We start from the raw sequence: 57,448 nt of genomic DNA on the forward strand, positions 1-57,448 counted from the left end.
CAGTGGGAGATAGCCACGGTAGCTACAACAGGCACAATAGTTACAGTAGCTACAATAGTAGGGATAGGCTCAACATCTACCTGATCCGAAACAGGTGCCTTACTCTAACCAGCTGTAATAGGGGACGTGGCGACGATACGAACCGTACGATGAACAGATACAATAGGTTCAATAGGTGAAATAGGTGCCTCCTTTGCCACACCTAAGCCACCTATTGTCCCTCCCCCACCTATTACATCTCCAGTAGGTAGAATTAAGAAGATAGAGTAGTAACTATTCTCCAACGCCTGAAATAGAAGGTGTCGAGACAATAGGCACCTATCGCACCCTGTTCAACGCAAATACGATTCACCAATGGAAGCTACAACGACCGAGCCACGCGCCGTTAGCGTGGTCATCCTGAAAGGCGGTGTCGGTAAATCAACAACGTCGATGAACCTCGCGCGCCAACTCGCCGAGCACGGCGAGACCCTCTACGCCGACCTCGATCCGAACGGCCACGCGACGAACGGTCTCGGTTTCGAAGACGCATATCAGGCCGAGATCAATCTCGGAGACGTCATCCTCGAGGGCGACGCGACGCCCCGGGACCTCATTCGAGCAACAGAACACGGATTCGATCTGCTTCCGTCGTCGGACACGCTCGAGGACGTCGAAAAGGACCTCGCCGGCGCGATGCAGGGGTCGGCGCGGATCAAGTCGAAAATCGTCGATCCGCTGCTCGGAACCGAGTACGAGTACGTGGTCTTCGACTGTCCGGCGTATCCGGGAATGCTCAACAACAACGCCCTCGTCGCGACGGGGAACGTTGTCATCCCGATTGAGCCGGGCTCGAGCGCGATCGGCGGCTACAAGCGAACCATGGAGCGGTTGATCGAACCGGCACGAGAGTACATCGACGTCGACGTCCTCGCGGTCGTTCCGAACAAACTCTCCGACCGGATCGATCAGCAGACCGAGGACCGGGAACTGCTCGAGAACTTAAATAAGGCCACCTACGAGGTGAATCCGGACCAGCCGCTGCAGGAGGCAGTGCCGAACTTCGCTCGGATTACGGCCGACGAGTTCGACGCGATCGACGCCGGCGAGATGACCCCACCGAAGCCGGGAATTCGGCATCGATCCGCACTGTCACGATCGCTACAACACAACCAGCCGTTACAGGATTACGACCCGGAGAGTGACCAGATCGCGTACTACGAGGAACTCGCCGAGATCGTTGCGACTGGAGGGATCGAGCGATGAGCAATCCGTTCGACGATCTCAAAGAAGACGACGCGGAGTCAACCGGATCGGAGGGTGAGACGGAGAACGAATCGACGACCGTTTCGGCGGAAACTGCTGACGAATCGTCGGCGGAGGACCCTTCCACCTCGAATACGAGCGACGAGCCGAGTCCGAATCAGTCGGTAGATCGAGATGAATCCGACGAACAACCGGATACTGCACTGACGCCCGCAGAGATCGGTCCGGCGTTCGAATACAGCGAGGTCCAACAAAAACCGTTCTACGCGCGCACTGAAACGGTGAACGAATTCGAGAACAAGATCCGAACGACGATCGTTCCGACGCTCGCCGAAGCGGAGATACTCGACGAGGAAACTCGCGAGATCCACGATGCGGTTCTCCGTCTCGCAAACGAGGAACCCGAGCGGGTCGCTGAACTCGTACTCGAGGAACGGCGACAGTCGGCGAATCAGTAAGGTAGATGCTCTGTTCACCGACTCCCGAACCATCTCTAAACGCATCTGTCCGGACAATCTTGTGTCGACCATCCGATAGCTCCCGCACCATTCTAGTGACAGGGAGCGCTCGCAGTGTTTAACCCTCTCTAGCAATTCCGTACAAACGACTGATGGAACGCCTAACTCGCCAAAACGAGCGCGACGAACAGACGGCAGACCAGACAACTGAGCAAGAAGGCGTTCAGAGCTGTCCCGAGTGTAACTCGGATTCGCTGGTTAGAAGCGCGGACGAGAGCGAAGTGAGCTGTGAGGACTGCGGGTTGATCCTCGAAGAGGAGACCATCGATCGCGGACCGGAGTGGCGGGCGTTCGACCAGTCGGAGCGAGACAGCAAATCTCGCGTAGGGGCCCCGACGACCCAGACGATGCACGATAAAGGGTTGACCACCACGATCGACTGGAAGAACAAAGACGCCTACGGCCGATCCCTGTCCTCGGACAAGCGGAGTCAGATGAATCGGCTGCGGAAGTGGCAGGAACGGATTCGAACGAAGGACGCCGGCGAGCGGAATCTCCAGTTTGCGCTCTCCGAAACCGACCGAATGGCGTCTGCGCTGGGCGTTCCACGGTCGGTCCGGGAGGTGGCGAGCGTCCTTTACCGACGCGCACTCGACGAGGACCTCATTCGCGGGCGCTCGATCGAGGGCGTCGCCACGAGTACGCTGTACGCTGCCTGCCGTATGGAGGGGATCCCACGGTCGCTGGACGAAGTGGCAGCAGTCTCACGCGTCGAACGCATGGAGATCGGGCGCACGTATCGGTATATTTCGCAGGAACTGAGCCTCGAGATGGAACCCGTCGATCCGAAAAAATACGTTCCTCGCTTCTGTTCCGAACTCGATCTCTCCGAGGAGGTCCAGGCGAAGGCCAACGAGATCATCGACACGACGGCCGAAAAAGGGATGTTATCAGGAAAGTCACCGACCGGATATGCCGCAGCTGCGATCTACGCGAGTTCGCTCCTCTGCAACGAGAAAAAGACCCAGAGAGAAGTCGCTGACGTCGCGCAAGTGACCGAGGTTACTATTCGCAACCGATATCAGGAACAGATCGCTGCGATGGGAATTCATAACTGACTTCAGCGTTTCCCGACCGTCTACGGAATCGCTCCAAGAGACAGTGTGCTTATGTGGGGAACAGGCGCAAAACCTCACCCTTCAGGACAGGGAGGATGTCAACAGGCGTCCACGGCTCTGGTTCGCTCAATGAATTGGTTTTCGATACGTCGAGACACACAAGTCAGTATCCCAACAATCATGAGGTAAGGTATGACCTTCGATGACCGAGGCGACGAACTCACGGCGTTGGAGACAGCCTTCGATTCGTCCGGTCACGACTTCTACGTCGTCTACGGGCGGCGCCGCGTCGGAAAGACGGAACCGCTCAAAGAGTTCTGTAGTGAACTACTCCGCCCTACTCGTCGCCTTCGGCGACTCCTTGAGGGCAAAGCTTCTTTCTTCGACGACGCGACTTGCAGATACTTCAGTCGAAATCAAGGATGTCCAGTCGGATGGGAGTTCATGACGGGTGCCGATCCTTGGAAGTTGCGACCGTCATCTGAACCCCAGTAACGCCCGACCGACTACTGAGGCAGACTTCGACGCGTACTTCCCGATCTGCGGTTCGAATTCAGGCGGGCAACCACTCAATCGGGGAGAATTCATTGCAGGCGAATAGAGCCACTCGTTGACCGACTGGTCGAACGTCGCCTCCGTATCCTGTCTGACGAGAACGGTCCGTCATCCTGGCGGGGCGCTATTCGATGACCGTCACGTCGAATTTCCCGCGCCATCGGTATCGCCGGCCGCCCCAGACGAACGTCCGGCGGGCGAACGCGTACAGCAGGAGGGGTACGAATACGAACAGCGCCGGATACGCCAATACGGCCGTCCATCGGCGGACGCCGAGGACCTCGTTGACGCCGAGGTGCAGCACCGACAGGGCTACCGCCGCAGGGACTGGGGCCAGGACCGCCCCTGCAAGGACGAGCAGCGAGACGAACCACGTCCCGGCGATGGCCCCGGGAAAATGCCACCGTAGAATTTGCGTCCACCGGACCGGGCGTTCGACCGCCTCGTGGATGGACCCTCCGATGGGGACGATGCGCGTCCGGCCGACGTTCGTCACTTGGAGGTACTCCATGAGGAGCCCATCGTCGCTGACGGTCCGCCGAAGCTCGTCGAGAAACGCGGCCTCGTCGATGTCGCCCCGTTCGAAGATAACCGAGCCGCCCCAGATCTGGTCGCCGAGGGAGAGGGGTAGCGAGCCAGCCGATGCATACAGCGGTTCGAGCAATACCGACAGAGGGTCCCGCCCGACGAAGTACGGCACCTCTGACACCGGCCCGTGGTCCTCGTAGTCCGCGTTGAGGGTCGCCAGCCAGTCCGGGGGGTGGTGGAAGTCGTCGTCCGTCCAGACGAAGCGATCCTGGCACGCGGCCTCCATCCCAGTGGCGATGGCGTTGGCTTTCCCCGAACAGCCTTCCGGCTCGCCGGCGGCGATGAATCGGACACCCTCGGGGCGGTCTGCCTGCTCGGTGACAGGGTCGTCCTCGTCATCGTAGATGATCAAGAGCTCGTCGTTGTCCCCGAGTTGGGCGGCCAGTTCCGCGCATGCGTCGGTCCACCTCGTGGTCGGCAAGAGGACGCTCGTCGGCGGGCGATCAGACATAGTAGTTAATCATTCTTGTCGGGGAGACGGTGAGCGCGCTGGCGGCGATCCATGGACGCTTATGGTACAGGGCGTTAGGGCGATGTCGCTTGCACGTCCACAGGAGTTCAACACTAGGTCGTTCGTTTCATTATTCTGTGTTTCCGACGATCCCTGCTGTCATTCTTCGCCAGAGGGATGGGAACCGTCGGGTAAGCGATAGACCGATTCTCGTTGTCCTATCGGGCGTGATCACCGGCCGGGTCGAATGGATCTTGTCGGCCAGCTTGCGGCCGACCTCCTCGGGGTCGACCGTCATCCACTCCGGGTACTCAAGGTCAGCGGTCATCTGCGTGTTCGTGGATGGCGGAATCATTACCGTGCAGGAGACACCGGTGTGTCGGAGTTCGAGCTGTAGTGAGAGGACCAGTGCCTTGATAGCGCCTTTGGTTGCAGAATACCCGGATAGGCCAGGATGCCCGGTGTCCGCCGTCCCGGACCCCATATTATGGATGATACCCGAACCTCGCGCTCGCATATGCGGAAGGACCGCCCGAATCATTCGTTGGTAGCCGAAGAAGTTGACCTCGAACTCATGACGCGCGTCAACCATCGAGCACTCCTGAAACGAACCGACTCGCGCGATACCCGCATTGTTGACAAGGATATCAATGCGACCCCATCGGTCGATGATCTCGCTCACCGTCGTGTCCACGGCTTCGGTGTCAGTGACATCGCACTTGTAGTATCGAACCTGGCCGGCACTGTCGTCTCGAACGTCACGAACGTTGTCGCCATTGATGTCGAGTGCGGCGATCCGATGATTGTCCTCGGCCAAGGCTGTCAGCATGTGGTAACCGATCCCCTCGTTCGCGCCGGTGAGAATGACGACCATCTCGTCGTTCGACGGAGTCATACTCTGCTGCGAGCGCCCCAGCGCCGAAATAATGTGTACGATCGGTAGCCCGCCGATAAATGCCGAGAGGAATTGCTCGCTCGGCCCCGGACGTTGGGATCGAAGCCCGATATCTCCGTGATTGCTTTCTCTAAATTCATCAATTAGCGTTCCTCACTCGGGGGTGATGAACGCGCTGCCGGCGATCCATGGACGCTTATGGTCACCGACTTTACGATGGCGTCCCATCGCTAGCACATGCGTTATGTCACCGTCGTGGCCTACCCCGCTGAGGAGGGGATCAACCGACTCGATCGACGGGTTAACGAACTCGGCCTAGAGTACCGGGCCATCCACCGGATGGAACTCCTCGACGACGACACCGTCGCGCTGTTCGCCGAGGGCCGCGGCGACGTCGAGGGACTCCGACGGGTGCTGTCGGAGTCGTCCGAGATCTTCGAGTACTCGATCACCGGCGACGACGCCGGGTTCTTCTCCTACACGCGGTATGCGGCGGACGACCTGACCCGGCTGCTCATGGAGGGGCGGCGCGAGTCGTCCTACCTGATCGACATGCCGGTTGAGTACACCGACGACGGCGGCCTCCGGGCGACATACATCGGTACGGAGGCGGCCTTCGCGGACATGCTCTCCGAGCAGCCGGCGGGCGTCCGAATCGAAGTTGAGCGGACCGGCCCGTACACGCCCGGTCCACGCCACGTCGTCTCCCGACTGACCGAGCGCCAACGCGAGGTGCTCCGGACGTCGGTCGACCTCGGCTACTATCAGGAGCCCCGTGAGGCGACCCACAACGAGATCGCGGCGGCGACCGACCTGGCCGAGACGACCGTCGGTGAGCACCTCCGGAAGATCGAGGCGACCGTGTTCTCGTCGCTCCATGTCGGCGCCGCCCATCGCTGATGCGACTGAAAATCTCGAGGAACTCCGGCTCCAGTCAGCAGTTCAATCGCCCGGGCCTACTTGGACATCGACCTCCTTGCCCTCCACAAAGACGAATTCGAGGAATACGAAGCCGAGGTCGAAGGCTTCGAAGCTGGCTACTACGAACGAATCCAGGAGGTTCTCATTCCGTCACTTGCGTGGGGACTTACGGTCGAGAAGTGACGGGGCGGGGCGCCGATACTGTTCATTGCACGCACAATCGTCGAACCATGGCGTGTACGATGGTTCTGGTCACCGATTGTCACGCGTGAACGTCCGAGCTACTCCCCACTAACTCGTCCTGCGCCATACGCGGGGGAACGTTGTCGTTACTCATCGCGAAGGACTCCTTCAACGCTTCTGACTTCGATTGCCACGCTCGACGATGGCCGGCGAGACGTTCGAAAGTAACCACTTACTGCAAGTACACCGTGATTCAGCCGCTATTCAGAGGTCGAGAGATTCGTATTTCACGTCTTTCAGTGATCCCTTCGCGAGCGTACCGGGTGTCTCGCCCGGCGTCACCGCCCACGACCAGAGCGTGACTATCGGATCGTCCTCGTTGCCGTCGGCACACAAGCAGACTCCGTTCTCGGGGTCCGTGAGGACATGCTGGACGTCAGCCGTGTCGAATCTATCCCTCTGGGCGTCGAACCAGTCGTCGAAGTTCTCAAGTCGCGTTTCGCTGCTCTCGGATCGTTCCTCGATGTGTTCGTACTCGAGCATTGATTCGTACTGAAAGTGATTCGTGACGGCACCGAACCCTGGGTAGGTCGCGTTATCGCGACAGCATCCGGGCTCGCCTCGATCAAGGCGATGCCGCCAGCTGCATTTGCGACCAGGAAGTTGGTGTTCCGCGCGTGAGGGATTCGTTTGAGGAAGGTCGAGTAATCACCGGTGCAGTAGTTCGGTTATCATAGATCTGATATGGGTTATATCTATAGATAAAAGATACCCAGTGCCAATAAGGAACGGTTGCTGAGAGTCTTGAGAGAGACAGCGAGCACGCGGCAGTGCGTTCGATCAAGTACAGACATACTCGAGTATCGCTTGCTGCATTGGGAGACGAGTTTTGGCTTGTTGCCACACGACCGAACGGTCACCGTCCAGTACGGAAGTCGTGATCTCTTTGCCACGATTAGCGGGGAGACAGTGCATCACAATCGCATCCGGTGCAGACGAAAGCAGATCGCTGTTTACCTGATACGCGGAGAACGCTGCGAGACGCTCTTCGCGTTCGTCCTCCTGTCCCATACTCGTCCACACATCTGTGTAGACGACGGCACTCCCTTCGACTGCGCTGACCGGATCGTCGAAAAACCGCAGTGAACCCGGTCCTAGTGATCGGATCAGTGCAATCGTTTCGTCATCGAATCGGTACGTCGGCGGGCAAGCGATACGGACGTCGATTCCAGCGAGAACACAGACGGAGGCGAACGATCGAGCGACGTTCGTGCAGTCACCGACCCACGTCACGGGCAGTCCCTCGATCGTTTCGAATCGTGACTGGAGGAAGTAGAGATCGGCAAGCGCTTCGCACGGGTGGGCCCGATCACTCAGCGCGTTCACCACTGGAATCTCAGCGGCTGAAGTGAACTGTTCAAGTGTTTCGTGGTCTCCGGTGCGCACGAGTACCCCGTCGACGAACTGCGACGCCGCACGAGCTGCGTCGGTTACGTCTTCGGTTCCGTGACCGAACTGGAACTCGCCTGCGGACATGGAAACCGCGTGTCCGCCGAGATAGGCCATCCCGGATTCGAATCCAAGCCTGGTTCTGGTACTTGGCCGTTCGAACAGTAGCGCGACTACGCGCTGAGAGAGATTTGCGTTTGCTGCCCTCCCTGTACGGTCCTGGTCTAACAGCTTGGCGGTGGCACAGAGACTGGCGACAGTCTCGAGATCAAGATCGGCTATTGTGAGTAAATGGCGAGGCTGATTCATCCAGAAGTACTCACGACTAGCGTATTTATCACCCTCGATACGGCAGGAACGTTCGGTTTATCGGCACTCAATTGAATCGACCAAGTAAACGATATTGTGGGCACTATTATTCGGTTCGTAGTGTTACGTTCGCAATTTATATTCACCACGACTGTGTGAACACCATTTGCATTTGGCAGACATCGCAGTGATCAGTAAGCGCCGTGTATTCAGCACGCTATCCCGGATATCTCTCAGTACTGATAGACCGTCCAGCGTTCAGTAAGCATTTTCTAAGCATCAGCTATTCCAGTGAAAGCCCGCTGAAACGAAGTGACGAGACAGGTGCTACTTCTATCCACATTGGGCGACGCAGTCTCAACTTCTGATGGTCGACCAACTTGAGAGTGAATCAAACACAGCCATACTCCGTGGAGGATCTGGATCTTTCGCTAGTTTGTAGAGCGGTACTTAAGTATCGGTTATAGCGGACTCCGGTTTTCCCCGCGCCGAACGAGTCGCCGTTTACCAGCGAGCGGCTCGCGACGGTCGCGACCGAACCGGCCGAACCTCCTCTCGGGCACTGTTGATCGATCGCGCTTGAGCCGCTCAGGACCGACGTCTCGCGCGCAGGGCTACCTACTCGGCCGCTCAATGGAGGCTTGAACGATCGCTCCGGGCCGGTCAGTGGCCCGGGCCAACAGTTGCCCTTGTGCATCCCAAATCGCGGAGTTCCCGGCGGCAACGTCGAACCCCTCACCGGTTGAGCCGGCAACGCTCGCGAAGGTAACGTAGGACTGACAGGCTCGCGCGATACGAACCGCTCGTTCTTCCTGTTCTTCCAGTTCGTGATCGTGGTGCAACACGCCAGCCACGTAGAGATCGACGGCCAATTCGGCCACACCATTAACGTGCGCGGAGACGCCGGTATCTTTGCAAATTCCGAGGCCGATTCGCCAGGTGTCGACCGCAAGAACCGTCGGCCCGTCCCCCGGGATGAAATGCGCACGCTCGGGAGCGCCCAACCACCGTTTGCGATAGGCAATGGACACGCCCGATGCATCGACACGCAGCATTGCGATGTGCTTCCCGCCGGCTGAAGATTCTACTGGAGCTCCGGCGAGCGCAATCGAATGTTCTTCTATACAGGCGTCGACGATCACGTCGAGCTCCGGGCTATTCAGCGCCACCGGTTCCACGTCGAAGTGATACCCAGTCAGAGATAGCTCAGGGAAGACAACGAGGCGCGCATCCGACTGCCGCACCATCTCCGCGTGTTCCTGCGAATTGCGTTTAACGTCTTTAGGTACACACGTGGGCTGTGACGCCGCGACTCGCAACGGCCCGCTCATTGCCCTGATACTACCGCCTACTCTTATTTAGCCGTTGACCATTATGCAAGCTATGCACTCCTGCGAGGGCGATGTTGAAATTTATTCTGCGTCGATCTGGTCGCAAATAGTCGCCGCCAACTCGAGGGCCGCCGTCAGGACCCGGTCGTTCTCGTCGTAAGCGGGATCGTACGCCGTCAGCGCGGCGGCCCGAATCTCGAAGCGCTCCCCAACCGTTCGGATCGCGTCCCGGAGCAAGTCGAGGGAGAGTCCGCCGGGGGGCGCGAAACCGTTCGCGGGACCGATCCGGGTCGCGTCGAGGACGTCAAGGTCGATGTGAAGATACACGCCGTCAGTCCGGGTCTGCAGGGAGGACAGGGGATCAACGAGCGAGGCAAGGGGGTCCGGCTCGGTGAGTTCTCCCGCGTTGATATGGGCCAGCTCCGAGTTTTCCACTCGGTCCGCTTCGCCAGCGTCGAGCTCGCGGGTGCCGACGAGGCACGCGTTTCGCTCCGGAACCGGCGTAAACCCCGGAAGTCCGCCACAGAGTGTGGTCCAGCACGTCCCAGTCACCATCGCGAGCGCCATACCGTCGAAGAACCCCGAGGTGGACGTCTCCGGAGTGTTGTAGTCTCCGTGCGCGTCGAACCAGACGATCCCCGGGGGGTTCATGGACCCGTCAGAGGACGACCCGAGGCCGGCAAACGTGCCGAGGCAGCTATTACAATCTCCGGCGAGAACGAGCGGGAAGCGACGCTTTTCCACGGTCGCTCGAACCCGGTCCGCAAGTGCCGAGTTGAGATCCATCGCGGCCCCGATTTCGTGCGAAAAAGGACGCGGAGGGTCGACCCGCTCGACCGCGACCTCGTGACCGCGATTTCGGAGTCGCTTCCCCACGCCGGCCTCGACGAGCCGATCGGGTCCGCGCCCGATGCCGGACCGTTCCCGTCCGTGGTGGTACGGTACTTGGAGTAGGCAGACGTTCATGAAACGACCTCGTTCGGTTCTCTCAAACTCCACCGACCGTCGTAAACCTTCGGACCAGTCGGCCAGGAGTTGTACTTCTCGATCGCTTCCGTCGCGGTCCTCTGGGCCTCATTTCGTCCCTCCCACTTCCAATCTGGCGGTTAAACAACCGAACTGGCAGGATCGAAAGGGACTGTCGTCTCGGCGAAGGATGACGAAGTAAGCACTGAGCCGGCCACCGGGAGGCGAGGCGCACAGCGAGTGCGAGACCGAACGGGGTAGACCTCGTACCGCTCGAACGGGAAGCGAAGATACCTTGACGTCGGCTGGCAGTACGAAACTGTCCGCGTCTTCGGTGTGGGTCGGCCAATCCGTGAAGGGGGCGAGCGTTGCCTAACTCCCACTCGCCGCACATCTCTTTCCACACTTCTGAAAAGCTGTCGTCCTCGTCCGCGTTTGACTGCTTCGGGAGGTAGACTTGCTTACGTGTGGGCGTATTATCGTCAGTCTCCGTCTTGGTAACGTGGAAGCGCTTGCCCTCCCGGTACATCCACTCAATCGTGTCGGTCTCGTCGCTGCGTTCGAAAATGCGCGTCGGATCCAGAAAGTGAACGCCGTACGCTTTGCAGGCCTTCTTGACATCCTCGCCGTCGAATTCCCGATCCATCGTGATGAGGTCGAGATCGACCATTTCGGTCGCATGGGACAGGAGTTTTTCAACGATATTATCTTTTGACTGGCCGTGCTCATGTGGCATGGCGTCGAGGACGAGCGGCACATCCGTGCCAACGATCTTGAGCACCGCTCACTGGTAGGCGTACTCGCCGTCTTTCGTCCCGCGAATCTCGTCTTCGTGGCCAGTATACGGCGTAATTAGTTGCGTCATTCGATATCCCTTCGCTCAAATCGACGTTGACTGACGAGCACGAGCACAACGGTTGCGATTAGTAAGATGCCAGCAGAGACTAAATTATAGTTCCCTTCGATCAAGATCGCTGATGGATCGTAGTACTCTCGTGGACTGATATTCATCATCCACGAGAGTACCGTCCCGGACGCAAAAATCCCGATCAAATTGAGAAGGGCTATTATTCCCGCGGCAATTCCCTGTGCGACGGTAGCCCGATTGAACACCGTCAACGTTGAGAGATAGATACCGATCCCTGCACAGGTGAGCAGATATGGAATAGCAAGGATATGAACCATCACTAAGCGAATCGGATCGACAGGCTCTCCGATACCGAGGGCAGTAACGTAGACAACGACCAGCAAAACCCCATTCACAATGAAAATCGGGACAAGTATCGAGGCAAATTTCTCTACAAGGAGGCGCGACCGGGAGAATGGAAGTAAAATAAGGAGATCCATCCGGTCGTGTTCAATATCGTCAGCGATCAGGCCCGCTGCAGTGTACGCGAAATAGATACCGAGTGCCCAGATCACGACGAAAGTGTAGACCTCAGACGCGAGCCATCCTTCAATAGTAGATAGTTCTACGATACCAAACGCCTCGAGCACACTCGGTGGCATTATTTCAACCGATGTGCGCAATTGCTCCTTCGGTAATGACTGGAAAAAGAACGCTAAAAATACTGCATAAACGCTAACAATTACTGTAAGCCCGGCTGTCCCACGGAGTCGTCGACTCGCTTCATACCGGGCCGTCTCAAACATGCGCTTCCTCCCTGCGATCATCGGCCAAGTGTGAATTGGATTCTCCATAGTAGTGCATGAACACGTCTTCGAGTGGTGGCTCGCTGATCTCGACATCGAGAATCCCGTAGTTCGCAAGCTGTCTGAAGAGCGTGGTGTAATCACCGGCGTAGGTGAATTGAAGCTCGTCACCGATCGTCGTGATGTCTACCACACCATCAACCGTCGACAGATCCTCGCTTGCCTCGTCAACTAACCGGACACGAACGCGTTTTCCGCCGCGGTTCACCAGTGACTCGATATCCTCAAGCCCGACGAGACGACCCTTGCGGAGGATTCCCACCCGATCACAGACGCGACGGACTTCGCTCAGAACGTGCGACGAGAAGAAAAACGTCGTTCCGTGCGTCGCTTCGTCTCTGATGAACTCGTTGAATTGTGCCTGGTTGAGTGGATCGAGCCCCGAGGTTGGCTCATCCATAACGACGAGATCGGGATCGTGCATGAACGCCTGGACAATGCCGAGCAGTTGCCTGTTCCCACTCGAATACTCCCGGATCGGCTGATCGAGCGGTGGTGTGAACAACTCGAGGAGTTCCTCCAAGCGTTGATCTCCCTTCGCTGACCCTTGATAATCCAGAAATTGTCGCCCTGTAACCTCTTCGGGGAATCCGAGGTCAGCTGGTAGATAGCCGATCTGGGGCTTCACGTCGATGAAGTTGGGTTCAGTATGGATGTCCGCACCGAATAGTGAGACATTCCCCGAAGTAGGTTTCAATAACCCAAGTAGCGTGCGGATTGTTGTCGTCTTTCCAGCACCATTTGGACCGAGAAATCCGAAAATTTCACCATCCTCAACGGTGAATGATATGGTGTCGATCGCCCGAATGTCGCCGAACTCCTTCGTCAGGTCCGATACTTCGATTACTACCATGAATGATCCGAGGCCTCTTAACTAGTTAACTATTTCGGTTAATAGAGTATACCGCTGTACCGCTTTGTTTATCCCGCTAATACTCATAGAGAGGCATATGACCGGATTCAGTGAAGCGGAACGTGAGCAAATTAGAGAGGAACTACTCCAAAATGGGGAAGCCTTGCTGATTCAGTACGGCCCAAAGAAAACTACGATCACCGACATAACTGATTCTGTTGGCATTTCTAAACCTATGTTCTATCGATTCTTTGACTCAAAGGCGAATCTCTATTTAGAAATATTGGAGAGGGCCAGTGAAGACTTCTACCAGAGCGCGTATTCAGAGTTAGATGGTGAAACTGACCCCTATGAGGGACTCACGAGTCTCCTCAATTGCTATCGGTCGTATTTAGAGGAAAACCCACTCGTTCAACAAGTGTTTTTACAAGACAACTATCGAGAATTATTACGTAACGTTTCTCCGGAATTACTGAGAGAGATCCAACAGGAAGGAGTGGCTGATCTCCTGCCGTTGATTCGATCCCTTCAGGACCAGAGCAGCGGTCAATTTGCAGAGTATGAGCCAACGATAATTCTTGGTGTGTTGGGAACACTTGCCCTCCAGGTGCTGCATAAAGATAGATACGACGAATACGAAGAAGGGTATTATGACGAAGTGATGGAGCTTCTCATCGACTCGCTTGCGAAGGGATTGACTGCCGACTAGTCTGCTGTCAGCTAGGTCGGTTGTTTATTCGCGGATAAGCATCGAAATTTGGGGTGCCAGGATACATTCCGAAACTCGTTGTGCATGAGAAAACTGCCTGCCTGACTGCAGGACTAGTCGGAGGAAGGCCCAATTCACCTACAGCTTGTATCAAATCGAAGGGTTCGGATACGCTTACATCGCGCTCCAAAGAGCGAGCAATCCGAATCCGACGATAACTACACCCGCCAGTTGTGTCACTCGGCGCATGACTGAGCGAGTGAACCGAGTCCGGAAGAGACTCACACTAACACTCAGCGTGAGCCACCAGAGGGTCGAGCCGAAAAAGACACCACTGACCAGCATGGCGGCCTCAGCGTACTCACCGGACATGCCGACGCCGAGCCCGGTGAAGATGCCAATGAAGGCGATGATTGTCACCGGGTTAGTAATCGTCAACAGGAACGTCGAGCCGTAGTCCTTGGCAAGTCCATGTACGTCTGAGGTGGCCACTGGCGTCTCTGCTGGCTCGGCTCGGAACGACTGGACTCCGAGATACAACAACAGGAGCCCACCACAGACACGTATCGCGGTCTGGTGATCAAGCAGGAGCGACGATACCACAGTGATACCGAACCCTGCAATCGCTCCGTAAACGGCGTCCGCTGACGCTGCTCCGAGTCCACTACTGAAGCCCGAAATCCGGCCTTTAGAAAGCGTTCGCTGGATGCATAGGACTCCGATTGGGCCGACCGGGGCTGCAATCGAGAATCCGAGCACGATACCCTGAATCAGGATGCCGATTGTCGATGTCGTTAATACACATCACCTCGCGACCGTCTAAAGACAGAGCGAGGATAAGTAACTTTAGGAAACGAGGTGTCCTCACTGATCCCGGCGACATGATCCAATCTCGTCAATGGCCGATTCGCGACGTCTATCGAGCATGGCTCTCGAAACCCATCATCGCAATAGGGGTTCCAGCGAGTGCCTCGCCCATCTCCGGGCGCTGAAAAACAACACAACCTGCCGCAACGTCAGCAGAAATCACCACAAGTCCGACCGATTCCCCCTACTTCGCCCACGTTGTCCGGACATTACCCGGCGCTCAGTAGGGCCGATAGCGGGGAGTGACGTCGCCGGTCAAGACGCCGCTCTCGAACGCGTCACTCGGGCTCCCACTGGTGGATAATGGTTCTGATCAACCTCAATGTCCACCGCCTTTGGCGGAGGTTTCTGCTTCTACAGATTCAACACCACGATCGTCGGGTCGGTCAACAACCCCGTCGGTCCACGTTCCTCTGAGGAAGTATAGGCAGACAACAACGGCCATACAGACGTTTGCGATGGTTTCACCGTACCAGACCCCGATTGCACCGAGTCCAAATGGTTCGGCGAGCGTGTAGGCAAACAGCGCCCGAAACAGGATATATCCGACGATGGAGAGGTACATTGCCGCGCGAGTGCTTCCGCTTCCACGGACTCCGGCTTGGACGATTTCGAAGAGACCGAGGAACACGAATGACAGACAGATGATTTGAAGATACTCGGTTCCAATATCGATGACTGCAGGCGCGCCACTACCCGTGATGAATACGTCAACAATTGGCTCCGCGAACGAATACACACCAATCGTGAATACGAGATACGCACCCATGACGAGCCCTGACGCGGCATACACTCCTCGTTTCGCCCGATCGACCTGTCCGGCTCCAAGGTTTTGACCGACGACGGTTTCAACCCCACCAGCTAACCCGAATGCAAGTAGCGTGACTACCGATGTGATTCGCGAGCCAATGCCGTAGGCAGCGACGGCCTCCGCTCCGCTCAGCGCGACGACTGCGGTCAGGATTGTGACGCTTGCGGACGTCGCGGTGACTTCGATGCTGGTCGGCGCACCAATCGAGATGATTTTCCGGACAACGCTCCTCTCAAGCGTGAAGTCAGACAGCGATAGCTGGATTCCAACACGCCCCGAGAGCAATAGACCCAGGCCGATTATCGCGGCGGTTCCCCGTGCGAGAAGCGTGGCAACTGCCGCACCCTGGACGCCGAAGCCGTCGAATCCGGTCGTTGCGTAGAGGGTTGCCTCGAGTGACTCGAGATTGAACCAGACGAAGACGGTGTTACCCTCGAAACCGAGAATGAAGAACGGGTCGATAAGGACATTTATCGCGACACTTCCGGCCATCAGATACAGCGGAGTCCTCGTATCTCCCCATCCCTGTAGCAGCCCCTGAAACATGAACAACATGAAAATAAACGGCAGACCGATAAATTGGACCCGAAGGTACTGGAGTGAATACGTATACTCGAGTGACCCTGGGTCGGCTCCGATGGTCTGGAGCAATACCGGCACGGAGACATAGCCGACGACAGACAAACACGCCGCGATCGCAATGACGAACACGATTGTTTGGCCCGAAATTCTGGCGACGCGATCGATTTCCCCAGCGCCCTTGTTCTGTGCGACCAGTACCGTTCCAGCGAAGGTGAATCCGATCACGAAGCTGATCACTAAATTCTCGATCGCCCACGCGTACGAGAGCGCGGAAACTGCTTCCTGTCCGAGCCGACCAATCCAGTAGGTATCTGCGAGATTGTACCCGACCTGTAACACGTAAGAGATCACCAGAGGAACCGACAGGACGATCAGCGGCCAAACGAGGTCCCCATCGGTGACGTTGATAGATCGATCCCCGCCCGAGTCCTGACTCATGGGTGCGCGACCCCCGCCGAATCTATCCAAAAAGACTCATTCAGGTTCGCGAGGCTATCCGTCTGGGACTTGACTATATTGCACTCCCGACCAATATTGGGGGTATTCCTCTTGCTCCCGGTTTCAGTTTTGAACGTGATCTTGGCTGGTTTTGGCCAGGTGGTTTCGTCTTTCACGGTCGATACTACGACAAATGAAAACATGAAATTTTTCTGAAATTGATTTTAGCAAGCACCCGTATTCGGCTGTCCACATGCGAGTCTGAAGGAAAGTACAGAGACAGACACAGCCGTCAATTGTCCCGAAATTCGAGAGACAGCGACGAACATTGCTGAAATCGAGATTTCGACCAATAAGAGGCAAATGACGCATCGCGCTCTGGTCGCTAAAATCCATTTCAGCAAAGCCCTATGTCCAATGACAGTGTACTCACCTCATGGACGATGCACAGCGCGGCCTAGCGTATGAGCAGTTTCCCGAGGGAATGGAAGCTGCTGACGCCTTCGCGCTTCTCGGAAACGGGATCCGTATGCAGATCTTACAAGCCCTCTGGGCGGCACCTGAAACACCGGTCGCGTTCTCCGATCTTTTTCGAGCGACTGACGCCACTGATTCTGCTCAGTTTAGCTACCATCTCCAACAATTGACGCAACACTTCGTTCGCCGGACGGAGAACGGATATCGTCTCAGACAGGCCGGTAACAAGGTCGTCCAAGCCGTTCTTGCCGGTTCATTCACTGCCCATCCATCCCGCTCAATCGCCATTTCAGATAGCTGTGTGAAGTGTTCCGGCCCGCTTGAAGCAGTGTACGATGACGAGATGCTGGCAATAACGTGTCTACGATGCCACTTCGAGCATGGAGAGTACCCGTTCCCACCGGGTGCGCTGAACAATCGGACGGATCCGGAAGTGCTCGAAGCGTTTGATCACCGCGTTCGTCGTCTCTATGGGCTCGCAAAGGATGGCGTCTGTCCCGAATGCAGTGGACGAATGCAGACAGTGGTCGCAACCCCCGATGACGCTGTTACCTGCGATCTCGCTGGAGCTCCACTTCGAGCGGGGTACGTTTGTGAACAGTGCGCGCACACGCTTACGTCAGGGGTTGGGTTGGGTCTCATCGATAATTCTGCCGTGATTGCGTTCTACGAGAATCATGATATTGATCTCAGTACAACTCCGTACTGGCAGTTGAAGTGGTGCGTCAGCGACGAACCCATGCAGGTTCAATCACAGAAGCCATTGCGCATCTCCATTACGATAACGCTCAATGACGACGTTCTAGAAATCGTTCTTGATCAGGAACTAACTGTTTGTGAAATTAGCCAAACCTACAATTCGACCACCAATGTTGCTGTTCACGATGAGTGAGAGCAGACAAAAACTTCTCCGTTCCAAAAACGATCCGGGAGAGCAGTAGTTGGCCCGAGAACTCTACACGTGGCGCAACGAGACGACGGCTACTCCGCCGCGCACCAGATTGAGCGCCACGAGCACCACGACGGCCGACTGGATAGTTCAAGGACGGATAGGGCTTGAAGTACCCTGTCGAAATATCCGGCTCTGTTGAAATCCTAGTAGCTCGATACTCTCGCTACTGAAACAGCCGTTGGGTAGGTCTGCGTGTATCTCGTTACTGGGTAGCCCAGCAGCGTTGATTACAACAGTGAGAACCGGGGCGCACTCACAGCTCCAGAACAACTAAGCCAGCAGTCGTGGATTATAGAGTATGGACCCAGTCACATGGAGGAAATCGAAAGGCTTGGCATACATCGGATTAGAAGCCGGGGCAATGATTTGCGTTGCCCTCTTACTCGCGTTGACTGTGTTGAAAATTACCAACACTTTCTACGAACCTGGTATCGACACGTCACTCATTGCCGTCGCCGGTATCATCCTTGCCATCATGGGCACGGAATTCGACAAATCTGACAATGATGGTACCAGTGCGTAGCGCTGGTACGTTTGAGTGCTGTATCTACCAATCAGAGTGACTGGTCGAGAGTATAAATGAGGCAGCCGAGTGCAAGTTCACGGAATTGCTTCCACCAGTACCGAGAACGGACGAACACACCGTACTTGCGCTTGAGACTCGAATGTACCGTCTCGTTCTGACTCCGCTGCCGTACAAATCCGCATCTAATCGCGCATTCCACGCGTTATGGAGTGGCGAGAACTCACGGTGTTCGATGAGCGGACGCACGTTCTTCTCACGGGCTAATACACGAGTCTCAGGAGGAGCTCTACGTCCTGCTCAATGGCCCCGATCACGTGGACGTTGACGAGGTCCCCGTCGACGTCCACGTGGGAGGCATCCTTCGGCTGCCGGCAGACATTCCACGGAAGTTCGTCAACGAGATCGACGAGGAACAGCGGTGGCTGATGGTCGGCGCGGAGCCGGTCGGAACGGTCGACGACTTGGGTGAGTTCGTCATGGTCGAGGAGTAGATCTGAGCGAATCGCGAGCGAAGACGGGTATTCCTCGGACGTTTCGCCGTCGCCAAGTATACGGCTGTCCGGCCGAGACACTGTTCTCGCCGGATTCCGCCGCACCAACGTACCATCGCTCGCGACCCCCGGAGCGCTTCCCGCTAAGTCAACATGTTCACGGCAATCGCTACGTTCGTCGCCCGTCACTCTCCGCTCGATGGCCGACACCAACCAACAGGTGATTGAACGACTGTATGCGGAGGTCTGGAACGGTACTAACCCGAACACGGTTGAAGAACTGGTACACGAAACATACGTCATCCACGACAGGGAGCTCGCCGAGGAGTTGCGGGGGCCCGAACTGTACGAGGCACTCGCATCGTCGATGCGATCTTTGAGACGTATCGGCAGTCCTTCTCGTTAGAGGAGTCAGAATTCGGCGACTGTTCGGCAATCTATCCCCTATCGGAGAGTGAAACTCCGGGATACGGACTGGCGTATAATATGGAGCAGATTGACGATGCTGAGTCCGATCCGACGATATTCACCGAAGCGCTCCAAGTTCTCTTTGAACGGTCGCGTTCCACATATCTTCGGTTGGCCCTCGCTGGCGAGGAGGACGTCCTAGCTGCCGACCTCGATATCGATGCTGTCAGGCGAGCAATTGGCCAGGGGTCAGTCGAAGAACTTCGCAAGAACGCCGAAGCCGCAGTAGCCCTTCTCGACGCAGCTGGTGAGTCGGATGAGGCTGCAAGCGCCGATGAGACAAAGAGCTGCTGGGTGACACTCTCGCCAACGGATCTCGATAGGCTCCGTGAGGCGGTTTCACCAGAATCTGTGATAGCGCCATACCTGACGGGGACAACACGTCCGCCGAAGAACATCCGCTTCGTCGGTCCCTCCGACACTACATCGAGACTGGGGCATCCCCGTACGGGCCGGAGTCGCCATCGGCTGAAACATCGCATACAAAGGTACTCAGACAGCGTGCCTTCGAAACCATCCATGATGCACCTATCCAATTTGCCGATGGTCAGGGAGGAACCGACATCGTCGGGTCCATCCAATCCCGTGGTGCAGGGACCGGGGGCGGTGGCGGTAACGAACTCACCGACCGACCTGAGTTCGCTGAGGAGGTCATCGTTGCCTCCGTCTGTGCCGAGCTACAGTCGTGGATACAGAATACAGACGAGGATGAATGGTATCCCAACTTGGCCAACTCCTAGAGGAGATTACTGACGAGTCGAGTTCGCGTCCGTGGCACAACCCCGGCCGATGTCGAGACGTCAAGGGGCTGGGATACACCGCTGAGCAGCTCGCTCGGCAGATCATTGACGTTCTGATGGGCTGCAAAGAGCTTGCTCTTGTGAACGCTGTATCCCCGCCCTATTCGCTCACCGCTTACGCGGTTTGCTCGTTGAGAACGGGCTTAATGCCCTCTTTTCCAACTAATCACCGACTCGAAGAGCCAGAGACCGGTGAACTACCGACACGCTGGTTCAACTCGGCAGTCGCCCCGTTCGCTCGAGGGAGACCAGAACGATGATCGTCGCCCCGAGAAAGAGTGCAGCACCGCTAAACACCGCGTCGTAGGAGTACCCGCCTTCGATGAATACGCCCAGGACGAACGATCCGAGCGACTGCGTGAGCATCCACACGGAACTGAACACGGCGTAGGCGCTCCCCCGCGTCGAGTCCGGGAGCGTATCGAGGAGAAACGTATCCGTCGCCGGAAACAGGGCGTGGATGACGAAGCCGATAACTCCCGAGATCACGACCAATCCGAGTAGCCCGTCCACCGTCGTCAACACGAGGAGGGTCCCGGCGAACGCACCGACGACGCCGAGCAGGTACGGAACGCGCGGCAGTCTGTCGGCCAGATCGCCGCCGAAGTAAAACGCGGGAATACCGGCGGCGAAAACGATACTCAACATCAGTCCGGACGCTCGAGCGGAGAGCCCTTTCGACTGCATGTACAGTTCGTAGAAGTTGAACACACCCTGCCAGATGAACGACGCGATGCCGACGATCGCGAGTGCGGTCACGATGATCCGCCACTCCGACAGCGCACCGGCGACGAACTTTCGATCCGCCGATCCAGCCCGTGGCAACTCGGTCCGTGTCGAAACGAGCCCCGTGTACCCCGTTACCACCGCCGCACCGACGGCGATCGCCCACAGCGAAAGCCGCCAGTCGACGACGAGCGTGATCGCCACGAGCGGGGCTGCGGCCACCGCAGCGAGCTGACCGGAGGCGCCGTGAATACCCATCACACGTCCGACGCGGTCCGGGTACAGCTCGCTCAAAAACGGATTCGCCGAGACGAAGTAGACGCCGGAGGCGATGCCCATCAGGAAGGCCCCGGCCATCAGGTGGCGGACCGTCGTCGCGGTCGCAGCGAATCCACCGGCGAGCGCGAGGATCGATCCGGACACGATCACGACGTAGTGTCTCGGCACTTTTGTCAGGAGCCAGCCCGTCGGTAAGCGAGGAGATGCGCTCCCGACCCACGCGAGCGTGACGAGGAGTCCGGCGGTCGCCTCGCCGATCGAGAACTCCGCGATGATCACGTTCAACAGCGGTGCAAAGATGATTCTGGCGAGGTTGAGGAGAAAGACGAGGCCACAGAGAGAGGCGAACAGTCGGGATCGGGACACGGTCGGTATTTCCAACAGCAGGTCTCAAGCGTTCCGAAATCAGCTCGGTAGGAATGGGACGTTTCGACATCCCAGACGAAGCACACGACAACTGCTTCGAGGCGTCTCTCGTGGCGCTCGGGCGAGGAGTTCACCGAGCACGCCCTCGAAAGTGAACCCCTCGTTCGGGCGATCGATACCAGTTACGAAGACTGCCTGGCTCCCCTCGAGTGTCCCACTCATCGCCCGGCAGTTCCGACGGTAACGGCCCAGAACCCGGCGACGGTCGCGACGAGCGTCAGCAGAATAGCGACGAGATAGCCGTCGGTGTACGCGACGCTCGCGGTTCCGAGCGGTGGCATCGCTAATGCGGTGACGCCGATCGCGATATTGAAAACGCCGACGATGGCGGTGTCCTTCTCGGGGGGATACACACTCATAAGGAGCGGGATGTAGAGCGTTGCGGAGCCGCCCAGACCGAGTCCGATCAGGAAAATTGCCACCGCCAGCGCCGGAACACCGGGGACGAACAGCAGGGCGATGCCGGCGGCCGCGCAGACGAGCGACGCGAGGAATGCACGCCGTGAGCCCATGACGTCGGCGAGATAGCCGCCGCCGATCCGCGAGATAATGCTGACGCCGCCGATCAGGCCGAACGCGAGCGAGGCGCCGGCCGCCGTCAGTCCGCGATAGGCGAACAGGTCGACCGCGTAGGCGGCGAGAAGCTGATACCACGCGAACGAGAGCGCGATCCCGACGAACAGGATCTGAAACGTCCGCGTACCGCTCAAACGGGAGAGCCACTCGAGCAGTTCGCCGACGGTCGCGGTCGACTGCTCGGCCCATCGCGGCCGGCGACAGACGAGGCCAGCGAGGAGAAACGCGAACGCGGTCATCAACATGATGAGGAGGAAGCCACGGCGCACGCCAACCTCCGTAAAGGCGAACTGCCAGATCGGCGGGAGTACGGACAGTCCGAGACCGTTGCCGACGAATATGAGGCCCGTCGCAGCACCGCGACGGCTCTCGAACCAGCGCGGGATGATCGACGCGAGGAGCACGAAGACCGTCCCGAGCGCGAGTCCGAGGACCGCGAAGACGACGGTCAGTCCGGCGACCGAACTCGTGAGATACAGCGACGGGGCCAGGAGGCACGTCGCGATCGTACAGACGAGCAGTACCGCTCGAGCCGAAAACCGCGCGCCGAACACCCCGACGAGCCCGGAGCCGATGAAGAAGGTAAAGAGCATGATCGCGAACACGCCGGAGAGCGCGAGCGACGAGATCCCGAAGGCGTCGCTGAACGGGGCGCGGAAGATACCGTACGACAGCGGCGTGCCGAAGGTAAAGACCATCGCGACAGCGCCGACGAGCGCCACTAGCCAACTGTAGCGGCTATCCGGACGTTCGGTACGGTCGGTTCGCACGACTTGCTCTCGGCCACACTCGATCGAAAGGGTTCTGATTCACGGACGAACACCGAACTGTTTCCGCCTGATGTTCGTCTGGTTCTCGCTTCCGGTGGTGGTCGACAGTACCCGCGTCGTCGTGTCGAAGAGTCTCGTCCCCGATGACTGGACGGGCGCGAGCGGATGAAGTACCATACGGAACCGGCCACGACTGCGATGTGGTGGGCGGCCAACGAGGAGACGCACGAGCGCATCGTCGGCCGGCGGTTCCGGCAGGGAAGCCAGCTTCTCAATAGCTACCTATTTTGGAATATGAACCTATTGTAAATGCAGGAGTATGCAGCTCAGTACGTTCATTAGACGCAATCTCCAGTGCCATATACCGTAATTCGGAAGCGTTTGTCAACCGTCGGTGCGGACGCCGTAGATGGCCTCGGCTCGACAACCCTCCGCTCTCGATTGACTTTCCAGTACTGATCGTTGTACTTCGCTTGTAGCCAACCGGAACGGAATACGAAACACACCACCGTTACTCGTTTCCAGGAACGTCTCAAATGAGATTTTTGCTCGTGTGACACCACTCCCGGGAGAATATAGCTACATTCTCGAGAGTGCGACATTCCCGCCAATACAAGTCAGAGAATGACACACATCATTTACAACCCTGGACACCTGAGTGGGCACAAATGAGTTCGGTCAGGGCAGATCCGATGGATCCACGGGTTCTCGAGCGCAATTACGACTACGCGCAAAAGAACGTCCGACTGCTTTCGAGCTGGTACGAGTGTGATCCCGAGCGAATGATCGAGTTGCTGGCCGAGCACGGGATCGAACTCTCGAGGAACGATCGCCTCCAATTCCAGTGGTATTATCAAGCGATACGGGACCACGCAGCTAACTCCGACGGTTGAGAACGCTCAATTAGTACGATAGCGGAGGGCACGGTACAGGGTTTACGCACAGTTCTTACTTCTACCGAAGGAAGCTTTCGCGCTGTAGCGCTGTGGAGACGTACAACGAGAAACTACGTCTGAGAGGGCGTCACGACCCGCGGTAGTTACGGTGAAACCATTCAGTCGAGATCAGGAGCGACAGATCGATGTTCTTCTCGGACTCAGGCTGAAAAATCAGTATATGTATAGTGAGTACGGGGAAGAGAGGATACACGCAACCTTCGAGGCATAGCTCTCCGGTTAGTGACGAGGTAGCAGTCAATTTGCGTGTACAGTGAACAGCTGCTACGGCAAGGAGTTCTTGTCAACATGGCCATATTAGCGCCGGAGAGATCACGTCTCGGCGAGTTTCGCCAGTGCACCGGTAAGGACGGTCGTCGCCGCAGCACAATCGTCCCAGTCGGTCCACTCCAGTGGGCTGTGCGAAATCCCGTCACGCGACGGGGCAAACAGCATCCCCGCGTCCGTCACGGATGCGACGTGCATCGTGTCGTGTGCGGCGCCGGAGTGGAGATCGATCGTTTCCACCGCCTGTGCGTCTCCGGCCTCGTGGAGTGCATCGCGACACCGATCGGTCATCGGTATCGGCTCGAGGTCGAAGGGCCTCCAAACTGTCGTCGTCAATCCCCGACTCCGCTCGAGACGAGCGAGGCTTTGGCGTGCTCGGTCGACGAGGTCGTTCATCGATCCGTACTCGACGTCCCGGACGTCCAGACCGAGTTCGATGCGTCCCGGAACGACGTTCGTCGCATTGGACGCTACGTCCAACTTGCCGACGGTCCCGACGGCAGTCGGGCTCTCTTCGGCGACGAGTTCGTTTGCTGCGCGCTCGACATCGAGCATGAACTCGCTCGCCGCCGCGAGTGCATCCGTCCGCTCCGACATCGGGGTTGAACCGGCGTGGTTCGCCTCACCCTCTATCGTGACCTCGCAGTGAGTGATCCCAGTGATCGTCGTCACGACTCCAGCCGGGACGTCGGCCGTTTCGAGGCGTTCGCTCTGCTCGATATGCAGTTCGAGCCACGCATCCCAGTTCGAGGCGTCGAGTTGTCCGTCCCAGCGATATCCGATCTCTTCGAGCGCATCCTCGAGCGTGATCCCGTCTGAGTCGGACAGTCCGAGTGCTTCCTCGACTGATCGCTTCCCCGCAGCGACGGACGAACCGAGCAGTCCCGAGGCGAATCAACCACCCTCCTCCTCGGTAAAGCAGACGACGTCGATCGGTCGGTCGGGGCGACGATCCGCGTCCTGCATCGTCCGGTCCGCCTCGAGGGCAGCGTAGACGCCTAACGGTCCGTCGAAAATACCGCCCTCGGGAACCGAGTCCAGGTGACTGCCGGCGGCGACGGGAGCGGCACCGACAGCGGACGGCGGCTCCCATCGACCGGCGATGTTGCCGACGGCGTCCGTTCGTACCTCGAGACCCGCGGCTTCCATCCGATCGACGAGATGGTCTCGAGCGCGGTGATTCGCCGGGGTTCCTGTTCGGACCGTCCGTGCGCGACCGTCTGAAACATCGACAGCGCCGAACTCGGCGTTAGTTTCGATATCGGACCGTAACCGCTCGGCGTCTACTGACAGATCCATACTAGCGGTTTCCGTAGTGGAGGCTTCATCCTTTGGTCGGTGGCGTGCACTGACATCACAGCCTTTTGCCGTCGACGAGCACTGCTAGCAAGCCTTCCGGCTCCGCTTTCGTTTTGATTCGTCGCCCCGAACGCCCTGTATGAGCACCGATTCCGATACCGAACCGTACCGCGTCGCGGAGATGACCTGGAGGGAAATCGAAGCCGCTCTCGAACGGACCGAGACGTTGCTCCTCCCCGTCGGAAGCACGGAACAACACGGTCACCATCTGCCGCTGGGCGTCGACGTGTTCATGCCGGAGGCGATCGGCGAGCGTGTCGCGGAGCGCAGCCGGGCGCTGCTCGCGCCGCCGATCTGGTACGGGGTCAGTCCGCACCACACGTTCAAACCCGGAACCTTCACGATCTCCACGGAAACGTTTCAGCGGTACGTCTTCGACGTCTGCGCGTCCGCGGCCGACTGGGGGATCGAAACCGTCCTGCTGCTCAACGGCCACTACCTCGCGCAGGACCCCGAACTGGAGATCGTCGTCCGCGAACTGCAGGAAGAAACCGACCTGACTGCGTTCCACGTCCCGCTGGTGAACCTCTTCGCAGACGTCGCAGCAGAGATCCGCACCGGCGACGTCTCCTTTCACGCCTCGGAGTTCGAGACGAGCATCATGCTCGAACTGTTCCCCGAACTCGTCCACATGGACCGTGCTGAGTCCGTCGAACCCGCGGACGAATCGCTTCCGTTGACCGACTACGACGCGCTGGGCGACAACAAGATCGGGTGGGCACTTACCGCCGAAGACATGGCGGAACTGACGCCGACGGGGAATATCGGCGATCCGACCGTTGCCACGGAAGAGAAGGGGGAGGCATTGGTGGATGCGGCTGTTTCGAACATCTGTCGACTGGTCGATGCACTCGAGCGGAACGACTGATGTTACGCGTTTTCGTCGAGGGTCAGGAATACCCGGTGCAAACGTATCAGTAAGAGTGGTGTCTGACAGCCTTATTTCTCGATCCGGAGGAGATACAACAGTGAATGCAGTTGTCAGTACGTTTAGTTGTGACCGGCTCAGCGGCCGACTGTCCCTTGGCGGGTGATCGGCGCGTCGGGATCGATGAGGAATGCGACGAGCAGCGTATCGGTCTCCGCGGTGACTGTCACCTCTTCTCCGTCGACGAGCAGTCCGCTTTCCGTCTTGTCGAAGTGCGTGTCGTCGGCCGTGGCTGCCCCCTCGAACACGTAGAAGTAGGTGTCCCATCCAGCCATCGAGGGAAGATCGATACTCGCACCCTCGTCGAGGGAAACGTCATAAAAGTGGACGTCGTTGCGAACGGAGAGCGGCGCGTTCGATCCCTCCGGGCCGAAGAGGTGTCGCCACTCGTTGGCGACCGGATCGTCGATAGGTTCGTGCTGGATAGTCGGTGGAAGATTCAGGCTGTGCGGTCGGACGAAGATCTGTAACATTCGCAGCGGCGGATCGTCCGCGAGCGTGCGTTCTTCGTGCCAGAAGCCGCTGCCGGCGCCCATCACCATCAGGTGCTCGGAATCGGTGACCAGTTCGTTGCCCTGTCGGTCGTCGTGACGCATCACACCGGACGGAACCCACGAGACGATCTCCTCGTTCTGATGGGGATGCATCGAGATCAGCGTCTCCGGATCCATGAACGACTCGACGACGGTCGCGAGCGGACCGTAGCCGTGATCGTCGTGGTCCGGATGGTTGTGGCCGGGAAAGTTGAGGTGAATTCGAAACTGTCCTTGATTCTGAGAGATCTCCGTGCGCGGAGCTTTGTAGAGTTGTGTCGCGGATTCAGGATTCATTCTACCGGTTAGTTCGGCCTGGAGCCTACATATGCGCGTGGTGTCAGAGTACGAAGGTGGCTACTCGTCCGCGAATAGAACTCCCGGATCCGCGATTCATTACCCTGTCAGTTTCGGTATCCGTCAGAGATGAGAGCGTCCTTCTGGTGTCTCTATGGGCGGGTATGAGCGTTAAAGGATATGGGTTGGCCAACCCCTTGTACTACCCCCCAACCCTTTCGGGAGTGCGAGGGTTTTCCAAGTGGCACGTTCTGGATGTGTCTCGCTGACCGACGTTCAACGGCAGTCCCTGCGTCCGCCTTCAGTGGAGAGGGCTTGGCGTTTCCTGCCTCCGCTGGTCAGAGATTGGAACCTCTCAGAGCGCCGGGATGGGTGGTGACTAACGAACCCGAAGTGGGCCTGTGAGGGAGCCATACTATGCACTGAGGAAAGCAGCGCATGAGATTCTGGCGTGTCCATGGTGTGCGTTCTCCCAGATGTAATATCGAGAGTGACTGTCGAGTACATTGGGCCTGGATAGTTTGGGGCGGGATAAAGATGGCAAAAGCAGGATCCTATGTTAGGAATAGCCTCGAAAAACCGAGAAGGTCGCGATGGAGGATCTAATGACTACCTATTACCTCAGTGAACGAGTTCACAGCCGTTGCTTAGTCGGTTTCAGTTTCGGACCCGCCGCAAGTGTTCTGCGACGTCTATCGGGATCGCGTTCACAGATACCAGAAACATTGGGTGGGAATATCGGCCATTATATAGATCAAATCCGTCTTTTTAAACACCTGATGACTGACCCAAAGGACTCGATCAACATCGAAAACGTCGTGGCGTCAACCGGTATCGGCCAGGAACTCGACCTCCAGAGCGTCGCAATGGACCTCGAGGGGGCCGATTACGATCCTGAACAGTTCCCCGGTCTCGTCTACCGCACCCAGAACCCCAAGTCCGCCGCACTGATTTTTCGCTCGGGAAAAATCGTCTGTACTGGCGCGAAAAGCACTGAAGCTGTCCACGAGAGTCTGGATATCGTCTTCGACAAACTCCGAGACCTCCAGATTCGAGTCGAAGACGATCCAGAAGTGATCGTCCAGAACATCGTCAGCAGCGCCGATCTCGGCCGCAATCTCAACCTGAACGCGATCGCAATCGGTCTCGGTCTCGAGAATATCGAGTACGAACCGGAGCAGTTCCCCGGACTGGTGTACCGACTCGACGAACCCGAGGTCGTTGCCCTCCTCTTTGGTTCCGGAAAGCTGGTCGTCACTGGCGGGAAGCAAGTGGAAGACGCAAGTCGCGCCGTCGATGTGATCGTCAATCGGCTCGAGGAGCTCGGCCTGCTCGAGTAACGCGACTTCTTTTTACGAGTGATATCGCTCTGCTGGGCCTACTGTACCCCAAAAGTGTCTGTCGCCCTCACGGCACAAATACGCGGAATTAGCCCTCGTGGCGTTTCGTAACGCCAGTAAACTCAAAAGACGAGCGATTGAATGAACTATCTCGGATGCATTGTAGAATAGACAACTGCAGTCTGTACTGTTCCACTTTCACTCTGGTTGGATCACCTATATACGGAGAACCGTACAACCCACGCATTGAAGAAAGTGAACAAGGGGAAAGAGGGTCACGTCCTCTCGAAGCACCCTGTCACCACACGCTTCCAACTTCCCTTTGGATTTTCACGTAACACTCACGATACCACGCCAATATGAATATCAGAAGAATAAATGAAGAAAGTCGGTATACGGGTCTTATCGCCGCAGTGGTAAAGACAGCCGCCAGTACCAGTTCCCGGTTGAGTGCGAGACCAGTAGTTGCAACATCGAGATTCGACACAACGGACGACGAGGTCATCGCCCCTGGACAAGGACGCTATTTATGATTAAACTGAAACAGATTCTTACGCGAAATCAGGCACAAACCCTGTTCGAATGCCGTCGCTGTGGGACAAATGTTGAGGGAACCACAGATACCTGCCCCGAATGTGATTCGAACGATATTACACGTTACGAACTGTGATGGGGGATGGATCCTTCTCTCCAATTGTGCATGTGTTCAAGGCTCTTCCAACCACTCGATCTAAATGAGGTAGAAATCAGGGGTGATCCCCTTCGACAACCCAATATATCGGTCTCTTCAGCGATACACCGTATATCTGCAGCATTAATTTCCACTCCGCGTTCTCCGTGTTCCGTCACATTTGTATACTCCAGTATTTCGTCCACATGGATTCTGAGGATTTAACCTGTGTATTCTCTCGTAGATCATATCAAGAGTTAAAATGATGCAAGGATCTATTATATTGCGATACGAATTGGGAAGTAATGAGCAAGGCTGTCGACGTTACTCAACAGTGTGCGTTTCCGTCGTCGATCGATGTGACAGCGGTACTGGAGCGACAGAGAATTCAGTTCCTCGATGTGAACGAGAGTCGTGCTATCGTCATCTTCAACGGAGCCATTCTCAATCTCGAGAGCCGCAAGGGGAAGCTGACGGATCTCAAACGCGCAGAGATCACGGTCTACGATCTGCCACTGAATAGTGAAGGAGATACAAAAAGCGAGACCGAAGCCGCAATCGAACTGATCGAAGACTTCAGCGAGCAGGTATCGGCCACCGGAAATTTCGTGTGAGGTACTTCGGATGATAGTGTTGAGAGAAGGCCAGCCTTACCGGATTATCTGAGGTCACTGGATTATCTGAGAGTTTCCAGTCAGTATTTGAGAGAGTTTGAGAGAGAAGACACCCACCCCACGTTTCCGTCGTATCGCCACGAGAGACGAACGCTGATCTACCGGGAGAAGTCGATCCCACCCCCGACATTTCCGTCGTTTCTCCAAGAGGGCGTGGGGAAAAGACCGGTTGAGGAGGGGATAGTGTCAGCACTATATTGTTTATTGAGTGATGCAATCCAATCCAGGATATCTAATATCCTTAACACCTAGATTAAAGGTGATAGGCTGAGAAAAGCTCATTAAGTATACTTCGTTTATTGACGTAACAAGTAGTACTTCGTTTCGTCGGTTGAAACGAGGGGTTCTCTCCGGGTACTTTCTCAGTTAGTATTCCGCGGCTGGGCAACTCTCTAAGCAGCAGCTAGGCAACTCTCTAAGCAATCTTTTTCTTTTGAACCACCGCTTCAATTGCCGCCCCCCCCCCATTTTCGCAGAGTTACGACGGAAACGTGGGGTGTGGGGGTATGGAAAACAGTCTCAATAACGCCGTTACGGGCACTCTCTAGCGTACGTCGGAAACCGGGTTATACTATCAAATGTCTTATTTACACGTATTACAGGCTCCTGATCCCATATTCATCGAAATTACGTCGGAAATGTGGGGTGGGTTCGTCCGCTAGTTTTATACACCTCCCGCACACACCGTGTGATACTGAATGACATCTAACTCCTCATCCAACTCCGTGGATGATCCGTTGTTCGAATCGGGACATCGGATTTTCTCGAACAAGGATCTCCTGAAAATCGGCCACGTTCCGGAGGCCGACCGGATCGTTGGTCGCGACGAGGAGATCTCGAAGTTGGCGAAACGTCTCAACGGCGCTGTCCACGGATACTCTCCGGAAAATGTGATGATCTACGGAAAGACGGGGACGGGAAAGTCGTTGGTCTCGATGCACGTCTGCCAACGCGCTCAAAATGCAGCACAGGATGGTGTGGCGATCGGAACTGCGTATATCGACTGTGCAGAAGATAATACGGAAACGCAAGCAATCTCCTCACTCGCTGCGAAATTAAACGACGAATCCGTTACCGATATTACCGTCCCTCACACCGGCCTGAGCACGTCGAAATATTACAAACTTCTCTGGAAAACGCTCGATGCGCAGTTCGATTCTGTCATCATTATCCTCGATGAGATCGACCTGATGAACGACGATAGTCTTCTGATGAAACTCTCGCGAGCCGAGGAAGCGGGAAAAATCGATTGTAGCATCGGAATCATCGCGATCAGTAACAAGATCCAGTACGTCGATAATACGAACGAACGCGTCAAAAGTAGCTTCCAGCACAAGGAACTGTTCTTCAAACCCTACGACGCGAATCAGCTCCGGGAGATTATGCTCAATCGGGCAGACGCCTTCCAGGACGGCGTTCTCTCTGACGATGTCGTTCCGCTTTCTGCTGCGTTCGCCGCTCAAGAACACGGTGACGCCCGGAAGGCGATCGATATCCTCCGTCATGCCGGCGAGGTCGCGTACGAGGAGGGTGCTGAGAAAGTTCGGGAGGAACACGTTCGACAGGCCCAACAACACGCCGAAAAGGATCGGTTTCGAGAACTCGTTAACGGCGCACCCACGCAGGCGAAAGCCGCACTACTCGCGCTGACCGAACTTAGCGTTAATTCCAACGACGATGCGTTCCTCACGAGTCGCGTGTACGACCAGTACGAACAGATCTGCGAGTATCTCGATATGGATATCCTCTCAGTTCGCCGGTTCCGAGATATCCTGAAGGAACAGGCGTTTCTCGGCGTCGTCGAGATCGAGAAAATCAACAAAGGGAGCGCGGGCGGTATTCATCTGCAGAATCGACTCATCGAAGATCCGCAGGTCGTCCGCGAAACCATTTTGGAGGACTCTCGGATGCAAAACTGGAACAGTGAGTAGCGGTTTCGGACTACGAAAACTACGACGGAAATCCGGGGTGGGGCGTACGGAAACGACGGAAACGAGGGGGGTCGAACCGTACGACGGAAATGAAGGGTGCGACCGCCATCTCGTAAAATCAGAGTACGTCGGAAACGACGGAAATCCGGGGTGGGGCGTACGGAAACGACGGAAGTCTGGGGTGGGGTATACAGAAACGACGGAAACGAGGGGGGGTCGAACCGTACGACGGAAATGAGGGGTGCGATTACCGCGTCGGAAAATCGGCGTACGCTGGAAACGACGGAAACCTAGGGTGGGACGAGAAACCGCCGAAAACGAAAGGTGCGGAAGACACTGGACGTAGTGGGATGTTCTGACGACAAATCGAAAAGCAATCTCTGTAAACGACGGCATCGAAATCTCGACCCGTATTCTGCGAGTTTAGTGAGCGCCTCTCCCGGTGGCTTCATCCCTCGAGTTCAACGAGTACGTACCCGCTTGCGGGACCCCCGTACATCATTCTGTCTTGACAATCTCGAAACTAGTTACCTCGACTTCGAACGTGCCATCTCGCTCGTTCGTGGATTTTGACCGAGCAATAGCTATCGCCCCTCTATCGAGGTTCACCCTCTTTTCGTGATCGTGCGCGGATCAGTCGAGATCGACGTACTGATTCTCCCAGTCTCGGCGAGCTTCGATCTCTCGCGTTCCCCGACGGGTGATCGAGTAGACGTTGGTTCGTCGGTCCTTGGTGCCCTTCTCGACGAGACCCTTGTCGACGAGCGTATCCAGATTCGGATAGAGACGGCCGTGATGGATCTCTTTCTCGTAGTAGTCCTCGAGTTCTTCTTTGATCGCCAGTCCGTGTGGTTCATCCTGTCCGGCAATAGCGTACAACAGGTCGCGCTGGAATCCCGTAAGATCGTACATATAGAATCATACTTGTCCTCATTATATAAAATACCAGTTGAATTCGTTGTGCAGAAAATAGACAGAAATATTTCATGTTTTGATCGGTAGTCGCCGTTCTGCTCGACTGATTGGCAATTTTCAATACAGCGCTGACTCATATCCTACTCTCCACCGGATCCGCTGGCGGAACTTCCGAACGAACTCGTAGCGGAGTTAGATCGGTACTTCTCCGAATTACTCCACCGTGTCGCACGCTACCCTACAGCGTTCACAGGTATCACGAAGGAAACGAGCGGCTCGAGGAGCAAGTGACTGAAAACGAACGGACCGAAGCACGTCCTGAGAATCCCCCCGATGATATTCCGTCGAAAGCGACGATCACGCCCAAGGAAATAATGCTGAGAACGGTGGACACTTCGGACACGGTGGTTTCTACCAACCGAACGAGCTTTTTGCACACAGCGCCGGTTCACAGTCTCGCTTACCTCCGTAAACCTCGTCTGAGAACCGCTGTCAGGAAACCCGTCTCATCGTACACGCAGCTTCGATCCCTATTCGCGTAATCACTCCGCAAATTCTTCCTGTAACCCTCCGAATCGCGTTCACGTACACCCGATTTCAGCGGATCCACGCCCCGTCCGTCGAAGGTGTCACAAACGTCACGCCAGTCGCTCACTCAGTTCCGACTTCGACAGCGGATCGATCTCTACCCGCGCACCTTCGGCAGTGTAGAAGATCGAGGCGGTCACCGCTCGGTCACCGAACCACTCCTCGAGAATGTGATAGTACACGCTGAGCTGGATGCGATACTCCGATTCGGCGTGACGGCTGAGATCCGTTTTGAAGTCGATGATTTCGACGGTATCGGCAGTCAGGTGAACCAGATCGATAATCCCCGACAGTGTAACTTGCTCGCCGTCGGCCTCGAGCGGAAGGTATGCACGTTCTTCGACCGTAAGCTCACCCGAGAGACCGTCGAGGAACGCTTTGACGTGCTTCTCGTCGTCACTGTCGGAAGTCACCTCCGTTCCGAGAACGTAGTCCTCGGCGAACTCGTGGACTCGTGAGCCGAATTCCATCCCTCTCCCATCACTGACGTCTTCGTAGACGCTGTCGTCCATGAGCGAGTGCGGCGAATACCCTACAGGTCCCGTCGACTCCGGAATTTCGACACTAAACTGAGTGTGGGCCGTCTCAGCGACGTCCACTGTCGAAACGGCCGGTTCGAGCGATTCGATCTCGACCGGTACCCCCTCGAGGAACGAGTTCGGCTCATTGCCCGCTCCAAACAGGAGGTGATCCTTCGCTCGAGTCATCGCGACGTAGAGGAGTCGTCGCTCTTCGTCGTACTCGGTCGGCTGGCACTTCCGCAGGACGTCGGCCCGCCAGTTGTCGTAGACGTACGGATCGCCGTGGACTTCCGCATAGCACTTCTTCTGGCGGAGTCCGGCGGTCTCGGAGTAGGTGATCGACCCGCCACTGCCGCCGGCCGGCGGGAACGCACCGCTGTTCATGTTTCCGAGAATCACGATCGGATGCTCGAGCCCTTTAACCGAGTGAATCGTCTGAACGGTGACCGCATCGGCGCCCGCGTCGACGAGGTACAGACCGTCAGTGCGCTCGATGAGTCGTCGCTGGCTCTCGTTCGGTGACGTCATCGACTCACCTCCGCTTCTTCCTCGGTGGCTATCGGAGGGGTGTTCTCGGTCTCGCTCGCTCGCAGTCCCAACGATCACAGGTCTGCTAGTCGAGCAGTTTTCTGACAGTGTACGCCAGCAAGCAACCGGTACATATCACCGTCACGGAGACGGTGTTTCGTCTCGATGGTCTCGAGGTTCTCTGAGTAGTCTCTGTCCGACACCACTTCGCCATACTATCGATATCTCATACTACTATGGAAATAGACATATCTGTCCGGTCGACCGTAGAAGATCGGTCAAGTGAGACTCGAGTGGGTGGTCCTCGCCGCTCTCACTTCGCCTCACGCCGCCGTTGTCCCCGAACCGCGTCACAGCCGGCAACCTGCCGCTCGAAATAGGTGATTAACGGACCGCTACACGGTATTAATGGCTCGGAAACAGCGTATTACTCACACGATATCGTGAACGCTTGGCCCTTTCACAGCGGTCGTTCAGTGTGTGCCAATCAGGGTCTACGAGGGTCGTACGAACGGAGAACCGTCTCTTCGCTCTTCGAGGAGGCTAATCGACCACGGTTCGCGAACCTCGTCGCGTGGTCGACGATTCGGCTTCCTTCGGGTCGTATTTCGTCGCCGTAGATTCCGAATCCGAGACGAAACGTAGCATAACCGAACTGCTGGTAAAATCATATTAATACCGACAAAACTAGTAGAATATCACTTTCAAAATCATTATGGAGGGGACATTCTAACCAGCAAAATCGTTCGTGAGAAGTACTCGGCTAGCCCGATGGACCGACCGAAACACGACCGTCCCTCGTCGACGTAGAAGACGGATCGACTCGAGCGGGCCGCTATCACTACTGGTACGGTCTGTTACCGGCACGGGGCCGTTTCACGCGAACTGCTACGATTCGATTCGGTTCCGGGTTCTCGCTCACCTCGATCCCCCTCCGTCGCGTCAATCGCGTTCGATCGGACTCCGGAATCGATTACGGATCGCTCAGAACTCGTGGTCTTCCTGTTGCAGATCGGAAACCGTCGCTCCGTTCTCGATTTTCGCCTCGACGACGAGCTCCTCTGACAGGATGTCCTCCGCAGTCTCGGCAACGTCCGGGGCGATGTCAGCAGGGATGACGACGATGCCAGTCTTATCGGCAACGATCAAGTCGTCGTTCGAGACGGTGATGCCGTCGATTTCGACCGGTTCACCGATCTCCTTGACAGTAACTCGTCGCTGACCCGACTTCGGCGTCGGTGCGCGACCGAAGACGGGGAGCGAACCCGCGCGAATCTCCGGAACGTCGCGGTACCCGCCGTCGATAACGAGCCCGTTCACGCCGGCGTTTTCGGCGAGCACCGAGGCGTTGCCACCCCAGCAGGAGATATCCGGTCCGACCCCGTCGATGACGAGCATTCGATCGTCGACGAGTTCGTTGAGCATCGCGTACGGGAAGTTCGTCGTCTCCGATCCGGGATCCGAAACCAGTTCGAATCGCATCGTGTGTGCGCGTCCGACGGCCGTCTGGGACGGTTCGGCCGGTTCGATACCCGTGATAACGCCGTCGACGCCGTGTTCGTCCAGGGCGTCGGAAACGATACTCGTATCGAACATACTAAACACGTCAGTGATGGCAGGGGCCATACCCTCTCATCTATAGCGAGAGTGTTTATAGTTACGTACCACGGCGATTGCGGACCGACGCGCTCCTCGACGGTTCGGGGTGTGAGAGAACTCGAGAACGCCGGACGGATTTCGAAGCGGACGCGTACGCGTCGGTTACCGTCGTGTCGGTTCCGGTATGTGTGAGGGCTACCCACGGAAACAAATAACACGCGGCGCACCGATACGCTAGACGCCAATGACAACAGATACCACGGCGTACGACCTGTTCATCGACGGCGAGTTCGTCGCGTCGGACGAGGACGAGCGAATCGACGTCGAGTACCCCTACGACGGCACCACCTGGGCGACGGTACCGTCCGGAACGACTGCGGACGTCGACCGAGCCGTCGACGCCGCGCGCCGCGCGTTCGCGGACGAGACGTGGGCCGAACTACTCCCGAGCGAGCGGGCGGCGGTACTCGAGGACGTTGCAGACGCGATAGACGAACACGCGGACGAACTCGCCGAGCTAGAGACGCGACAGAACGGCAAACTGATTCGAGAGATGAGTTCCCAGATGGGCGGACTCGGCGAGTGGTTCCGCTACTACGCCGGTCAGTGTCGGACGCTCGAGGGACGGACGATCCCGGCCGAGAGCAAGGACGGACAGCTGTTTACGCACGTGAAAAAAGAACCCTACGGGGTCGTCGGCGCGGTGACGCCGTGGAACTCGCCGCTGCTGCTGACGGTGTTCAAGCTGGCACCCGCGCTCGCGGCGGGCTGTACGTTCGTCCACAAGCCGTCGTCGTACACCCCCGTGAGCGCGCTTCGGTTCGCCGAGATCTTACACGAGGAGGGCGGCCTTCCGGCGGGAGTCTACAACGTCGTCACCGGCGCCGGAAGCGTCGTCGGCGACGCGCTCGTCAATCACGACGACATCGACAAGGTCGCGTTTACCGGCAGTACGGAGGTCGGTCGCCGAATCAGCGCGGACGCCGGCGAGTCGCTCATTCCAGCGTCCCTCGAACTGGGCGGAAAGAGTCCGAACATCATCTTCCCGAGCGCCGACCTCGACAACGCCACGAACGGTGTGATCAAAGGGATCTTCGCTGCGACGGGGCAGACGTGCCTGGCGGGGTCGCGAGTGTTCGTTCACGAGGAGATCGCGGACGAGTTCGTCGATCGGTTCGTCGAACGCGCCACCGATATCGATCTCGGCGATCCGATGGACCCCGAGACGGAGATGGGGCCGGTCGCGTTCAGAGACCAGTGGGAGACGGACGTCTCCTACATCGAGACCGGCGTCGAAGAGGGTGCGACGCTCGAGTTCGGCGGCGACCAACCCGACGACCTTCCCGGCGAGTGCTTCCTGCAACCGACGATCCTGACCGACGTCGAAAACGACATGACCGTCGCACAGGAGGAGATTTTCGGCCCGGTCGCCAGCGTCCTCACCTTCTCCGACGAGGCGGAAGTGCTCGAACTGGCTAACGACTCGCAGTTCGGTCTCGCGGCGGGCATCTGGACCGAAGAGATGCGACAGGCGCACCGCGTCGCCGACGCCCTCGAGGCGGGAACGATCTGGGTGAACGAGTATCGGACGCTGTCATTCAACGCCCCGTTCGGCGGCTACAAGGACAGCGGACTCGGTCGAGAGAACGGACTGGAGGGTCTCGAAGCGTACCTGCAGGAGAAGACGGTCTGGTTCGATCTCTCCGGCACCGTCGACGACCCGTTCAAACTCGGCTAGTTCGGTTCGGCGAGCGCGTCCGACCAACCGAAACGATAAGACCGATTAGTTCGTTTTTGCGAGTACATGGACGAACCCAGCTCCGGGAGTGCGTACATTCTCGATGCGATCGTCGCCGAAGGGATCGATACCGTCTTCGGCGTCATCGGCGAGGGAAACGCACACCTCATCGACGCGATGAACGATAGCGAGGTGTCGTTACGACAGGCGCGACACGAACAGGCGGCCGTGACGATGGCGGACGGTGCCGCGCGGACGAAAAAGGGCGTGACGGTCTGTACGCTCACTCACGGCCCGGGTGTGACGAACGGCGCAACGGGGATCGCCGCCGCGGACCGAGACAATATTCCGATCGTTATTCTCGTCGGCGACACCGGAATCGAGGGTCGCGAGACCTCGCTCCAGTATCTGGACCATCCGACGTTCGCGTCGCCGATCTCGGTCTACCAGACGCGTATCGAGACACCGTCGACGATCCCCGAGATCGTCAACAGAGCGTTCGACCGTGCGCGAACGCGCGGCGGGCCGGTGCTCGTCGAGGTCCCGTCGGACGTACAGCAGGGTGACGCCCCCGAGGAGGTGTACCGGTCGACCGATCGCCCGCGCCAGCGGATCCGCCCGGATGAACGGCACCTCGAGGAGGCGGCGGCGCTCGTCGACGACGCCGACAATCCCGTCGTCCTCGCGGGCGGTGGCTCGATGCGATCGAACGCGGGCGAGGAGATCGCCGCCTTCGCCGAGCACGTCGGCGCACCGATCGCGACGACGTACTTCGGACGGGGAATCCTCCCGGAATCACATCCGCTGGTAAGCGGCATCGGCGGGACGTTCATGACGCCGGCCAACGACGAACTCCTCTGGGATGCCGACGTCGCGGTCGTCCTCGGCGCGAAGCTGTCGGGGAAGACGACCCGCTACGGCGAACTCTACGCCGACACCGACGTGATCCAGGTCGACATCGACGAGGAGTCGATCGCCACCTACCAGGACCCGGCGGTCGGAATCATCGGCGACGCTCGCGAGACGGTCCGCGAACTCACCGCCAAAACGGCGCCGAATCCGGACCGTACCGAGCGCGTCGCCGAAACGATCGCCGACGCGCCGGAACCCTGGGCCGACGGCTTCGAGGAACGACCGGACGAGATCGATCCCCGCGAGTTCACCCTCGAGTTGGCGAAGCGCGTCCCGGACGACGCGATCATCACCGTCGGCTCGGGCAACAACACCGGCTTCCCCGCGGCCTTTCACGAGATGGGCGCGGAAACCGAGATGCTCGTCAACGGGAACTTCGGGACGATGGGCTATTCGCTTCCAGCAGCACTCGGCGCGAAGGCGGCCGCCCCGGACAGACCGGTCGTCTGCTACACCGGAGACGGGGCGTTGATTCAGGTGATACAGGAACTCGAGACCGGAACTCGGCTCGGACTGCCGATCATCGTCGCGGTGTTCAACGACAGCAGTTACGGCATCATCCGTCACCGGCAGAACCTCGAGTTCGACCGGGAGACGGGCAGCCGCTACGACAGCCCGGAGTTCGTCGAAATCGCCGAAGGGTTCGGTGCACAGGGAGCCGTGATCCGGTCGGCAGACGATCTCGACGTCGTCGACGACTACCTCTCCTCGGATCCGGACGTGCCACTCGTTCTGGACGCGCGAACGATCGCGGACGTCGCTCGACCGGGCTTTCCGCCGTACTGAGTCGTCTCCGAACGGCTGTACTCGAGGACCGTATTCGACGCTGTACCCGATCGGTCTTTTTTCGTGTCGTTATCGTGCGTTCTTCTCCGGCAGTATCGTACGTTCTTCGCTCTGATAGATGAGATCGATCGACGACGCACCTGTCAAATTCAGATAGCTAGTGCCGTTCGACGGTGACGCTAGGGGTTCACTAGAGGTGGCTAGCTTCCGTTATCGAGACCGGGCAGTCGAGGAGCCGTCGACGAACAGTGCTGGAGGGGGACGTCGGAACAGTGCTGGAAGGGGACGCCGGAACAGTGCCGGAGGGGGACGCCTGGTACGTGTATCGGTGGGATTGTGGTCGCTTCGGGACGTTTCGCACGCCGATCCTGAAACGCGACTCCCGTCAGCTTCCGTCCGCGACCGACGTCGTTGTCACTACCACCGCGGATACGCTGCTGCACTAGATGACGTTCTCTTCCTCGAGTCGCTCTAACTCGTCCCTCGAGTAGCCGAGTTGGGAACAGTACACCTCTTCGTTGTCACGGCCTTTCTCGGGGGAGGGCTCGATATCGGGCAGCTCCGAGTTCGAGAGTCGGATCGGCGATCCGGGGACGGAAATCTCGCCGAAACTCGGGTGCTCGATCTCGTTGATCATCTGGCGCTCTTTCAGGTGTGGATCGTTCACGACCTCCTCCAGTTCCTTGACCGGCCCGAACGGCACGCCCGCCTCCAGCAACGTCCGCTCGACCTCCTTTCGCGACCGTTCGGCCGTCCAGCTCTCGACGATCTCGTCGACCTCGTCGAGACGGTTCGCCCGTTTCACGTTGGTCTCGAAGCGGGGGTCGTCCTTCAGATCCTCCCGTCCCACGACCTCGAGTAGCGAGTGCCAGTGATCGGTGGAGACGCCGAAGATGGCGACGTGGCCGTCCGCCGTCTCGTAGACGTTGTACGGGCTGTGTGCGAGCCCGCTGTGGCGGTTTCCGGTTCGAGACGGAACGTCGTCGTCGCTGAAATACGCACCGAGCGGCGACATCAGGGTCGGGAAGACCGAATCGTGCATGCTGGCTTCGACGAACTGCCCCTCTCCCGTCCGCTCGCGTTCGTAGAGTGCACCGAGAATACCGGCGACGAGATGGATTCCACCCATAAAGTCGCCGACCGCGATACCCGTCTTGACGGGCGGCCCGTCCGGGAATCCGGTCACGTCCATGATGCCGCTTATCGCCTGAATCGTGAGGTCCATCGCGGGATATCGATTGTACGGGCCTTCCTCGCCGAACCCGCTCCCGTGAGCGTAGATCAGCTCCGGATTGAGTTCGGACAGCACCTCGTATCCGAGCCCGAGGCCGTCCATCGTTCCGACGGAGTAGTTCTCGACGAGGACGTCCGCATCCTCGACGAGGTCTTTGAATATCTCCTTTCCCTCTTCGGATTTGAGGTTGAGCGTCACACCCTTCTTGTTCGAGTTGAGCATGACGAACTCGGGCGCTTCGCCGTCGTCGACCCGTCCCCGGAGCGGCTCTCCGCTGGGTGGTTCGATCTTCGTCACGTCGGCTCCGAGATACGAGAGCAGCAGTGAACAGTACGGTCCGTTGTAAATCTGGCCGAGATCGATGATAGTGACGTCGTCGAGCAGTCGTTGCTTCATACAGCTAATCCGTGGTCGCTCAGCGCTTTAATCTTTTGCCGAGAAACGGCTGCGAGCGTCGGAATGGGCTGAAACCCGCCGTCGATCTCGCGTTTCTACCGACGTATCCGGTCGGTCGCGTAGCTTTATACCGTTCGAACCCAACCGATCACATATGTTCACCGTACTACTGGCTGTGAAACACGACGAGGATCGAGCGCTCAAACAGGCGACGGCGATCACCGACGCGCCACTCGAGCCGGAGTCGGTCGAGGCGATCGTCGTCCACGTCGCTCGAGAGGTCCAGAGCGACGAGGGGGGAAAGCTCGATCTCCAGGAGTATTCGGACCGACCGGAGAGCGTCGATCTGGTCGTCGACGAACTGGAGGCGGCAGGGATCGACGTGCGACTCGAACAGCGAAGCGGCGATCCGGCGGCGGAGATATTCAGAGTCGCCCGCGACGCCGATGCGGATCAGATCGTCGTCGGTGGAAAGAAGCGATCGCCGGTCGGAAAGGCGGTTTTCGGGAGCGTCGTACAGGAGATCATTCTGAACTCGGAGTATCCGGTACTGGTCGCGAACGAGTAATCGGAACCTCCGGATCACGGATTCCGGCGGAAACAGTAGTCGTCCGCCGAAGCAGCGAACTACCCGTCGTCGGTCGCAGTACCACTCCCACACTACTCGAACAGTGACGACGCTATCGTTCGCTATCGTCCGTTGCGTGCTCGAGAATCGAAGCCGACGGTTAGCTTCGAATACCGCCGACGAACTGTTTGAGCGAGTCGAGGACGCCCTCGTAGAGCATCAGCCCGGCGAGTGCCGCAATCAGGGCAGCGTGAGTGGCGAACGTATTGACCGGGAGGAGCGGTGCGAACAGAATCGCGAGACCGAGTACACCGAACCCGATTCGCACGGGCAGCGTGATATCCTCGGTGAGATAGTTGACGATCGAGACGGACACGGCGACCATTCCGAGGAACAGGATCGGGAAGACGATCACCGTCTCGGGGAACGTCCAGTACAGAATCGAGTCGTTGACGACGAACACGTAGGGGAGCAAGAACAGCGGCAAGCCGAGTGCCATCGCCTTGAAACAGACGCGCCAGAAGTTGCCTTTCGCGATCTCGGAGGTGATGATACACGCGATAGCGACCGGCGGCGTGATCGCCGAGAGGATCGCGAAGTAGAACACGAAGAAGTGCGCCGTCTCGAGCCGAAGGCCCATATCCGACAGGGCCGGCGCGATCAGGAGAACGGCGACGATGTAGGCTGCGACGGTCGGCATTCCGAGACCGAAGACGATCGCCGCGATCATCGCGAACACCAGGAGCAACACCAGCACGCCGCCCGACATACTGATCAGGCCCTGGGCCAGTGCCTGGGTGAATCCGGTTAGACTGAGCGCACCGACGAAGATCGCGATGGCGGCGACGGCGAGCGTAATCGGTGCGGCGTTACTGATCCCGAGTCTGCAGCCTTCGACCGTATTCTCTGCGAAGTCCCGGGTGGCCGCTTTCCAGTCGTCACCGAGGAGAACATTCTGCGCGAGTGCGACCGGGAAGATCGAAGCCGTGGCGAAGAAGCCGGCGTAGAGCGGATCGTACTGGAGGACGATCAGCGTGAAGATGAGGACGGCGACCGGAATCCAGAGATACAGTCCCTCGGCGAGAGATCGGAAGATCGACTTGTCGGTTGCGCCCCGAACGATATCGATCTCGTCGGGCTGTTTCTGCGATCCGAGCGAAACGTCTTCGATGTTCGATGCCGACTCCCCCGGACCGGCGTCTACGCCCTCGTCCGTCAGCGAGGTATCCGTCTCGCGAAGTTCGGTCAATCCCGCGCCTTCTTTGATCGTAATCAGGTGGACTGCGACGACGACGCTGCCGTAGAACAGCAACGCGGGTAAGAGTCCGATCGTGATGATGTGAACGTACCTCGTCCCGGTGATCTCCGCCATGATGAACGCTGCGGCACCCATAATTGGGGGCATGATCTGGCCACCGCTGGAGGCGACGGACTCGATGGCGGCCGCGGTATCCTCGTCGATCCCCTGATTTTTCATCAGCGGGATCGTAAACGCACCGGTCGTGGCGGCGTTCGCCGCGGCGCTGCCGTTTACCGACCCCATCCCGATGCTGGTCACGACGGCCGTCTGCGTGATCCCGGATCGGACGTATCTCCCCGCTTTGGCACCGACCTGGACGAAGTAGTTCATCGCCCCGTAGGCCTCGAGGAACCCGGCGAAGATGATGAAGATCACGATATACGTGGCGGCAACCTCGACGAGCGTGTCGAAGACGCCGACGAACTCGACCGTCGTCGAGGTAACGATTCGCTTCGGAGTGATTCCGCCGTGTCCGAGGATACCCGGGAAGTAGGGCCCGGCGTAGGCGTAGACGATACCGAAAGCACCGACTGCAGGGAGAATCAGCCCGAACGCACGTCGCGACTGATCGAGAATCAACAACAGCAGGAGGGCTCCGACGAGAACGTCGGTGTCACTGTAGATCCCGATCGTATCGTGTGCGAGCCGAGAGTAGTTCGTCCAGAGGTAGTACGTGATCCCGGTGGAGGCGATTATCTGGAGCGGTAAGACGACCACGTTATCGACGTATGCGATCAGCCCCTCGTCCCGATTGATCTCGGGATCGATAGAGATCACACAGATCACGACCATCATCAGGCCGAGATGGACGACCATGTGCTGATTCATCTCGACGCCGAACGTGACGGAGAACCACAGGTGATAGAGCGTCCCGATTATCCCGAGAAAGACGAGAGCAGTATATTTCCCTACCAGCAGCGGTTCCTCGTGCAATGGAATTCCTACCCGATTACTACTCATGCTATGTGTTAGAGAATCTCTGGATACCACCTATATCTGCCGGATTTACTCATGCAAAATATCTATGTATTTATCAACCACGAGGGCTGTACCGTATGTTCCGTCTGCCATATTTGGTAACCGCTCGAACACAAATAGCTACAGTACAGCCACCGGAAGGAGTAGAATCTGGGAACGAGCAATCCCGACCGGGTCGCCGCTCGAGAACTCACGCCGCAAAACACGAACCCCGCGAGAGTTCGGCGAGTCTCCCGAGATCGCTCGCGGCGATGGCCCCTACATCTACGACAGCGACGGAACGGAGTACTTCGATGCGATCGCGGGTACCAGTGTTCAACCTCGGACACGGCGTTCGAACGATCGCCGACGCGGCGTACGAGCAACTCCAGCGACTCGAGTACACCTCGAGCATGCGGTTCGTAACCGATCGAAGTCAGGAGTACGCGGACCGATTGGCGCAGGTTCTTCCGGACTGGTTCGACCCCACGGGGTGTTCCAACAGTTATCGTGTGAATTATTCGCAACGCTTTAGCGAGCGCCGATAGATTGACCACCTGCAATGGATCTAGAAATCGAGGGTAATGCTGCGCTCGTACTAGCCTCTAGTAGCGGACTCGGAAAGGCGTCGGCGAAGTCACTGGCGCAAGCCGGGGCGGACGTCGTGGTAAACGGACGCGACGCCGACCGACTGCAGTCCGCCGTCGAAGAGATCGAGGCGGTCGCGACGGGCGAGGTCGTCGGCTGTGCCGGTGATATCACGGAGCCTGCGGATATCGAGACGCTCGTCGAGACGACCGTCGACGAGTTCGGGGGGCTGGACCATCTCGTGACGAGTGCCGGCGGACCGACTCGGTACACGTTCTTCGAAGCGCCGGACGACGAGTGGTACTACGCGTTCGACATGCTCGTGATGAGCGTCGTTCGGGCGGTGAGAGAAGCGGGGCCTCACCTCCGCGAGAACGGCGGTACCATCGTCAATATCACGTCGATGGTTACGAAAGAGGCATCGACGGCGAACGTCCTCTCGAGTTCGGTCCGAATGAGCGTGGCCGGTCTCGCGAAAGTGCTGTCACAGGAATTGGCTCCCGACGTGCGGGTAAATACCGTTCTTCCGGGACTCTACGAGACCCCGCGGCGAATGGATTCGGGACAGCCGGGTGTCACGCACTCGGAGATTCCGCTCGGTCGATTAGGGGAGCCGGCGGAGCTCGGCGATACTGTAGCATACCTCTGTTCGCCCCGGTCCGGCTATCTCACGGGTGCGGCGATCCCCATCGATGGTGGCGCGCTCGACTCGACGCAATAGCGTAGGTGTACGGATACCAACTCGTTGTCCCGTGAAAGGCCGCATAAAGCTTATATATCAATAATACTACTACCTATACGTATGCCACATGGCAACAAGCATGTCGATCGGCGATCAGTGCTGAAAACAGTCGGCGCAGGTGCGACGGTGGGAATGATGGGGCTCAGCGGGTGTCTTGGTGAAGACAACGGCGACGGTGAGATCGAGGGGTCCAGTGACGACGCGGCTGAGGAAGGTGTCTCCTGGACGATCGGGACGAGTGGTGAGGAAACCGCAACGCACGCCTCGGGTGTCGCGTTCTCTTCGATCGTCACCGACAACTCCGACATGATCGAAATGAGCGCCCAGACGACTGGGGGAACCACTGCGAACAACAGGCTGATCGACGAGCGGGAGATCGATATCGGTCAGACGACGACCGATCTCCTGTGGCGTGCGTCACACGGGAACCCACCGTACGACGATCCACCGATCGACCTCACGCTCTGTCAAACGTTCTCGTACATGTCGCTCGACGTGTTCCTCGTCAAGCGCGATATCGACGAACTCGAGGACGTGACCACGGCGTCCGACCTCGACCCGGATATGGGCCTCGACATCTCGTTCGGTCCGCGCGGAACGAGCGCGTACGACCTCGCACTCGACGGACTGTCGGTTCTCGGTATCGACGGCGAGGAGTTCGATCCGCAGTCGATGGGACTCGGCGATCAGGCGGGTGCGATGAACGACGGTCGAATCGACGTCTGTGTCGTATACACTGCGAACCAGCAGACCCTGATCGGCTGGATCCAGCAACTCGACGCGCAGGTCGAGATCGATGTCCTCAACTGGGAAATCTCCGACGAAATGGCCGAGGAGTCCGATACCCCGGTGTCGATGACGGAAGTGGACGCCGACGTCTGGAACCAGGATATCAGCCACGATCCGTTCGACGCGATTCCGATGGCGTATACGACCGTCATTCCGGCCGCCGTTCAGAGCGACGTCGTCTACGAATACGTCGACGTCCTCATGGAGAACGCGGACGAAGTCAACAACGCTCACGAAGTCCTCTCGAGCCACGGACCGGAGTACGGCGTCGAGTGGCTGGAGCGCGACGGCGTCCCCGTCCACCCCGGTGCGCAGGAGTGGTTCGAGGAGAACGATCTCTGGGACGACGACCTGACGACGGTCGACGAGTACGAAGGGTGAGTGGACTGCGTTTTTTCGTACCGCAGTAGTCGGTTACCGACCGCGCGAACACGAACGTTATTATCGTTGCGATCGATATTCTGTCGATGACGCAAACAGCAGTCGTAACCGGTGCTAGCGGCGGAATCGGTCGCGAAACGGTACGGGAGTTCGCTCCGGATCACGACGTCGTCGTCCACTATCACCGCGACAACGAGACCGCAGCGGACCTCGTCGACGATGTCCGCGCTCGAGGGAATCGATCGCCGTGCAGGCCGACCTCGGCGACCGCGACGGCGTCGCCGACCTCTTCGAGCGCGCTCGAGACGAGTTCAAACGGGTCGACGTGCTCGTGAACAACGCCGGTCGCCCGCCGGAGCGCGGCTTCGCCGACAGATCCCCAGCGAGCGTCGACCGACAGCTCGGCGTCAATCTCACCGGGCCGATCTACTGCTCGCAGGAAGTCGTCGAGCGGATGGCCGAGCGCGGGTACGGACGAATCGTCAACGTGGCGTCGACGGCGGGAGCTCACGGCAGCCCGTCGGACCCCGTTTACGGCGCGTCGAAAGGCGGGCTGATCGCCTTGACGAAGTCGCTAGCCAAGCGGTACACGAGCGATGGCGTCCGGACGACTGCCGTCGCTCGTCCGTGACCGATACGGCGCTGCTCTCGGCGGAGCGGCGAGACGACGCGAGCGAACTGTTTCCAGAGGACCGCATCGTCGACCCGGCCGAGGTCGCCGCGACGATCCGCTTTCTCGTGACCGAAGCGTACAGTTCCGGTAAGGTACTCGAGATCGCTGGCGGGAGATACCTGTAACGCAGACTGGGGGTTACGAAACGTTAATCCTTCTTCCGTAATAATGGGAGACCGTACATGACCAGCGCAGACACCGTACTCCGCGATGAGTATCAGCTATTCATCGACGGGGAACAGCGTCCATCCACGACCGGGGAGACGATCGCCGTCGTCGACTCGGCGACGGAAGAATCGTTCGCCACCGTCGCAGCCGGCGACGCCGACGACATCGATCTCGCCGTCGAGGCCGCACGCGACGCACAGACGCGATGGCACGACACGCCGCCGGCAGAGCGGGGACGCGTCCTCGGACGAGCCGCCGCCCTCATCAGAGAGCGCAGGGACGAACTGGCGGAACTGCTGACGGCGGAGAACGGAAAGCCGCTCTCGCAGTCGCGATCCGAACTCGACGTTTCCGCCAGATACTTCGAGTACTACGGCGGTGCGGCGGACAAACTACAGGGCGAGACGATCCCGATCGGATCCGAATACGTCGATTACACGATTCACGAACCGCTCGGCGTCGTCGGACACATCGTCCCGTGGAACTTTCCGGCGTCGCTGTTCGCACGGAGCGTCGCCCCCGCGCTCGCCGTCGGGAACGCGTCCGTCGTCAAGCCGGCCGAACAAACGCCGCTCACGGCCGTCGAGTTCGCAAAGATACTCGACGAAGCGGGCGTTCCGGACGGGGCGATCAACGTGGTCGCCGGATACGGCGCGGATGCGGGAGCGCCGCTCACCGAGCACCCCGACGTCGACGGAATCTCCTTTACCGGCTCCGTCCCGACGGGGCAGGAAGTCGCGGCGACGGCAGCGCGACAGCTCAAATCGGTTCACATCGAAGCCGGGGGGAAGAACCCGAACGTCGTCTTCCCGGATGCGGACCTCGAGGAGGCTCTCGAGCAGACGCTGATCTCCATTTTCACCCGTAACGCCGGCCAGGTGTGCTCGGCGGGCGATCGGTTGATCGTCCACGAGGACATCAGAGCGGAGTTCGTCTCCCAACTCGTCGAAAAGGTTCGGAACCTCTCGGTCGGACCCGGAGTGGAGGATCCCGACGTCGGGGCGCTCGTCTCGGAAGAGCAGTACGAGAAAGTCCGCGAGTACATCGAGATCGGAATCGGCGAGGCCGGCGAACCGGTCGTCGGTGGGCTGCCCGACGACGAGGAGACGGGCTACTTCATCGAACCGACCATCTTCGACGGGGCGAGCAACGACCACCGGATCAGCCAGGAGGAAATCTTCGGCCCGGTGCTGTCCGTGATCCCGTTCAGCGACGAGGCGGAGGCGATCGAGATCGCGAACGACACCGAGTACGGCCTGAGCGCCGGCGTTTTCACCGAGGATCTGCGACGGGCACATCGGTTCGCTCGAGACGTCGTCGCCGGACAGGTCTACGTCAACGAGTGGTTCGCTGGGGGCGTCGAAACGCCGTTCGGCGGCTACCGGCAGAGCGGGTTCGGCCGCGAGAAGGGATTACAGGCCCTCGAGCAGTTCACCGAGACGAAGAACGTGTGTCTCAACATCGATCCAGAGAGACCGTAATTCGCGTCGACCCGCTGCGAACGGAAACGTCCCCCTCCTCCCGTGTTCTGACGCTATCGGTTCTGGTAGTCCGGATCGCGATCCTCGAGGAAGGCGTTCGCTCCCTCCTTCTGATCGTCCGTTCCGAACAGGAACGCACCGGCGAGTCGTTCGTACTCCAGTCCCCCCTCGATGTCGAGGCTTCGGTTCATCGCTCTCTTGGCGAGTCGCTGGGCGACGGGTGCTTTCGACGTCAGTTCGCTCGCCATCGCCATGACCTCGTCGTCGAACTCCGACTCGGGATAGACGTGATTGACGAGACCGATGTCCGCCGCCTCGTCGGCGTCGATGATTCGTCCGGTCAGGACGAGTTCCCGGGCGATTCCCCCACCGACGATGTGAACGAGCCGCTGTGTCCCGCCGCCGGCCGGAATAACGCCGATGCTGACCTCGGGAAGCCCGAACTTCGCGTCCGGCGTCGCGAGTCGGATGTCGCAGGCGAGCGAGATCTCCGTTCCGCCGCCGAGCGCGTAGCCGTCGACCGCCGCGATCGTCGGTTTGGGGAGGTCCGCGACGTAGTTGTACAGCCCCTGGGCGTACTTCTCTCCGTATTCGATCCCGTCCATGTGGTCGAACTCGGCGAACGAGTCGATGTCGCCGCCGGCGATGAACGAGCCGTCGCCGGCCCCGCGAAGGACGACCGCTCGAACGTCCTCGTCGTCGGCGACGTCCTCGAAGGCCGCTCGAAGCTCCTTCCGGGTGGGAATGTCCATCGCGTTTCGCTTCTCCGGTCGGTTGACGGTGACGACCGCGATATCGTCACGCCGCTCCGTGAGTACTCGGTCTCCCATGGAGACAGCATCCGCGTACGGCTATTTAGTTCTTTGTCAGGGGGCTACGAGGGTCAGCGATCGCCGTCGAGTTCCCAGCCGACGAATGACTCCTCGAGCGGAATCTCGAGTGCGCTCAAAAAGCGGGCCGTCGCGAGGTAGTGTGTCGCGACGAGCGTAATCCCGACGACGGTCGACTCCTCGAAGTGGTCCGCGACCGCCTCGAAGCAGTCGTCGTCGACCGTATCCCGGACGACTGCACGGGCGTATCGCAACAGTGCTGCTCGCCGTTCGTCGAAGACGTCGAGGTCGTCGCGAGCGATCGCCAGCAGTTCGTCCTCGGAGACGCCACACTCGCGGGCGATCGGCACGTGCTGGTGCCACTCGTACTCCGCGTCGAGGGCCCGGGCGATGGTGAGAATACAGCGCTCGAGGTCCGCCGGCTCGAGTCCGCCCTCCGACCAGAGCGTCGATCCGTACCGCATGTACGACTGCAGCGCGTCCGGGTTGTTCGCCATCGCACAGAGGAGGTGGATCTCGCCCATCGCGTCGTCGCTCAGGAGGTACTGGTAGTCGTCGGGCAGTTCGGACTGCGTTCGCAGTGGAACACGTGCCATGAGTGACGGTCGTTCCCACCACTATTGAACACGAAGGGTAGCGGACGAGAGGTAACTTATTAAGCGTCGCTTGCTGTACGTCGTATATCTGATGCAGCCTCGCTGGCGTACACTCAGCACGATGTTCGTTGTCCAGTGGATCGGGAGCCTCACGTTCCTGATGTTGACGGTCCTGACGCCGTTTCTCAAGGACGATTTCGGCGTTACGACGACTGAAATCGGTCTCCTGATGACGATGCTCTACGCCGGCTACTTCTCGTCGCTGACCCTCGGCGGCGTGCTCACCGATCACGCGGGAGAGCGGTTCGCGCTCGTCCTCGGCATGGGACTCATCGGGTTCATGGCGCTCGTCGTGAGCGCGTTGCCGACGTTCTGGTCGCTCGTCGTCGGGGTCTACTTCCTGGGACTCGGCTACGGCTCCGTCCCGTCGGGAACGAACAAGGGGATCTTCGACTGGTTCCCGTCCGACCAGCGAACGGTCGGGATCAGTATCAAACAGACGGGCGTGATGTTCGGCGGGGCGACCGGTGCCGCGTTGCTTCCGGTCGCGGCGACGTGGATCGGCTGGCGTCCGGCGACGGCGAGCGTCGGGCTCGTCGCGCTGTGTACGATCGGGCTCCTGTACGCCTACTCGCCGAAGGACGTCCCGACCGGCACTCGAGTGCCGCCGATTTCCCAGATCGTCGAGAAACACCGGCGTCTCCTTCGACTCGCGAAGCGCCGGGACGTCTTTCCGTTCCTCCTGAGTGGGGTGCTATTCGGTGCGACGCAGTTTACGCTCATGGCGTACATCGTCCTCTATCTCACCGAAGAGTTGCTGCTCGCGCCGGCCATCGCCGGACTCCTCTACACGGCGATGCAGCTCACCGGCATGGGCTCGCGGATCGGATTCGGCGTGCTCACGGACTCGTACTTTCTCGGCGCGAAACGGCTCGTGCTGGCCGGTATCGGCATCGCCGGCTTCGTCGTGTACGTTCCGTTTCTCTTCCTCACGGCGGACACGAGTCCGTGGATCGCCTTCGGCGTCTTGCTCCTGGTCGGGGCGATTTCGCTCGGCTACAACGGCGTGTACCTCACCATGGCCACGGAGATGACGACCCCCGACGAGGCCGGCGTGACGACCGCGATGGCCGTTACCGCGGTCATGGCCGGCGCCGTCATCTTCCCCCCAGTTATCGGGCTGGTGATCGACGTGACCGGGAGCTACACGGTTCCGTTCGTCTTCCTCGGCGTTGCAACGCTTGCAGCCGGAATCACGGCGGCTTTCGGGACGAAAAACGGGACGACGGAACCGACCTGACCGACACGGGCGATCCGTGTCGATTCCATCACGTCACAGCTGACGGGTCCGAGTCCGGTTTTCAGTAGCGCAGGCCGGAAAGCTACTTTTCGACCGCCCGCAGGTACTGCCGCGGCCACTCGATGCCGTCCACACCCAATCGCTCCGCCGCGTGGAGCGCGAAGTAGGGATCGTGGAGGTACTTCCGGCCGATCGCGACGAGGTCGGACCGGCCGTTTCGAATCACCGCATCCGCCTGTTCGGCCGTCCGAATCTTCCCGACTGCGGCCGTCGGGACACCGGCTTCGGTCCGCACTCGCTCGGCATAGGGAACCTGATAGTTCGGTCCGGCGGCGGGAACCTGCTGGTCCGGGTGGATGCCGCCCGAACTCACGTCGACGAGGTCGACGCCCGCTTCCTGTAACTCGCTCGCGAGTCGGATCGACTGTTCGACGTCCCAGGACGGCCGGTCGTCGAGCCAGTCGCTCACCGAGAGCCGGACGAAGACCGGGTACTCCGTCGGAACCACGTCTCGAACGTCAGCCGTGATCTCCCGGAGCAGTCGCGTCCGGTTCTCGAAACTCCCGCCGTACTCGTCGTCGCGGTCGTTGGTCACCGGCGAGAGGAACTCGTGGAGGAGGTAGCCGTGAGCGGCGTGTATCTCGATAATCCGGAAGCCGGCCTCGAGGGCGCGCCGCGTCGCCGCCTCGAACTGCTCCCGGAACCGCTGAATATCGTCGCGGTCCATCTGCCGATACTCGACCGCTCCGTCGGCGTACGGCCACGGTTCGCTTCCCGGGCCGATCGCCGTCCACCCACCGTCGGTCGGTGACACCGGGTCATTTCCGTCGGCCGGCCGCGATTTGCTCGCTTTTCGACCCGCGTGGCCCAGTTGAATCGCCGGGACGCTTCCCATCTCGTCGATGAACGACGCCGTCCGCTCGAGCGCGTCGCCGTGGTCGTCGCTCCAGATCCCGAGATCCTGCGGCGAAATTCGTCCGTCGGGGGCGACCGCGGTCGCCTCGGTCATCACGATTCCGGCACCGCCGACTGCCCGACTCGTCAGGTGGACGTGGTGCCACTCCGTCGCGATTCCGTCTTCGGCCTCACACGAGTACTGACACATCGGTGAGACCATAATGCGATTCGGGACGGTGACGCCCCGAATATCGTACTGATCGAACAGCGGTGAGTGCATAGAAGAACCACTGTCGGACGACCGTAAAAACAGTTACTACTCGAGCGGGAGAGGATCGGGGTCCTCGTAGCCTTTCAGCAGGTTGCGAGCGATCGTTTTGAGTTGGATCTCTGACGGTCCCTCGCCGATCCGTCGAACCCGCGCTTCGCGAAGCCACCGCTCGAGCGGGAGATCCGAGTCGACGCCGGCCCCGCCGTGAATCTGGACCATCCGGTCGAGGACCGTCCAGAGCGTCTCGGTCGTCTGGTACTTCGTGATCGACGAATCGTGGCGGATGTCGTGACCCTCGTCGTATCGCTTCGCCGCGTGGTACACCGAGTACTTCGCCGCTTGAAAGTCGACGGCGGATTTGGCGATCTTCCACTGGATCGCCTGTCGGTTCGCGAGCGGTTCGCCGCCGACCGTCCGTTCGTTCGCCCAGTCGATTCCCATGCGAATCGATTGATCGATCGGACCGAGCGAGTTCGCGGCGTAGAGCACTCGAGATTCGCCGAGACACTCCTTTGCGATACTCAATCCGTCGCCGACGTCGCCGAGAACGTTCTCGTCCGGCACCCGGACGTCGTTCAACGTCACCTCGAAGGGGTACTCGGGTCGAATGACCGGAATGGAGCGCATCGACACGCCGTCGTCGTCGGACGGGACGAGGAACGTCGTGATACCGTGGTCGTTGATGTCGCCGTCTTTCGGTTTCGTCCGTGCGAACAGGATCAGGAAGTCGGAGTCGCCCGCCCACGAAATGTAGTGTTTGGTGCCGTTGATGACCCACTCGTCGCCGTCCTTTTCGGCCAACGTCTCCATGCCGCGCGGATCCGACCCCGCCGCGGGCTCCGTGAGCGCGAAACAGCTGTCCTTCTCGCCGTCGACGCACGGCTGGAAGAAGTGCTCCACCTGGTACTCGTCGGCCGTCTCGAGATACGCGGATGGCTCGCCGACGGTCAGCCCCGGACCGAGTTCGACGACGCCGAGGCCGGCCTGGTAGAGCCCCATCCGGTGTTTCGAGAGTTCCTCGAGGACGACACACCGTTCGACCAGATCGAGACCGCCGCCGCCGTACTCTTCGGGAACGCCCATCGCCCAGAAGCCGGACTTCTTGGCCTTCTCTCGGAGCCGGTTGCGGTCGTCTTCGGGGATTTTGATCGGGTGAGGTCGAACGTTGTCCGTGAGCTCCGGGTTCTCCGGGTCGAGGTCGTGATACCGATCGATGTCGTCCGCGAGGTCGTTCAGAATCGGTCTAAACTCCTCGTCGACGAACCGACGAATCTCCTTGCGTAACATCGTGGTCTCCGTCGAGAACGATAGCTCCATGATTTGCGATCACGCCGTAGTTTGTGAGAACTGCACGTAAGTGTTTGGGTATCACACACCACAGAACCGGTAGCAGGCGGACGATACCGCCGTCTGAACCGTTTTCTCGACTTGGCTCTCGAGACACCCTCTCGGGTCGCTCGAGGGAGTCGTCGCTCGTTCTCCGACGCGCCGCGAATAACCCACTCGCCGACGGGACAGGAACTCGGATTTCGCCGGCGGTTCGATTGGAACGGAGACGGGAAAGGGTCGTTACCGGTGAGCGATATCGAGTTCGACTTCGTTGCAGGCGCCGAGGATCAACTCGGGCAACTCCTCCGTAAAGTAGTCGTCGCGCATCCGGTGTGCGGGGCCGGGCACGCTGATCGTCCCGACGAGTTCGCCGCTCGGTCGGCGTATCGGTGCAGCGACGGCGCGCAGTCCTTCGATGTGTTCCTCATGGTTGAACGCGTATCCCCGTTCTCGAACCTGCTCCAGCGCGTCCAACAGTTCGTCACGGTCTGTAATCGTGTTCGGTGTCATCTGTGGCAGTCCGGTTTTCTCGAGGATTTCGTCGACCTCCGCTCGGGGCTTGTGAGCCAGAATCGCCTTTCCAGCGGCCGTCGCGTGTAGCATTTTGCGACGGCGCCCGATGCGACTTCCCGTACTCACCGCGTGTTCGCCGGTTGCAGCGCGGACGTAGACTCCGTATCCGTGTTCATCGACGACGAATTGCACGCGTTCGCCCGTTCGGGTCGCTAACGTCTCGATTCGCGGTTCGATCATCGAGTACACCGGATCTCGGTGTTTGACGTACTCCCCGAGATCGAGAAACCGCAGACTGAGCCGGTACTGGTCACCCTCTTTGACGAGGTAATCGCAGCCCTCGAGCGTCTCGAGATGGCTGTGTACGGTGCTCTTCGGCCATTCGAGGTGGTTCGCGAGTTCCGTGACGCGCGCTCCGTCCAGATCACGCAGCGCCTCGACGACCTGCAACGTCTTCTCTATCGATCCGATCGTGTTGCCCCCGTTTTTGCCGTCTTGTTTCATGGTCACAGTATTCGTGACCACGGCATATAGTGTTCACCATTACTGAACCCAGCGTGATAGGAATTGACAACCCACAGGCGATTTTCCCGAAGATATCCGGGCTAATCGACCACCTCATCGTACCGGAACAAGTGTTTTACATATGTACTCATGTAACGGAATCGGTATCGCACGTCGAATCCCTCGCCATTTAGTTTACACCCGAACTGTCGTAATTCAATAGCACGGATGAACGGCGATAACCGTGGTTACGATTCACACGCCGGTCGGAATGCGAGTTGAGGACCGTCTACGCCGCTCTCAGCCCGTTCGAAACCCTGAGTCCCATCGCGGTAATTCGATCCGAAAGGGTGGTGCGATACCGTACGCGCAATCGCGAACTCCGCCGCGAGTACAGCCGACCGAGAAGGAATCCGGGCGGGAGCGACGAGTGGGCGCAGCCCACCGCGTTCAGCGATGACGGACTTTATATAGTAGCCCGCTGCTCACTCGAGGGCCCGCCGAAAACCGGCGGACTGCGCCGGATCAGCTGCACGTACTGTCACACCAGCAGTGACGAAAACGAGTGCACGGACGCTTTCCGTCCACCATCGTTGAACTTCCCTGTCAGACACGTTATTTTTGCGGTGCGTTCTCACGGGTCAACACCTTTATGGCTGCGTTTCTCGTTCGATACATCCATGCGAACCTTCGACAAGGCGATCATCACCTGTGCAGTCACCGGTGCGATCCACGTTCCGACGATGTCGCCGCATCTGCCCGTGACGCCGGACGAAATCGTCGACGAGGCCGTCGCGGCCGCCGACGCCGGTGCGAGCATCGTCCACGTCCACGTCCGGGACCCGGAAACGGGCGAACCCACGTCCGACCTCGAACTGTTCCGTGACGTCACCGAGCGTATCAAAGCCCGGAGCGACGTTATCGTCCAGCCGACGACGGGTGGCGCACCGACGATGTCGGTCGAAGAACGGGTGGCCGTCGTTCCGGAACTCGAACCCGAGATGGCCTCGTGTAACATGGGCTCGATCAACTTCGGACTGTACCCGATTCTGGACGCGTTCGAGGAGTTCGAGTACGAGTGGGAACGGGAGTATCTCGAGGGATCTCGGGATCTCATCTTTCCGAATACGTTCGAATCGCTCGAGACGCTGCTGCCGCTGTTCGCCGAGCACGGAACCAAGCCCGAACTGGAGTGTTACGACGTCGGTCACCTCTACAACGCCAAACACTTCGTCGACCGCGGGCTTCTCGAGACGCCGATTCACATCCAGTTCGTCATGGGGATTCACGGGGGAATCAGCGCCGACCACGATCATCTCCAGCACCTGGTCCGGACGGCGGAGAAGCTCTTCGGCGACGAGTTTTCGTTCTCGGTGATCGGCGCCGGACGGATGCAGATGCAGCTGGGAAGTATGGCCGTCGGACTGGGCGGCCACGCTCGCGTCGGTCTCGAGGATAGCCTCTACATCCAGAAGGGTGAACTCGCGGAGAGCAACGCCGAGCAGGTCGAACGGATGACGACTCTCACGATCCAGCTGACGGGTCGCGAGATCGCGACGCCGGACGAGGTCAGATCGTTCCTCGGTCTCAAAGGCCAGGACGCGGTCGATTTCTGAATCCGCCGTCGGCGGTCACCCATACATTTAATAACGGCCACAGATTTTCTGCGAACGAACGTTCAATGAGCGGTTCAAAGCTCCAGATCGACGGTTCGACCGCACTCGTCACGGGTGCGTCGAGCGGAATCGGACGGACGATCGCAGAAACCTTCGCGGCCCAGGGCGTCGACACGACGATCTGTTCGCGCGAGCAGGGGAACGTCGATCCCGTGGCCGACGAAATCAACGAGAGCGACGCTCCCGGCCGAATCCTCCCGATCGAGTGCGACGTACGTGATCGGGAGGCCGTCGATCGGATGGTGGCACGAACGGTCGACGAGTTCGGCGGGCTGGACGTACTCGTCAACAACGCGGGTGCCGCCTTCAAGTGCGACTTCGACGAACTGAGCGAGAACGGCTGGAAGACGATCGTGGACATCAACCTCAACGGCGTCTACAACTGCTGTCACGCCGCGAAAGACGCGTTGAAGGACGGCGGTGGCTCCGTGATCAATCTCTCGAGCATTCGAAGCCAGGAGGCGGCCCCACACGAAACACACTACGGCGCAGCCAAGGCCGGGGTAAATAGTCTGACGGCGTCGCTCGGGAACGCTTGGGCCGCCGACGACGTCCGAGTCAACGGCGTCGCTCCGGGGTTCATCGCGACGCCGGGAGCGGTAACCGTCGGCGACACGGATCCGGACGAGATCGATCGGACGACGGTGGATCGGCGGATCGGCACGACCGACGAGATCGCGGACGTCGTCGAATTCCTCGCCAGTCCGGCGTCCTCGTTCATCGTCGGCGAAATGATTACCGTTCGCGGCGTCCCAACGTTCACGGAAAAGCCCGACTGAG

General features: G+C 58.9%; 49 protein-coding genes and 7 pseudogenes. 30 read left to right on the top strand and 26 right to left on the bottom strand.

Annotation, left to right across the window (positions count from 1 at the left end; genetic code table 11):
* The first annotated feature begins 354 nt into the window (after window positions 1-354).
* The 4 genes and pseudogenes from ACSFC7_RS24000 to ACSFC7_RS24015 all read left to right on the top strand — a co-directional run.
* A complete protein-coding gene (locus ACSFC7_RS24000) occupies window positions 355-1,245 on the top strand; it encodes a ParA family protein (protein WP_436348406.1) in 891 nt (296 codons plus the stop codon).
* The gene (locus ACSFC7_RS24005; RefSeq protein ID WP_436348408.1) at window positions 1,242-1,703 is read left to right on the top strand and encodes a hypothetical protein; all 462 of its coding nucleotides are present in this window, start codon (window positions 1,242-1,244) and stop codon (window positions 1,701-1,703) included. The genes ACSFC7_RS24000 and ACSFC7_RS24005 overlap by 4 nt, the downstream gene beginning before the upstream one ends.
* Before the next feature lie 152 nt (window positions 1,704-1,855).
* A complete protein-coding gene (locus ACSFC7_RS24010; RefSeq protein ID WP_436348410.1) occupies window positions 1,856-2,821 on the top strand; it encodes a transcription initiation factor IIB in 966 nt (321 codons plus the stop codon).
* Window positions 2,822-3,013: 192 nt separating this feature from the next.
* Window positions 3,014-3,146: pseudogene (locus ACSFC7_RS24015) on the top strand (ATP-binding protein); the annotation flags it as partial.
* 354 nt (window positions 3,147-3,500) lie between these two features.
* Here the strand turns inward: ACSFC7_RS24015 and ACSFC7_RS24020 are convergent.
* Entirely contained in the window at window positions 3,501-4,415 is a 915-nt protein-coding gene (locus tag ACSFC7_RS24020; protein WP_436348412.1) for a glycosyltransferase, read from the bottom strand.
* A 130-nt stretch (window positions 4,416-4,545) separates the two neighbouring features.
* Entirely contained in the window at window positions 4,546-5,310 is a 765-nt protein-coding gene (locus ACSFC7_RS24025; RefSeq protein ID WP_436348414.1) for an SDR family NAD(P)-dependent oxidoreductase, read from the bottom strand.
* 237 nt (window positions 5,311-5,547) lie between these two features.
* On the opposite strand from ACSFC7_RS24025, the gene ACSFC7_RS24030 reads away from it, so the two are divergent.
* Window positions 5,548-6,210 carry a helix-turn-helix domain-containing protein gene (locus ACSFC7_RS24030; protein ID WP_436348416.1) on the top strand — a complete coding sequence of 221 codons (663 nt, stop codon included), beginning with the start codon at window positions 5,548-5,550 and terminating at the stop codon, window positions 6,208-6,210.
* A 60-nt stretch (window positions 6,211-6,270) separates the two neighbouring features.
* Window positions 6,271-6,414, top strand: coding sequence for a hypothetical protein (locus ACSFC7_RS24035; protein WP_436348418.1), 144 nt, complete (start codon window positions 6,271-6,273; stop codon window positions 6,412-6,414).
* Window positions 6,415-6,678: 264 nt separating this feature from the next.
* Here ACSFC7_RS24035 and ACSFC7_RS24040 read toward each other — a convergent pair whose 3' ends face one another.
* The 7 genes and pseudogenes from ACSFC7_RS24040 to ACSFC7_RS24070 all read right to left on the bottom strand — a co-directional run bounded on the left by ACSFC7_RS24040 (window position 6,679) and on the right by ACSFC7_RS24070 (window position 13,035).
* Window positions 6,679-6,957, bottom strand: coding sequence for a hypothetical protein (locus ACSFC7_RS24040; protein ID WP_436348419.1), 279 nt, complete (start codon window positions 6,955-6,957; stop codon window positions 6,679-6,681).
* A gap of 297 nt (window positions 6,958-7,254) precedes the next feature.
* Window positions 7,255-8,172 (bottom strand): ornithine carbamoyltransferase, encoded by a 918-nt coding sequence (gene argF / locus ACSFC7_RS24045; protein WP_436348421.1) that lies wholly within the window; start codon window positions 8,170-8,172, stop codon window positions 7,255-7,257.
* A gap of 614 nt (window positions 8,173-8,786) precedes the next feature.
* Window positions 8,787-9,503: a carbon-nitrogen hydrolase family protein gene (locus ACSFC7_RS24050; protein ID WP_436348423.1), complete on the bottom strand. Its 717-nt coding sequence runs from the start codon at window positions 9,501-9,503 to the stop codon at window positions 8,787-8,789.
* 168 nt (window positions 9,504-9,671) lie between these two features.
* Window positions 9,672-10,469 (bottom strand): annotated as a pseudogene (locus tag ACSFC7_RS24055) (arginase family protein); the annotation flags it as partial.
* A 376-nt stretch (window positions 10,470-10,845) separates the two neighbouring features.
* Window positions 10,846-11,316: pseudogene (locus ACSFC7_RS24060) on the bottom strand (transposase); the annotation flags it as partial.
* A gap of 14 nt (window positions 11,317-11,330) precedes the next feature.
* Window positions 11,331-12,122 (bottom strand): ABC transporter permease subunit, encoded by a 792-nt coding sequence (locus ACSFC7_RS24065; RefSeq protein WP_436348425.1) that lies wholly within the window; start codon window positions 12,120-12,122, stop codon window positions 11,331-11,333.
* Complete coding sequence (locus ACSFC7_RS24070) at window positions 12,115-13,035, bottom strand: ATP-binding cassette domain-containing protein (RefSeq protein ID WP_436348427.1); 921 nt, start codon at window positions 13,033-13,035, stop codon at window positions 12,115-12,117. Before ACSFC7_RS24070 ends, ACSFC7_RS24065 begins: the two co-directional genes overlap by 8 nt.
* Window positions 13,036-13,132: 97 nt before the next feature.
* On the opposite strand from ACSFC7_RS24070, the gene ACSFC7_RS24075 reads away from it, so the two are divergent.
* The gene (locus tag ACSFC7_RS24075; RefSeq protein WP_436348429.1) at window positions 13,133-13,744 is read left to right on the top strand and encodes a TetR/AcrR family transcriptional regulator; all 612 of its coding nucleotides are present in this window, start codon (window positions 13,133-13,135) and stop codon (window positions 13,742-13,744) included.
* A 174-nt stretch (window positions 13,745-13,918) separates the two neighbouring features.
* Here the strand turns inward: ACSFC7_RS24075 and ACSFC7_RS24080 are convergent, their stop codons facing one another.
* Both ACSFC7_RS24080 and ACSFC7_RS24085 read right to left on the bottom strand, forming a co-directional pair.
* Window positions 13,919-14,503, bottom strand: a complete 585-nt coding sequence (locus ACSFC7_RS24080) for a LysE family translocator (protein WP_436348431.1) — start codon at window positions 14,501-14,503, stop codon at window positions 13,919-13,921.
* A 427-nt stretch (window positions 14,504-14,930) separates the two neighbouring features.
* Window positions 14,931-16,442 (bottom strand): MATE family efflux transporter, encoded by a 1,512-nt coding sequence (locus tag ACSFC7_RS24085; protein ID WP_436348433.1) that lies wholly within the window; start codon window positions 16,440-16,442, stop codon window positions 14,931-14,933.
* A gap of 436 nt (window positions 16,443-16,878) precedes the next feature.
* Between ACSFC7_RS24085 and ACSFC7_RS24090 the strand changes: the two genes are divergently transcribed.
* Both ACSFC7_RS24090 and ACSFC7_RS24095 read left to right on the top strand, forming a co-directional pair.
* Window positions 16,879-17,811 (top strand): DUF7351 domain-containing protein, encoded by a 933-nt coding sequence (locus ACSFC7_RS24090; RefSeq protein WP_436348435.1) that lies wholly within the window; start codon window positions 16,879-16,881, stop codon window positions 17,809-17,811.
* Window positions 17,812-18,169: 358 nt separating this feature from the next.
* Entirely contained in the window at window positions 18,170-18,394 is a 225-nt protein-coding gene (locus tag ACSFC7_RS24095) for a hypothetical protein (protein ID WP_436348436.1), read from the top strand.
* A 31-nt stretch (window positions 18,395-18,425) separates the two neighbouring features.
* Here the strand turns inward: ACSFC7_RS24095 and ACSFC7_RS24100 are convergent.
* A pseudogene (locus tag ACSFC7_RS24100) lies at window positions 18,426-18,667 on the bottom strand (IS5/IS1182 family transposase); the annotation flags it as partial.
* Window positions 18,668-18,711: 44 nt separating this feature from the next.
* On the opposite strand from ACSFC7_RS24100, the gene ACSFC7_RS24105 reads away from it, so the two are divergent.
* The 3 genes from ACSFC7_RS24105 (at window position 18,712) to ACSFC7_RS24115 (ending at window position 20,109) form a co-directional block, all read left to right on the top strand.
* Window positions 18,712-18,888, top strand: coding sequence for a hypothetical protein (locus ACSFC7_RS24105; protein ID WP_436348438.1), 177 nt, complete (start codon window positions 18,712-18,714; stop codon window positions 18,886-18,888).
* Window positions 18,889-19,087: 199 nt separating this feature from the next.
* A complete protein-coding gene (locus tag ACSFC7_RS24110; RefSeq protein ID WP_436348440.1) occupies window positions 19,088-19,294 on the top strand; it encodes a hypothetical protein in 207 nt (68 codons plus the stop codon).
* An 80-nt stretch (window positions 19,295-19,374) separates the two neighbouring features.
* Window positions 19,375-20,109 carry a hypothetical protein gene (locus ACSFC7_RS24115; RefSeq protein WP_436348442.1) on the top strand — a complete coding sequence of 245 codons (735 nt, stop codon included), beginning with the start codon at window positions 19,375-19,377 and terminating at the stop codon, window positions 20,107-20,109.
* Window positions 20,110-20,369: 260 nt separating this feature from the next.
* Here the strand turns inward: ACSFC7_RS24115 and ACSFC7_RS24120 are convergent, their stop codons facing one another.
* Together ACSFC7_RS24120 and ACSFC7_RS24125 are read right to left on the bottom strand one after the other, a co-directional pair.
* The gene (locus tag ACSFC7_RS24120; RefSeq protein ID WP_436348444.1) at window positions 20,370-21,527 is read right to left on the bottom strand and encodes an MFS transporter; all 1,158 of its coding nucleotides are present in this window, start codon (window positions 21,525-21,527) and stop codon (window positions 20,370-20,372) included.
* Between the two features lie 218 nt (window positions 21,528-21,745).
* Entirely contained in the window at window positions 21,746-22,933 is a 1,188-nt protein-coding gene (locus tag ACSFC7_RS24125; RefSeq protein WP_436348446.1) for an MFS transporter, read from the bottom strand.
* 165 nt (window positions 22,934-23,098) lie between these two features.
* Here ACSFC7_RS24125 and ACSFC7_RS24130 point away from each other — a divergent pair, with 165 nt between their 5' ends.
* Both ACSFC7_RS24130 and ACSFC7_RS24135 read left to right on the top strand, forming a co-directional pair.
* The gene (locus tag ACSFC7_RS24130; RefSeq protein ID WP_436348448.1) at window positions 23,099-23,242 is read left to right on the top strand and encodes a hypothetical protein; all 144 of its coding nucleotides are present in this window, start codon (window positions 23,099-23,101) and stop codon (window positions 23,240-23,242) included.
* A gap of 359 nt (window positions 23,243-23,601) precedes the next feature.
* Window positions 23,602-23,826: a hypothetical protein gene (locus ACSFC7_RS24135; protein ID WP_436348450.1), complete on the top strand. Its 225-nt coding sequence runs from the start codon at window positions 23,602-23,604 to the stop codon at window positions 23,824-23,826.
* Window positions 23,827-24,201: 375 nt separating this feature from the next.
* Here the strand turns inward: ACSFC7_RS24135 and ACSFC7_RS24140 are convergent.
* Window positions 24,202-25,455 (bottom strand): annotated as a pseudogene (locus tag ACSFC7_RS24140) (Zn-dependent hydrolase).
* 139 nt (window positions 25,456-25,594) lie between these two features.
* Between ACSFC7_RS24140 and ACSFC7_RS24145 the strand changes: the two are divergent.
* Window positions 25,595-26,383: a creatininase family protein gene (locus tag ACSFC7_RS24145; RefSeq protein ID WP_436348452.1), complete on the top strand. Its 789-nt coding sequence runs from the start codon at window positions 25,595-25,597 to the stop codon at window positions 26,381-26,383.
* A gap of 137 nt (window positions 26,384-26,520) precedes the next feature.
* Here the strand turns inward: ACSFC7_RS24145 and ACSFC7_RS24150 are convergent, their stop codons facing one another.
* Window positions 26,521-27,273 carry a pirin family protein gene (locus ACSFC7_RS24150; protein ID WP_436348454.1) on the bottom strand — a complete coding sequence of 251 codons (753 nt, stop codon included), beginning with the start codon at window positions 27,271-27,273 and terminating at the stop codon, window positions 26,521-26,523.
* 779 nt (window positions 27,274-28,052) lie between these two features.
* Here ACSFC7_RS24150 and ACSFC7_RS24155 point away from each other — a divergent pair.
* The 3 genes from ACSFC7_RS24155 to ACSFC7_RS24165 all read left to right on the top strand — a co-directional run bounded on the left by ACSFC7_RS24155 (window position 28,053) and on the right by ACSFC7_RS24165 (window position 31,888).
* Window positions 28,053-28,613, top strand: coding sequence for a TATA-box-binding protein (locus tag ACSFC7_RS24155; protein WP_436348456.1), 561 nt, complete (start codon window positions 28,053-28,055; stop codon window positions 28,611-28,613).
* A 975-nt stretch (window positions 28,614-29,588) separates the two neighbouring features.
* Complete coding sequence (locus ACSFC7_RS24160) at window positions 29,589-29,897, top strand: hypothetical protein (RefSeq protein WP_436348458.1); 309 nt, start codon at window positions 29,589-29,591, stop codon at window positions 29,895-29,897.
* A gap of 758 nt (window positions 29,898-30,655) precedes the next feature.
* Window positions 30,656-31,888 carry an orc1/cdc6 family replication initiation protein gene (locus tag ACSFC7_RS24165; protein WP_436348459.1) on the top strand — a complete coding sequence of 411 codons (1,233 nt, stop codon included), beginning with the start codon at window positions 30,656-30,658 and terminating at the stop codon, window positions 31,886-31,888.
* Between the two features lie 633 nt (window positions 31,889-32,521).
* Here ACSFC7_RS24165 and ACSFC7_RS24170 read toward each other — a convergent pair.
* From ACSFC7_RS24170 to ACSFC7_RS24180, 3 genes and pseudogenes are all read right to left on the bottom strand, one after another.
* Window positions 32,522-32,800, bottom strand: a complete 279-nt coding sequence (locus ACSFC7_RS24170; RefSeq protein WP_436348461.1) for a PadR family transcriptional regulator — start codon at window positions 32,798-32,800, stop codon at window positions 32,522-32,524.
* Window positions 32,801-33,441: 641 nt separating this feature from the next.
* Window positions 33,442-34,374, bottom strand: a pseudogene (locus ACSFC7_RS24175) (3'-5' exonuclease); the annotation flags it as partial.
* A gap of 1,050 nt (window positions 34,375-35,424) precedes the next feature.
* Window positions 35,425-36,066, bottom strand: coding sequence for an RraA family protein (locus ACSFC7_RS24180; RefSeq protein WP_436348462.1), 642 nt, complete (start codon window positions 36,064-36,066; stop codon window positions 35,425-35,427).
* A gap of 217 nt (window positions 36,067-36,283) precedes the next feature.
* On the opposite strand from ACSFC7_RS24180, the gene ACSFC7_RS24185 reads away from it, so the two are divergent.
* Together ACSFC7_RS24185 and ACSFC7_RS24190 are read left to right on the top strand one after the other, a co-directional pair.
* Window positions 36,284-37,777, top strand: coding sequence for an aldehyde dehydrogenase (locus ACSFC7_RS24185; protein WP_436348463.1), 1,494 nt, complete (start codon window positions 36,284-36,286; stop codon window positions 37,775-37,777).
* A gap of 66 nt (window positions 37,778-37,843) precedes the next feature.
* Window positions 37,844-39,475, top strand: a complete 1,632-nt coding sequence (locus tag ACSFC7_RS24190) for a thiamine pyrophosphate-binding protein (RefSeq protein ID WP_436348465.1) — start codon at window positions 37,844-37,846, stop codon at window positions 39,473-39,475.
* Between the two features lie 442 nt (window positions 39,476-39,917).
* On the opposite strand, the gene ACSFC7_RS24195 is transcribed toward ACSFC7_RS24190, so the two are convergent.
* On the bottom strand, window positions 39,918-41,105 hold the full coding sequence (locus ACSFC7_RS24195) for a CaiB/BaiF CoA transferase family protein (protein WP_436348466.1): 1,188 nt from the start codon (window positions 41,103-41,105) through the stop codon (window positions 39,918-39,920).
* Window positions 41,106-41,259: 154 nt separating this feature from the next.
* Between ACSFC7_RS24195 and ACSFC7_RS24200 the strand changes: the two genes are divergently transcribed.
* Window positions 41,260-41,673: a universal stress protein gene (locus tag ACSFC7_RS24200; protein WP_436348467.1), complete on the top strand. Its 414-nt coding sequence runs from the start codon at window positions 41,260-41,262 to the stop codon at window positions 41,671-41,673.
* A gap of 160 nt (window positions 41,674-41,833) precedes the next feature.
* Here ACSFC7_RS24200 and ACSFC7_RS24205 read toward each other — a convergent pair whose 3' ends face one another.
* Complete coding sequence (locus tag ACSFC7_RS24205) at window positions 41,834-43,933, bottom strand: TRAP transporter permease (protein WP_436348468.1); 2,100 nt, start codon at window positions 43,931-43,933, stop codon at window positions 41,834-41,836.
* A 311-nt stretch (window positions 43,934-44,244) separates the two neighbouring features.
* Between ACSFC7_RS24205 and ACSFC7_RS24210 the strand changes: the two genes are divergently transcribed.
* From ACSFC7_RS24210 to ACSFC7_RS24235, 6 genes and pseudogenes are all read left to right on the top strand, one after another.
* Window positions 44,245-44,478, top strand: a complete 234-nt coding sequence (locus ACSFC7_RS24210) for a hypothetical protein (RefSeq protein ID WP_436348469.1) — start codon at window positions 44,245-44,247, stop codon at window positions 44,476-44,478.
* Between the two features lie 14 nt (window positions 44,479-44,492).
* Window positions 44,493-45,239, top strand: a complete 747-nt coding sequence (locus tag ACSFC7_RS24215) for an SDR family NAD(P)-dependent oxidoreductase (protein WP_436348470.1) — start codon at window positions 44,493-44,495, stop codon at window positions 45,237-45,239.
* Window positions 45,240-45,320: 81 nt separating this feature from the next.
* Window positions 45,321-46,430 (top strand): TAXI family TRAP transporter solute-binding subunit, encoded by a 1,110-nt coding sequence (locus ACSFC7_RS24220; protein WP_436348471.1) that lies wholly within the window; start codon window positions 45,321-45,323, stop codon window positions 46,428-46,430.
* A gap of 86 nt (window positions 46,431-46,516) precedes the next feature.
* Window positions 46,517-47,061: pseudogene (locus ACSFC7_RS24225) on the top strand (SDR family NAD(P)-dependent oxidoreductase).
* Window positions 47,058-47,228, top strand: coding sequence for a hypothetical protein (locus tag ACSFC7_RS24230; protein WP_436348472.1), 171 nt, complete (start codon window positions 47,058-47,060; stop codon window positions 47,226-47,228). The pseudogene ACSFC7_RS24225 and the gene ACSFC7_RS24230 overlap by 4 nt, the downstream one beginning before the upstream one ends.
* A 57-nt stretch (window positions 47,229-47,285) precedes the next feature.
* Complete coding sequence (locus ACSFC7_RS24235; protein ID WP_436348473.1) at window positions 47,286-48,752, top strand: aldehyde dehydrogenase family protein; 1,467 nt, start codon at window positions 47,286-47,288, stop codon at window positions 48,750-48,752.
* Between the two features lie 53 nt (window positions 48,753-48,805).
* Here the strand turns inward: ACSFC7_RS24235 and ACSFC7_RS24240 are convergent, their stop codons facing one another.
* Window positions 48,806-49,582: an enoyl-CoA hydratase/isomerase family protein gene (locus tag ACSFC7_RS24240; protein WP_436348474.1), complete on the bottom strand. Its 777-nt coding sequence runs from the start codon at window positions 49,580-49,582 to the stop codon at window positions 48,806-48,808.
* A gap of 53 nt (window positions 49,583-49,635) precedes the next feature.
* On the bottom strand, window positions 49,636-50,178 hold the full coding sequence (locus ACSFC7_RS24245; protein WP_436348475.1) for a carboxymuconolactone decarboxylase family protein: 543 nt from the start codon (window positions 50,176-50,178) through the stop codon (window positions 49,636-49,638).
* Window positions 50,179-50,299: 121 nt separating this feature from the next.
* On the opposite strand from ACSFC7_RS24245, the gene ACSFC7_RS24250 reads away from it, so the two are divergent.
* Window positions 50,300-51,478, top strand: a complete 1,179-nt coding sequence (locus tag ACSFC7_RS24250) for an MFS transporter (RefSeq protein WP_436348476.1) — start codon at window positions 50,300-50,302, stop codon at window positions 51,476-51,478.
* An 82-nt stretch (window positions 51,479-51,560) separates the two neighbouring features.
* Here the strand turns inward: ACSFC7_RS24250 and ACSFC7_RS24255 are convergent, their stop codons facing one another.
* The 3 genes from ACSFC7_RS24255 to ACSFC7_RS24265 form a co-directional block, all read right to left on the bottom strand.
* Window positions 51,561-52,655, bottom strand: coding sequence for an NADH:flavin oxidoreductase/NADH oxidase (locus tag ACSFC7_RS24255; RefSeq protein ID WP_436348477.1), 1,095 nt, complete (start codon window positions 52,653-52,655; stop codon window positions 51,561-51,563).
* A 36-nt stretch (window positions 52,656-52,691) separates the two neighbouring features.
* Entirely contained in the window at window positions 52,692-53,963 is a 1,272-nt protein-coding gene (locus ACSFC7_RS24260; protein WP_436348478.1) for an acyl-CoA dehydrogenase family protein, read from the bottom strand.
* A 252-nt stretch (window positions 53,964-54,215) separates the two neighbouring features.
* A complete protein-coding gene (locus ACSFC7_RS24265) occupies window positions 54,216-54,992 on the bottom strand; it encodes an IclR family transcriptional regulator (protein ID WP_436348479.1) in 777 nt (258 codons plus the stop codon).
* A 680-nt stretch (window positions 54,993-55,672) separates the two neighbouring features.
* Here ACSFC7_RS24265 and ACSFC7_RS24270 point away from each other — a divergent pair.
* Both ACSFC7_RS24270 and ACSFC7_RS24275 read left to right on the top strand, forming a co-directional pair.
* Window positions 55,673-56,608 (top strand): 3-keto-5-aminohexanoate cleavage protein, encoded by a 936-nt coding sequence (locus ACSFC7_RS24270; protein ID WP_436348480.1) that lies wholly within the window; start codon window positions 55,673-55,675, stop codon window positions 56,606-56,608.
* A gap of 65 nt (window positions 56,609-56,673) precedes the next feature.
* The gene (locus ACSFC7_RS24275; protein ID WP_436348481.1) at window positions 56,674-57,447 is read left to right on the top strand and encodes an SDR family NAD(P)-dependent oxidoreductase; all 774 of its coding nucleotides are present in this window, start codon (window positions 56,674-56,676) and stop codon (window positions 57,445-57,447) included.
* Window position 57,448 lies beyond the last annotated feature (1 nt).

This window comes from Natronorubrum halobium, from assembly GCF_051351675.1.
Lineage (GTDB): Archaea > Halobacteriota > Halobacteria > Halobacteriales > Natrialbaceae > Natronorubrum.

Excerpts from the sequence above, each read along its gene's own strand:
- ACSFC7_RS24000 (WP_436348406.1), top strand. The coding sequence starts at position 355 with ATGGAAGCTACAACGACCGAGCCACGCGCCGTTAGCGTGGTCATCCTG.
- ACSFC7_RS24005 (WP_436348408.1), top strand. The coding sequence starts at position 1,242 with ATGAGCAATCCGTTCGACGATCTCAAAGAAGACGACGCGGAGTCAACC.
- ACSFC7_RS24010 (WP_436348410.1), top strand. The coding sequence starts at position 1,856 with ATGGAACGCCTAACTCGCCAAAACGAGCGCGACGAACAGACGGCAGAC.
- ACSFC7_RS24020 (WP_436348412.1), bottom strand. The coding sequence starts at position 4,415 with ATGTCTGATCGCCCGCCGACGAGCGTCCTCTTGCCGACCACGAGGTGG.
- ACSFC7_RS24025 (WP_436348414.1), bottom strand. The coding sequence starts at position 5,310 with ATGACTCCGTCGAACGACGAGATGGTCGTCATTCTCACCGGCGCGAAC.
- ACSFC7_RS24030 (WP_436348416.1), top strand. The coding sequence starts at position 5,548 with ATGCGTTATGTCACCGTCGTGGCCTACCCCGCTGAGGAGGGGATCAAC.
- ACSFC7_RS24040 (WP_436348419.1), bottom strand. The coding sequence starts at position 6,957 with ATGCTCGAGTACGAACACATCGAGGAACGATCCGAGAGCAGCGAAACG.
- argF (WP_436348421.1), bottom strand. The coding sequence starts at position 8,172 with ATGAATCAGCCTCGCCATTTACTCACAATAGCCGATCTTGATCTCGAG.
- ACSFC7_RS24050 (WP_436348423.1), bottom strand. The coding sequence starts at position 9,503 with ATGAGCGGGCCGTTGCGAGTCGCGGCGTCACAGCCCACGTGTGTACCT.
- ACSFC7_RS24065 (WP_436348425.1), bottom strand. The coding sequence starts at position 12,122 with ATGTTTGAGACGGCCCGGTATGAAGCGAGTCGACGACTCCGTGGGACA.
- ACSFC7_RS24070 (WP_436348427.1), bottom strand. The coding sequence starts at position 13,035 with ATGGTAGTAATCGAAGTATCGGACCTGACGAAGGAGTTCGGCGACATT.
- ACSFC7_RS24075 (WP_436348429.1), top strand. The coding sequence starts at position 13,133 with ATGACCGGATTCAGTGAAGCGGAACGTGAGCAAATTAGAGAGGAACTA.
- ACSFC7_RS24085 (WP_436348433.1), bottom strand. The coding sequence starts at position 16,442 with ATGAGTCAGGACTCGGGCGGGGATCGATCTATCAACGTCACCGATGGG.
- ACSFC7_RS24090 (WP_436348435.1), top strand. The coding sequence starts at position 16,879 with ATGGACGATGCACAGCGCGGCCTAGCGTATGAGCAGTTTCCCGAGGGA.
- ACSFC7_RS24095 (WP_436348436.1), top strand. The coding sequence starts at position 18,170 with ATGGACCCAGTCACATGGAGGAAATCGAAAGGCTTGGCATACATCGGA.
- ACSFC7_RS24110 (WP_436348440.1), top strand. The coding sequence starts at position 19,088 with ATGGCCGACACCAACCAACAGGTGATTGAACGACTGTATGCGGAGGTC.
- ACSFC7_RS24115 (WP_436348442.1), top strand. The coding sequence starts at position 19,375 with ATGGAGCAGATTGACGATGCTGAGTCCGATCCGACGATATTCACCGAA.
- ACSFC7_RS24130 (WP_436348448.1), top strand. The coding sequence starts at position 23,099 with ATGAAGTACCATACGGAACCGGCCACGACTGCGATGTGGTGGGCGGCC.
- ACSFC7_RS24135 (WP_436348450.1), top strand. The coding sequence starts at position 23,602 with ATGAGTTCGGTCAGGGCAGATCCGATGGATCCACGGGTTCTCGAGCGC.
- ACSFC7_RS24145 (WP_436348452.1), top strand. The coding sequence starts at position 25,595 with ATGAGCACCGATTCCGATACCGAACCGTACCGCGTCGCGGAGATGACC.
- ACSFC7_RS24150 (WP_436348454.1), bottom strand. The coding sequence starts at position 27,273 with ATGAATCCTGAATCCGCGACACAACTCTACAAAGCTCCGCGCACGGAG.
- ACSFC7_RS24155 (WP_436348456.1), top strand. The coding sequence starts at position 28,053 with ATGACTGACCCAAAGGACTCGATCAACATCGAAAACGTCGTGGCGTCA.
- ACSFC7_RS24160 (WP_436348458.1), top strand. The coding sequence starts at position 29,589 with ATGAGCAAGGCTGTCGACGTTACTCAACAGTGTGCGTTTCCGTCGTCG.
- ACSFC7_RS24165 (WP_436348459.1), top strand. The coding sequence starts at position 30,656 with ATGACATCTAACTCCTCATCCAACTCCGTGGATGATCCGTTGTTCGAA.
- ACSFC7_RS24170 (WP_436348461.1), bottom strand. The coding sequence starts at position 32,800 with ATGTACGATCTTACGGGATTCCAGCGCGACCTGTTGTACGCTATTGCC.
- ACSFC7_RS24180 (WP_436348462.1), bottom strand. The coding sequence starts at position 36,066 with ATGGCCCCTGCCATCACTGACGTGTTTAGTATGTTCGATACGAGTATC.
- ACSFC7_RS24185 (WP_436348463.1), top strand. The coding sequence starts at position 36,284 with ATGACAACAGATACCACGGCGTACGACCTGTTCATCGACGGCGAGTTC.
- ACSFC7_RS24190 (WP_436348465.1), top strand. The coding sequence starts at position 37,844 with ATGGACGAACCCAGCTCCGGGAGTGCGTACATTCTCGATGCGATCGTC.
- ACSFC7_RS24195 (WP_436348466.1), bottom strand. The coding sequence starts at position 41,105 with ATGAAGCAACGACTGCTCGACGACGTCACTATCATCGATCTCGGCCAG.
- ACSFC7_RS24200 (WP_436348467.1), top strand. The coding sequence starts at position 41,260 with ATGTTCACCGTACTACTGGCTGTGAAACACGACGAGGATCGAGCGCTC.
- ACSFC7_RS24205 (WP_436348468.1), bottom strand. The coding sequence starts at position 43,933 with ATGAGTAGTAATCGGGTAGGAATTCCATTGCACGAGGAACCGCTGCTG.
- ACSFC7_RS24210 (WP_436348469.1), top strand. The coding sequence starts at position 44,245 with ATGCGATCGCGGGTACCAGTGTTCAACCTCGGACACGGCGTTCGAACG.
- ACSFC7_RS24215 (WP_436348470.1), top strand. The coding sequence starts at position 44,493 with ATGGATCTAGAAATCGAGGGTAATGCTGCGCTCGTACTAGCCTCTAGT.
- ACSFC7_RS24220 (WP_436348471.1), top strand. The coding sequence starts at position 45,321 with ATGCCACATGGCAACAAGCATGTCGATCGGCGATCAGTGCTGAAAACA.
- ACSFC7_RS24235 (WP_436348473.1), top strand. The coding sequence starts at position 47,286 with ATGACCAGCGCAGACACCGTACTCCGCGATGAGTATCAGCTATTCATC.
- ACSFC7_RS24240 (WP_436348474.1), bottom strand. The coding sequence starts at position 49,582 with ATGGGAGACCGAGTACTCACGGAGCGGCGTGACGATATCGCGGTCGTC.
- ACSFC7_RS24245 (WP_436348475.1), bottom strand. The coding sequence starts at position 50,178 with ATGGCACGTGTTCCACTGCGAACGCAGTCCGAACTGCCCGACGACTAC.
- ACSFC7_RS24250 (WP_436348476.1), top strand. The coding sequence starts at position 50,300 with ATGTTCGTTGTCCAGTGGATCGGGAGCCTCACGTTCCTGATGTTGACG.
- ACSFC7_RS24255 (WP_436348477.1), bottom strand. The coding sequence starts at position 52,655 with ATGCACTCACCGCTGTTCGATCAGTACGATATTCGGGGCGTCACCGTC.
- ACSFC7_RS24260 (WP_436348478.1), bottom strand. The coding sequence starts at position 53,963 with ATGGAGCTATCGTTCTCGACGGAGACCACGATGTTACGCAAGGAGATT.
- ACSFC7_RS24265 (WP_436348479.1), bottom strand. The coding sequence starts at position 54,992 with ATGAAACAAGACGGCAAAAACGGGGGCAACACGATCGGATCGATAGAG.
- ACSFC7_RS24270 (WP_436348480.1), top strand. The coding sequence starts at position 55,673 with ATGCGAACCTTCGACAAGGCGATCATCACCTGTGCAGTCACCGGTGCG.
- ACSFC7_RS24275 (WP_436348481.1), top strand. The coding sequence starts at position 56,674 with ATGAGCGGTTCAAAGCTCCAGATCGACGGTTCGACCGCACTCGTCACG.